Source organism: Cellvibrio chitinivorans (assembly GCF_035117775.1).
Taxonomy (GTDB): Bacteria; Pseudomonadota; Gammaproteobacteria; order Pseudomonadales; family Cellvibrionaceae; genus Cellvibrio; species Cellvibrio chitinivorans.
The window spans coordinates 403,700-461,370 of record NZ_JAYKKN010000003.1 but is presented as its reverse complement, the minus strand read 5'-3'; the positions used below and the strand labels follow the sequence as shown (position 1 = coordinate 461,370).

General features: G+C 48.1%; 44 protein-coding genes, 1 other RNA gene and 1 riboswitch (2 of these 46 running past the window's edge). Of the genes, 26 read left to right on the top strand and 19 right to left on the bottom strand.

Features of this window, described 5'->3' with window-relative positions:
* Positions 1 to 1,042: the 5' portion of a penicillin-binding protein activator gene (locus SPL68_RS11810; RefSeq protein WP_323815353.1), read on the bottom strand. The gene continues 869 nt to the left of window position 1, outside the view; only the first 1,042 of its 1,911 coding nucleotides appear in the window; it begins with the start codon at positions 1,040 to 1,042; the stop codon falls past the left edge of the window.
* Positions 1,043 to 1,128: 86 nt separating this feature from the next.
* On the opposite strand from SPL68_RS11810, the gene rsmI reads away from it, so the two are divergent.
* Positions 1,129 to 1,983, top strand: a complete 855-nt coding sequence (rsmI, locus tag SPL68_RS11805) for a 16S rRNA (cytidine(1402)-2'-O)-methyltransferase (protein ID WP_323815352.1) — start codon at positions 1,129 to 1,131, stop codon at positions 1,981 to 1,983.
* Between the two features lie 91 nt (positions 1,984 to 2,074).
* Here rsmI and SPL68_RS11800 read toward each other — a convergent pair whose 3' ends face one another.
* The 6 genes from SPL68_RS11800 to SPL68_RS11775 form a co-directional block, all read right to left on the bottom strand.
* Positions 2,075 to 3,262 (bottom strand): efflux RND transporter periplasmic adaptor subunit, encoded by a 1,188-nt coding sequence (locus SPL68_RS11800; RefSeq protein ID WP_323815351.1) that lies wholly within the window; start codon positions 3,260 to 3,262, stop codon positions 2,075 to 2,077.
* Complete coding sequence (locus SPL68_RS11795; RefSeq protein WP_323815350.1) at positions 3,255 to 6,461, bottom strand: efflux RND transporter permease subunit; 3,207 nt, start codon at positions 6,459 to 6,461, stop codon at positions 3,255 to 3,257. The genes SPL68_RS11800 and SPL68_RS11795 overlap by 8 nt, the downstream gene beginning before the upstream one ends.
* Positions 6,462 to 6,604: 143 nt before the next feature.
* Positions 6,605 to 8,101, bottom strand: a complete 1,497-nt coding sequence (locus tag SPL68_RS11790; RefSeq protein ID WP_323815349.1) for a heavy metal sensor histidine kinase — start codon at positions 8,099 to 8,101, stop codon at positions 6,605 to 6,607.
* Between the two features lie 11 nt (positions 8,102 to 8,112).
* Positions 8,113 to 8,799 (bottom strand): heavy metal response regulator transcription factor, encoded by a 687-nt coding sequence (locus SPL68_RS11785; protein WP_323815348.1) that lies wholly within the window; start codon positions 8,797 to 8,799, stop codon positions 8,113 to 8,115.
* A gap of 119 nt (positions 8,800 to 8,918) precedes the next feature.
* On the bottom strand, positions 8,919 to 9,947 hold the full coding sequence (locus SPL68_RS11780; protein ID WP_323815347.1) for a DMT family transporter: 1,029 nt from the start codon (positions 9,945 to 9,947) through the stop codon (positions 8,919 to 8,921).
* Positions 9,948 to 10,121: 174 nt separating this feature from the next.
* On the bottom strand, positions 10,122 to 12,491 hold the full coding sequence (locus SPL68_RS11775) for a TonB-dependent receptor (protein WP_323815346.1): 2,370 nt from the start codon (positions 12,489 to 12,491) through the stop codon (positions 10,122 to 10,124).
* Positions 12,492 to 12,744: 253 nt separating this feature from the next.
* Between SPL68_RS11775 and rnpB the strand changes: the two genes are divergently transcribed.
* From rnpB to SPL68_RS11670, 21 genes are all read left to right on the top strand, one after another.
* Positions 12,745 to 13,127, top strand: an RNA gene (gene rnpB / locus SPL68_RS11770) — RNase P RNA component class A.
* 352 nt (positions 13,128 to 13,479) lie between these two features.
* Positions 13,480 to 13,920, top strand: a complete 441-nt coding sequence (gene mraZ, locus SPL68_RS11765; protein ID WP_323815345.1) for a division/cell wall cluster transcriptional repressor MraZ — start codon at positions 13,480 to 13,482, stop codon at positions 13,918 to 13,920.
* Positions 13,921 to 13,928: 8 nt separating this feature from the next.
* On the top strand, positions 13,929 to 14,858 hold the full coding sequence (gene rsmH / locus SPL68_RS11760) for a 16S rRNA (cytosine(1402)-N(4))-methyltransferase RsmH (RefSeq protein WP_323815344.1): 930 nt from the start codon (positions 13,929 to 13,931) through the stop codon (positions 14,856 to 14,858).
* Positions 14,859 to 14,932: 74 nt separating this feature from the next.
* Complete coding sequence (gene ftsL, locus SPL68_RS11755) at positions 14,933 to 15,289, top strand: cell division protein FtsL (protein WP_323815343.1); 357 nt, start codon at positions 14,933 to 14,935, stop codon at positions 15,287 to 15,289.
* Entirely contained in the window at positions 15,286 to 17,109 is a 1,824-nt protein-coding gene (locus tag SPL68_RS11750) for a peptidoglycan D,D-transpeptidase FtsI family protein (RefSeq protein ID WP_323815342.1), read from the top strand. Before ftsL ends, SPL68_RS11750 begins: the two co-directional genes overlap by 4 nt.
* Positions 17,109 to 18,677 carry a UDP-N-acetylmuramoyl-L-alanyl-D-glutamate--2,6-diaminopimelate ligase gene (locus tag SPL68_RS11745; protein WP_323815341.1) on the top strand — a complete coding sequence of 523 codons (1,569 nt, stop codon included), beginning with the start codon at positions 17,109 to 17,111 and terminating at the stop codon, positions 18,675 to 18,677. Before SPL68_RS11750 ends, SPL68_RS11745 begins: the two co-directional genes overlap by 1 nt.
* Positions 18,677 to 20,068, top strand: a complete 1,392-nt coding sequence (locus tag SPL68_RS11740) for a UDP-N-acetylmuramoyl-tripeptide--D-alanyl-D-alanine ligase (RefSeq protein ID WP_323815340.1) — start codon at positions 18,677 to 18,679, stop codon at positions 20,066 to 20,068. Before SPL68_RS11745 ends, SPL68_RS11740 begins: the two co-directional genes overlap by 1 nt.
* The gene (gene mraY / locus SPL68_RS11735; RefSeq protein ID WP_323815339.1) at positions 20,068 to 21,150 is read left to right on the top strand and encodes a phospho-N-acetylmuramoyl-pentapeptide-transferase; all 1,083 of its coding nucleotides are present in this window, start codon (positions 20,068 to 20,070) and stop codon (positions 21,148 to 21,150) included. Before SPL68_RS11740 ends, mraY begins: the two co-directional genes overlap by 1 nt.
* 77 nt (positions 21,151 to 21,227) lie before the next feature.
* Positions 21,228 to 22,571, top strand: coding sequence for a UDP-N-acetylmuramoyl-L-alanine--D-glutamate ligase (gene murD / locus SPL68_RS11730; RefSeq protein WP_323815338.1), 1,344 nt, complete (start codon positions 21,228 to 21,230; stop codon positions 22,569 to 22,571).
* Entirely contained in the window at positions 22,564 to 23,763 is a 1,200-nt protein-coding gene (gene ftsW / locus SPL68_RS11725) for a putative lipid II flippase FtsW (RefSeq protein WP_323815337.1), read from the top strand. Before murD ends, ftsW begins: the two co-directional genes overlap by 8 nt.
* On the top strand, positions 23,760 to 24,866 hold the full coding sequence (gene murG, locus SPL68_RS11720) for an undecaprenyldiphospho-muramoylpentapeptide beta-N-acetylglucosaminyltransferase (RefSeq protein ID WP_323815336.1): 1,107 nt from the start codon (positions 23,760 to 23,762) through the stop codon (positions 24,864 to 24,866). The genes ftsW and murG overlap by 4 nt, the downstream gene beginning before the upstream one ends.
* Before the next feature lie 37 nt (positions 24,867 to 24,903).
* Positions 24,904 to 26,292 (top strand): UDP-N-acetylmuramate--L-alanine ligase, encoded by a 1,389-nt coding sequence (gene murC, locus SPL68_RS11715; protein WP_323815384.1) that lies wholly within the window; start codon positions 24,904 to 24,906, stop codon positions 26,290 to 26,292.
* Between the two features lie 13 nt (positions 26,293 to 26,305).
* Positions 26,306 to 27,277 (top strand): D-alanine--D-alanine ligase, encoded by a 972-nt coding sequence (locus SPL68_RS11710; RefSeq protein WP_323815335.1) that lies wholly within the window; start codon positions 26,306 to 26,308, stop codon positions 27,275 to 27,277.
* Positions 27,278 to 27,307: 30 nt separating this feature from the next.
* Entirely contained in the window at positions 27,308 to 28,414 is a 1,107-nt protein-coding gene (locus SPL68_RS11705) for a cell division protein FtsQ/DivIB (RefSeq protein ID WP_323815334.1), read from the top strand.
* Positions 28,415 to 28,474: 60 nt separating this feature from the next.
* Positions 28,475 to 29,713, top strand: a complete 1,239-nt coding sequence (ftsA, locus tag SPL68_RS11700) for a cell division protein FtsA (RefSeq protein ID WP_323815333.1) — start codon at positions 28,475 to 28,477, stop codon at positions 29,711 to 29,713.
* A 51-nt stretch (positions 29,714 to 29,764) separates the two neighbouring features.
* Entirely contained in the window at positions 29,765 to 30,946 is a 1,182-nt protein-coding gene (ftsZ, locus tag SPL68_RS11695) for a cell division protein FtsZ (protein ID WP_323815332.1), read from the top strand.
* A 132-nt stretch (positions 30,947 to 31,078) separates the two neighbouring features.
* Positions 31,079 to 31,990: a UDP-3-O-acyl-N-acetylglucosamine deacetylase gene (lpxC, locus tag SPL68_RS11690; protein ID WP_323815331.1), complete on the top strand. Its 912-nt coding sequence runs from the start codon at positions 31,079 to 31,081 to the stop codon at positions 31,988 to 31,990.
* Positions 31,991 to 32,324: 334 nt separating this feature from the next.
* A complete protein-coding gene (locus tag SPL68_RS11685; RefSeq protein WP_323815330.1) occupies positions 32,325 to 33,254 on the top strand; it encodes a M23 family metallopeptidase in 930 nt (309 codons plus the stop codon).
* 157 nt (positions 33,255 to 33,411) lie between these two features.
* Entirely contained in the window at positions 33,412 to 36,159 is a 2,748-nt protein-coding gene (gene secA / locus SPL68_RS11680; RefSeq protein WP_323815329.1) for a preprotein translocase subunit SecA, read from the top strand.
* 94 nt (positions 36,160 to 36,253) lie between these two features.
* Positions 36,254 to 37,474, top strand: coding sequence for a bifunctional glutamate N-acetyltransferase/amino-acid acetyltransferase ArgJ (gene argJ / locus SPL68_RS11675; protein WP_323815328.1), 1,221 nt, complete (start codon positions 36,254 to 36,256; stop codon positions 37,472 to 37,474).
* 18 nt (positions 37,475 to 37,492) lie between these two features.
* A complete protein-coding gene (locus SPL68_RS11670) occupies positions 37,493 to 38,446 on the top strand; it encodes a Nudix family hydrolase (RefSeq protein ID WP_323815327.1) in 954 nt (317 codons plus the stop codon).
* A gap of 19 nt (positions 38,447 to 38,465) precedes the next feature.
* Here SPL68_RS11670 and yacG read toward each other — a convergent pair whose 3' ends face one another.
* Genes yacG through pilB form a run of 5 tightly spaced genes read right to left on the bottom strand, consistent with a single transcriptional unit; the run spans position 38,466 to position 43,234 of the window.
* On the bottom strand, positions 38,466 to 38,678 hold the full coding sequence (gene yacG, locus SPL68_RS11665) for a DNA gyrase inhibitor YacG (protein ID WP_323815326.1): 213 nt from the start codon (positions 38,676 to 38,678) through the stop codon (positions 38,466 to 38,468).
* A 7-nt stretch (positions 38,679 to 38,685) separates the two neighbouring features.
* Positions 38,686 to 39,303 (bottom strand): dephospho-CoA kinase, encoded by a 618-nt coding sequence (gene coaE, locus SPL68_RS11660; protein ID WP_323815325.1) that lies wholly within the window; start codon positions 39,301 to 39,303, stop codon positions 38,686 to 38,688.
* Between the two features lie 10 nt (positions 39,304 to 39,313).
* Positions 39,314 to 40,210 carry a prepilin peptidase gene (locus tag SPL68_RS11655; protein ID WP_416377426.1) on the bottom strand — a complete coding sequence of 299 codons (897 nt, stop codon included), beginning with the start codon at positions 40,208 to 40,210 and terminating at the stop codon, positions 39,314 to 39,316.
* Between the two features lie 2 nt (positions 40,211 to 40,212).
* Complete coding sequence (locus SPL68_RS11650; protein WP_323815324.1) at positions 40,213 to 41,499, bottom strand: type II secretion system F family protein; 1,287 nt, start codon at positions 41,497 to 41,499, stop codon at positions 40,213 to 40,215.
* Positions 41,500 to 41,503: 4 nt separating this feature from the next.
* Positions 41,504 to 43,234 carry a type IV-A pilus assembly ATPase PilB gene (gene pilB, locus SPL68_RS11645; RefSeq protein ID WP_323815323.1) on the bottom strand — a complete coding sequence of 577 codons (1,731 nt, stop codon included), beginning with the start codon at positions 43,232 to 43,234 and terminating at the stop codon, positions 41,504 to 41,506.
* Between the two features lie 308 nt (positions 43,235 to 43,542).
* Here pilB and SPL68_RS11640 point away from each other — a divergent pair, with 308 nt between their 5' ends.
* Together SPL68_RS11640 and SPL68_RS11635 are read left to right on the top strand one after the other, a co-directional pair.
* Positions 43,543 to 44,040 (top strand): pilin, encoded by a 498-nt coding sequence (locus tag SPL68_RS11640; protein ID WP_323815322.1) that lies wholly within the window; start codon positions 43,543 to 43,545, stop codon positions 44,038 to 44,040.
* 68 nt (positions 44,041 to 44,108) lie between these two features.
* Positions 44,109 to 44,789: a hypothetical protein gene (locus tag SPL68_RS11635; protein ID WP_323815321.1), complete on the top strand. Its 681-nt coding sequence runs from the start codon at positions 44,109 to 44,111 to the stop codon at positions 44,787 to 44,789.
* Positions 44,790 to 44,836: 47 nt separating this feature from the next.
* Here SPL68_RS11635 and nadC read toward each other — a convergent pair whose 3' ends face one another.
* Positions 44,837 to 45,697 carry a carboxylating nicotinate-nucleotide diphosphorylase gene (nadC, locus tag SPL68_RS11630; RefSeq protein WP_323815320.1) on the bottom strand — a complete coding sequence of 287 codons (861 nt, stop codon included), beginning with the start codon at positions 45,695 to 45,697 and terminating at the stop codon, positions 44,837 to 44,839.
* 217 nt (positions 45,698 to 45,914) lie between these two features.
* Here nadC and SPL68_RS11625 point away from each other — a divergent pair, with 217 nt between their 5' ends.
* The gene (locus SPL68_RS11625) at positions 45,915 to 48,506 is read left to right on the top strand and encodes a DUF1631 domain-containing protein (protein ID WP_323815319.1); all 2,592 of its coding nucleotides are present in this window, start codon (positions 45,915 to 45,917) and stop codon (positions 48,504 to 48,506) included.
* A gap of 94 nt (positions 48,507 to 48,600) precedes the next feature.
* Here SPL68_RS11625 and uca read toward each other — a convergent pair whose 3' ends face one another.
* From uca to SPL68_RS11595, 6 genes are all read right to left on the bottom strand, one after another.
* Positions 48,601 to 52,206, bottom strand: a complete 3,606-nt coding sequence (gene uca / locus SPL68_RS11620) for an urea carboxylase (protein WP_323815318.1) — start codon at positions 52,204 to 52,206, stop codon at positions 48,601 to 48,603.
* A gap of 80 nt (positions 52,207 to 52,286) precedes the next feature.
* Complete coding sequence (locus SPL68_RS11615; protein WP_323815317.1) at positions 52,287 to 52,928, bottom strand: urea amidolyase associated protein UAAP2; 642 nt, start codon at positions 52,926 to 52,928, stop codon at positions 52,287 to 52,289.
* 29 nt (positions 52,929 to 52,957) lie between these two features.
* Positions 52,958 to 53,692, bottom strand: coding sequence for an urea amidolyase associated protein UAAP1 (locus SPL68_RS11610; protein WP_323815316.1), 735 nt, complete (start codon positions 53,690 to 53,692; stop codon positions 52,958 to 52,960).
* 73 nt (positions 53,693 to 53,765) lie between these two features.
* A complete protein-coding gene (locus SPL68_RS11605) occupies positions 53,766 to 54,548 on the bottom strand; it encodes an ABC transporter ATP-binding protein (RefSeq protein WP_323815382.1) in 783 nt (260 codons plus the stop codon).
* A 72-nt stretch (positions 54,549 to 54,620) separates the two neighbouring features.
* Positions 54,621 to 55,442: an ABC transporter permease gene (locus SPL68_RS11600; RefSeq protein WP_323815315.1), complete on the bottom strand. Its 822-nt coding sequence runs from the start codon at positions 55,440 to 55,442 to the stop codon at positions 54,621 to 54,623.
* A gap of 97 nt (positions 55,443 to 55,539) precedes the next feature.
* Complete coding sequence (locus SPL68_RS11595) at positions 55,540 to 56,598, bottom strand: putative urea ABC transporter substrate-binding protein (protein WP_323815314.1); 1,059 nt, start codon at positions 56,596 to 56,598, stop codon at positions 55,540 to 55,542.
* Between the two features lie 68 nt (positions 56,599 to 56,666).
* A riboswitch (guanidine-I (ykkC/yxkD leader) is annotated at positions 56,667 to 56,803 on the bottom strand.
* A 481-nt stretch (positions 56,804 to 57,284) separates the two neighbouring features.
* Here SPL68_RS11595 and SPL68_RS11590 point away from each other — a divergent pair.
* Positions 57,285 to 57,671: the 5' end (the start) of a DUF1631 family protein gene (locus SPL68_RS11590; RefSeq protein ID WP_323815313.1), read on the top strand. The gene runs 2,028 nt beyond the window's last position; only the first 387 of its 2,415 coding nucleotides appear in the window; its start codon is at positions 57,285 to 57,287; its stop codon lies beyond the right edge, outside the window.

Here is a 57,671-nt window from a genome sequence, read left to right as displayed (position 1 = left end):
TATCGATTGGGCCAATTACCAGATCAGCACCATCGGCAACAGCTTGTTGGTAAGCGGCCAGCGCATCGCCACTGCTATCGTATTGGCGTACTTCCGGGGTGCTTCTGCCATTGCTCAAGGCTTCAAAATAGGCGGCAAAAAAACCATCGCGCACCGCTTCACCGGCTTCGGCGAGTTTGCCTTGCATAGGCAGCAAGAGCGCGACTTGTTTTGGTTGTTGGTCGATCAGGCTTTGCAGTAAGCGCAAATCGTTGGGCAGATTGTCGTGCGCCGGGTGAGTGCGCCATTGATCGAGCCAAGCTTCCAGTTGTGCGCGCTGTTGTTCCAAATCGATTTGGTTGTTTTTGTTGATTGTGGCAAGACTGTACCAGCCGCGTGCAGCCTGGCCATTTTCATGTTGAGCCAGTTGTTGTAACTCGGCGAAGGGAATGCTCATCAGGCTTTGCCAGAGTAAATCCTGATTGGTTTGCAGCTGGGTTTTATTGTCGATCAGGCTGCTTAATTGGATGCGTTCAGCCACGCTGAGTTGCGCTTCACCTAAAAGCGCAAACACCTGCGCGCGTTTTTCGCGCAGGGCCACTTCGGTTTGTGGCTCCATGCTTTGCCATTGTTGTTCAAGGCGTGGCTTGGTTAGAATGCCGTGCGCCAAAAAATTGGAGCCCTCGTGGAGCGCCACAGTGCTGAGCAAATCTGTGTGTTTTACATACTGATTGTCCGGTAGCTCATCGGAGTTCATATCGACTAACAAATCGCGCGCGCGATTGTATTGCTGAGCATCGATATAAGCTTGTGCTGCCTCCAACACCAAGCGTTCACGCTCGGGCGATTGCGCTTGATTTGCCTGCTTTAAGAGCGCGCTGGCGCTGGGTTTGGCAGATTGGGTTTTGGCCGCAGAAGATTTGCCTTGGTCGGATTTAGGTGCGTTGCTACTACAGCTCGCCAAGCTTACGGCCAGACTGGCGACCATCACAGTGGTTAGCGAATTGGTCGATAAAATGCGCAATTTGGTCGATAAAGTGCTAAACAATGGCCGTATCGGCATGAAAACCTCGGTAAAAAACCAGCAGTGAATATTCAACATCCAAAGCCACGTCAATGGCTTGATCCCAACTTTTTCCGGAGTCCTGAATGACAACAGTAGCCTCAACTCAAGGCATTCTTTATGTCGTGGCGACCCCGATTGGCAACCTGGGCGATATGGTACCGCGAGCGGTAGAAACACTACAAACAGTAGCGGTGATTGCGGCGGAAGATACGCGACACAGTTCCCGCTTGCTGTCCCATTTCGATATCAAAACCCCCTGCATTGCCTACCATGATCACAGTGATGACACCCGCGTCGAACAGCTGATCACTCGTTTGCGTGCGGGTGAATCAGTGGCGTTAATTTCCGATGCCGGTACGCCGCTGGTATCTGACCCCGGCTACCGCTTGGTGCGCAGCGCGCGACTGGCGGGAGTGCAAGTGGTACCGATTCCCGGCGCTAGTGCGATGATCGCCGCTTTAAGCGCGGCCGGTTTGCCCTCTGACCGATTCGCGTTTGAAGGATTTCTGCCCGCAAAACAAGTGGCTCGCTGCGCACAATTGCAATCAGTGGCGGCCGATCCGCGCACGCTGATTTTTTATGAAGCACCGCATCGCATTCTGGAAACCCTGCAAGACATGGCGCAGGTCTTTGGTGCCGAGCGCGAAGTGGTGATGGCGCGCGAGCTGACCAAAACTTTTGAAACCATCAAGGGCGATAAAGTAGGTGATTTGGCCGCGTGGGTGGAGAGCGATAGCAATCAGCAGCGCGGTGAGATTGTGCTTTTGGTTCACGGTGCTCCTAAGGCTGAAAACGAAGCCATGACGCCAGAACAAATGCACATTATGAAAGTGTTGTTGGACGAGCTGCCGGTGAAACAAGCAGCGGCCATAGGCGCAAAACTAACCGGGTTAAAAAAGAATTTCCTTTATGATTGGGCGTTGCAGCAAGAGAAATAGATTTTCTCCGGCTGCATCGCTCACATTCATCACACAATTTTTCTCTCAAATATTCATCGCAATTATTTATCACAAAAAGTTATCGCACTACTTATCTCACCACACGCACTTCATCGCCGGTGCGAATGGCATCGGGTGGGGTGCTGATGATGTGTTCGTCGGCGCTGATGCCTGAGGCGATTTCCACTACCGTTCCTTCATCGCGGCCGATGATGACGGGTTTAAGGGTGACGATATTTTTTTCGTTGATGGCGGCGACCACCGGTTGTTGTTCGCGGAACAAAATTGCACTGCCGGGAATGCGGATGCTGCCTTCGTTGTTAGTCAGCTTAAAGGTGACCTGTGCGTAGGCGCCGGGCATCAGATTGCCATCGGTATTGGCTGCTTGTAGCTCGACCAGTACGGAGCCGGAGGTGATATCCACAGCGCGTGAACTGCGCGTGACTTCGGCGGGAAAAGTTTTTCCGGCGTATTCCGGCAGGCGCAATTCTGCGCTTTGTCCTGCTTGGGTTTGTGTGGCGTAATTTTGCGGCACGCGCACAAAAATGCGCATGGTGTTTGAGTCGGAAATCGTAAATAGCGGCTGTGTGTTAGATGTCCCTGCAACAACCAAATCACCCAGTTGCGCCGAGCGGCTGGTGACTATGCCATCAAAAGGCGCGCTCAGTTTTGTAAAAGATTGCAGCGCTTCCAATCGATCCACATTTGCGCGCGCGGCAGCGGTTGCCGCAGTTTTTGCTTCAGCATCACGGCTGCGCTGCTCGACCATTTCGCGCGAGACAGCGGCGCTGTTTAGCTTCATCAAATTATTCGCGCGGTCAGCCATGCTCTGCGCATTATTTTGTTCAGCGAGTGCAGTGGCGTAATCGGCTTTGGCTTGTGCTAATTGATGCAGCAACTCCGGCGCATCCAATACGGCCAGCACCTGACCTTTTTTCACGCTATCGCCAATATCAACTAACCATTCTTTTATGTAGCCATTGGTTTGCGCGTAAATCGAAGCGCTGTTGAGTGGTTCCAAATTGCCCGGTAAAACCAGCGTATTTGCATCGGGGCTGGTGGCTGCGGTAATCACCGATACACTCGGCAGTGCCGCTTGCGCCGCTGCTTGGGTTAAATCTGCAGTGGCGTTACTGCGCTGCCAAATGCCGAGGCCAGCGAGTGCGATGCCGACTACACCGACGACCACGCCGAGCTTCACTAATTTGCGACGAAATTCGGTTGAATCCACCGGCGGGATTTGGGGGTGAGCCTGCTGTTGAGTAGAGTGATTAGACATTGTTTGGCATTAACTCCGTTTGAGATGCGACTTTTTTAGCCTGATGGCGATGCGCCCAGCTAAATACCGCAGGAACAAAAAATAAGGTGGCGATGGTGGCGGTGATCAGCCCGCCGATAACTGCGCGGCCGAGCGGCGCATTTTGTTCGGCGCCTTCACCTATGCCGAGCGCCATAGGAATCATGCCGATAATCATCGCCAGTGCGGTCATCACCACCGGACGCAAACGCACGTATCCGGCTTCAAGTGCAGCTTGTAGTGCATCGCCTGTTTCTGCGAGGCGGTCGCGCGCAAAACTCACCAGCAAAATCGAGTTCGCCGTCGCTACGCCCATACACATAATCGCGCCGGTGAGCGCCGGAACAGAAAGCGGCGTGAAAGACACAAATAAAATCCACACAATTCCGGCGAGTGCAGCGGGTAGTGCGGAGATAATAATCAGCGGGTCTTTCCAGCTTTGGAAATTCACCACAATCAAAAAATAAATCAACGCAATTGCACCGAGTAAGCCATAACCCAAACCGCCGAAGGCGATGTTCATCGTCTGGTATTGGCCGCGCAATGTGACGTTAGTACCCGCTGGGCGCTCTTTCTCCAGTTCTGCAATCACTGCATTGATGTCATCGGCAACCGAACCTAAATCGCGCCCTTGTGTAGTCGCAAAAATATTAATCATGGATTGCATGTTGTATTGCGATACCACCGGCAAAGTTGTTGAGCGCGTAATGCGTGCAAGGCCGCCTAAACTTTGTGATCCGTTTGTTGCACTAGAGATCGGAACATTTTCAAGATCGCTGATATCGGCCATTAAATATTCCGGTACCTGCGCAACAACCGGATAAGAAACCCCGTTGGCGGGATTGATATAAAACACCGGAGCAGTTTGTTGTGTTCCCGCGAGTGATGCGCCGAGGCTGGTGGTGACATCGCGCGCGGTAATACCGTACTGGCCGATGCGCGAACGGTCGATGTCGATATTCAATTGCGGTGTACTTTCTGGCTGCTGGATACGCACATCGGCAATGCCTGGAATACTGTTAATGCGGCGCAATAACACTTCGGCAAATTCGCGGTTAGCAGTAGCGTTGCGCCCGGTAATTTGCACATCCAGCGGTGAAGGTGAACCGAAATTTAAAATCTGGCTGGTGATGTCGGCGGGCAAAAATGAAAAAGTTGTGGCGGGAAAACGTGCGGGCAATTCTTTGCGCAAATTCTCGATATGTTTTGCCGCTCGATAACCGGGTTTTAGGCTGATCATGATGTCGCCATCTTGCGCGCTCACGGTACCGGAGGTGTTGTAGATCATATTCAACATGCTCACCGGCATGCCGATGTTGTTGATGATCGAATCCAATTCCTCTGCCGGAATTAATTCGCGCAGGGTGCGGCCAATCAATTCAAAACGCGCGGCGCTTTCTTCCACTTTAATGCCTGCTGGCATACGCACATGGAGCAGCATGCTGCTTGAATCTACCGCGGGGAAAAAGTTGCGCCCTAAAAATGGCACTAATAAAAAGGAGACAATCACTAAACCCATAAAACCGGCGGCGAAAATTTTGCGTGTGGCAAGTACGCCAGCGAGGGAGCGAGTGTAGCTATTACGCATTTTTTCAAACCCCTGCTCAAATTTTTTCTGGAAATGAATAAAAGGTGCGAACAGACGCTGGCTCCATGACATTTTTGTGTGCACAGATGTTTGATTGTTATCTTCAGCGTGATGTGGCTTTAATAAATACATCGCCATAGTGAGTACGACTGTGCGCGATAACAGAAAGGACGCGACCATCGCAAACACTACCGAAAGCGCCATAGGCACGAACAAATAACCTGAAATACCCGGCAGGAAAAACATGGGTACAAACACGATACAAATACACAAGAGTGCGACGAAAACGGGAATTAAAATTTCTGAGGCGCCATCCATAATTGCCTGAGTCACACTTTTGCCTTCGCCCAAATGCCGCTCGATATTTTCAATCGTCACTGTGGCTTCATCCACCAAAATACCAATCGCAATGGCAAGGCCGCCGAGGGTCATGGCATTCAGGGTTTGACCAAAGGCATTGAGTACGGCGATAGCGGCAAAAATAGAAAGCGGAATGGATGCGGCAACAATGACGGTTGCGCGCCATGAACCGAGGAACAATAAAATCAGCAGTGAAATCAGTGCAGCAACCAGCAGTGCTTCATGCAGTACCGTCATCATGGAGGCGCGTACAAACACCGATTGGTCGGCGATAGGAATAGCTTTAAGTGAGTTGGCGAGGCCATCGGTAATGCGTGGCAGCGCTTCTTTTACACTCTCTACAACTTCCAATGTTGATACCGCGCCGTTTTTCAAAATGGTTAATAACACTGAGCGAGTGCCATCGACATGCACGATATTTTGCTGCGGGCTGCTGCCGTCGCGCACAGTGGCAATATCGCGCATATAAATAGTCGCGCCGTTCACGACTTTAACGGGGATATCGCTTAAACCTTGAAGTGAATCGGGCGCGTTATTGAGTTTGACGTTGTATTGTTGCGAACCCATTTTGACAAAACCGGCGGGGCTGATTTGGTTTTGTGCGGCAATTGCAGCGCCGACATCGGCAGCCGATAAACCAAAAGATTGCAGCGCAACCGGGTTCAAATCTATCTGGATTTGCCGCTGTTTTCCGCCTGAAGGCAAGGGCATAGCAACACCGGGCAGCGTGAGCAATTGCGGGCGAATTTGCGTCATGCCCAAATCATTTAATTGCTGCTCGGTTAATCCTTCGCCTGAGAGTGCTACTTGCAGCACCGGTACTGTGGACGCATCGTAATTCACAATAAACGGCGGTGTAATTCCCGGCGGCATAGTGCGCAACATGGTTTGCGATACGGCCGTGACCTGCGCCGTGGCGGTGCGAATATCCACATTGGGATGAAAGAAAATCCGCACTATGCCCATGCCGGTCATCGACTGGCTTTCGATATGCTCAATATCCGAAACAGTAGTATTTAGTGCGCGTTGGTAAGGGGAAATAATGCGATTGGAAATATCTTCCGGCGCGAGTCCGCTGTAAGTCCAAGATACAGCGATAACCGGAATACGAATCGCCGGAAAAATATCGACCGGCATGCGCAGCGCAGCGAGTGTGCCGAAACCTGCAATCAAAATTGCCAGCACGATAAAGGTCAGGGGTTTTTGTAAGGTAATACGGATCAGACCTTTCACGGCGATCGCTCCTTAAAAGGAAAAACTTAATAAAAGCGTGAGGGCAGAAACAGTTGAAAAATGTCTAGGGTGCAGCCTTGGTAGACAGATTTAATGACGCCAGAGCAAGCAAGTTAATTTTTCAGATGTTTCTTGGGTGTTGCTTAGATGTTACGTAGGTGAGCTGGTCGATATGCTGACGCTTCGCTGACAGAATTGTCAGCTTGGAGGAATTGACAGTTTTTTACATCGGCGGTTGGTTCAATCGCTAAGGAAAAACCAAAGCAGTTGATGCCATTTTCGCTGCTGGCGAATACATCGCCGTGATGCATTAAGGCAACGGCGCGGACTATGGATAAGCCGAGGCCGTGTTGGGTATCGCTGCGGGTGCGTGCTGCATCCACGCGATAAAAACGTTCAAACAAACGTGCGAGATGTGAGGCTTCTATTTCATCGCCAGCGTTGGCAACGCTGACGCGCGCAAAGCCATCGGCAGTTTGCAAATTTACGATGACATCGGTGCGTTCGTGTGCATGGCGTGCGCTGTTGCTGAGTAAATTTGCCAACGCGCGGTGAAATAAACGGCGGTCAATTTTCGCTTGCACATCGCCTTCGATAATCACCGATAGCGACTTTTCCGCAAAAGACGGTTCGAGATATTCGGCCGTTTTTATCGCCTCTTCGCGCAGCGATACATCGCTTAATTGCGTTGCGTATTCACCCGCTTGTGCGTGAGCCTGTGCATGAGAGAGAAAGAGCATGTCATTGACGATGGAGGTCATGCGCTCCAGCTCTTCCAGATTGGATTGCAGCAAATCTTCCAGCTCGTGTTGCTCGCGCTGCCGAGCCAATCCCAATTGAGTTTGGCCGATTAAATTGGTGAGCGGTGTGCGCAGCTCGTGGGCGACATCGGCGTTAAAACTTTCCAGTTGTGTCCAGGCAATTTCTTGTCGCTCCAGCACGCCATTAAAAGATTCGGCCAGCGTTTGCAGTTCAACAGGCAGTGCTTTGGTATCCAAGCGTTGGCCGCGATTGCCGGGCGCCAGTTTGTGGGCTTGCTGGCTGAGATAATTGACCGGCAGCAACCCCACATGCGCCACCAAAAAGCCGAGAATCGCCACCAGCGCCACACCGATAACCGAGATGACAATCATGGTGCGGGTAAAGGCGTCGAGCGTGCCCATGTAGGGGGTGGAATCCAGCGCGGCGACATAGCGCACGGCGGGGCGTTCGCCATTGGCGGAGATGTCGGTAATCAATAAATAGAGCGAGCAGGGCTCGCGGGGGATACGCGAAAATCCGCTGGGCTGTTTGGCCAGATCGACACCTGCCAGCGGTTCGCCGCCGACTTGAAAGCGCGCGTCATCGCTGATCACCCAATAATGCGTATGGCCGCCTTCAACCGTAGTCCAGTTCGCCAGTTTGGTGCCGACGGTTGCCCAGTCGGCAAGAGATTCGCGCGCGCTTATGTAAGGCACCATCAAGCTGTGGCGGAACTGCAATTCCTGATGCATTTGCTGGCGCAGGGAGTTGTGCAGCGACTGGCGCAACACCAGTGCGGCGATAACCACAATCACCAGAGCAGCCAGCGCAAACATAATGGCGAGGCGAGTGGAAATTGCACGGCCAGTGAGGCACTTGTTTAGGATCGGGTTTTTCATGATCGGGCTGTTCATGAAGTTTCGGGCCTCGCCTCCAGCACATAACCCATGCCGCGCACGGTATGCAGGAGTTTGACGGCGTAGGGCGCATCGACTTTGGCGCGCAGGCGTTTGATTGCAACCTCAACCACGTTGGCGTCGCTGTCGAAATTCATATCCCATACCTGCTCGGCAATCATCATTTTGGAGAGGATTTCGCCTTGATGGCGGGCGAGTAGGCTGAGCAAGGCAAACTCTTTGGCAGTCAGATCCAACCGTTGGTCAGCGCGGGTAACACGGCGAGCAAGCAAGTCCAAATGGAGGTCATCGATTTGCAGTTGAGTGACATCGGCACCATCGCTTTGGCGACGGCGCAGCAGTGCTTGTAGGCGCGCGACCAATTCGATCAGGGAGAAGGGTTTGGGCAGATAATCGTCAGCGCCCGAGCGCAAACCTTTGACTCGTTCATCAACCGATCCGCGCGCTGAGAGCATTAGCACCGGAGTTTGTTTGCTCGCGCGCAAACCATCGAGCACGCTGTAACCGTCTTTGCCGGGCAGCATCACATCCAGAATAATCGCATCGAAGTCTTGCTCTTGCGCAAGGTAAAGGCCGTCCACGCCGTTATCGGCAACATCGACGCGATACCCCAGTTCGCTTAGGGCGCGATTGATGTAGGACGAGGTTTTTTCTTCATCTTCAATAAGCAGGATGCGCATTGCACGAGTCTCCGCTGCGCTGAATGTGTGCAGACTTCGCCAATGATAACGCCTTCGTCCTAACGCGATGCCAACAGCAAACTGACATTTTTGTCAGGAAGTGTTGGCGACAAGTGAGGTTAGTCTTGAGTTGTTTCCGTTTTGACGAGAGTGGTTTTGGGCGTGCGGGATTTAAACGCGATGATCAAGCCCGATGCGGCGACCACTGCCATACCGGTCAGGCTCATGCTGTCGGGAATGGTGCCAAAGATAATCCAACCCAATAAACCTGCCCAAAGCAGCTGTAAATAGGTGGTCGGTGCTAGTACCGAGGCGGGCGCATGGCGATAGGCGAGGGTAAACAGATAGTGCCCCAAGCCGCCGCTTACGCCCATGCTGAGCAATAAGATAACTTCTAGTGAGCTGGGTGCGTCGCTCTCCCAAAACCAGGGTAGCGCCAAGCCGTACATGATGGTGCCTACCAATGCGGTGTAAAACAGCAGGGTGATGGCTTTTTCGGTACTGGCAAGCAGACGCGAGAGTAATTGGTAACTGGCGTTGGCCACTGCTGCGCCCAGCGCAAACATTATCCCGATGGCATCCAAACCGCCACCGGGGCGGGCAATCATCAGCACGCCGATAAATCCAGCCACTATCGCCACCCAGCCCCAGCCGCCGATTTTTTCGCCCAGTATGGAGCCGGCAAGCAGGGCGACCAATGTGGGGGAGAGAAAGTTGATGGCAGTTGTCTCGGCCAACGGCATACGGTGCAGCGCCATCCCCATACACAGGGATGCAATACTCAGTACCAGCGCTCGTGCTACCACCAGCAAGGTGCGCTGGGTTTGGACGAGCTGTTCGGAATGGCGCGGCGCAAGGATCATCACCATCAGCAGAAAATGCACGATATAGCGCATTGCTACCACAAAAGGCACGTTGTAGTGGGTGGTTAAATACTTGGTGGTACTGTCCATGCACGCGAACAGAAATAATCCGGCTACAGCGAGCAAAAATCCTTTAAGCAGATTGTGTTGCAGATGAGTGTTGGGTTGCGGGGCGGTTGCGTCAGTTGTTTCTGGTGTTGATTCAGGCGTCGATTGGGGGGGCGATATGGTTGTCGATAAAAGTATCGATTTATCTGTGGGCTGCCCTGAAGGGGAATCGCTCATTACTGGTAATCCGGTAGGTGAAGCTTAATAAGTCATATTAATGGTAGCAGGAATGCGGTGCAGGATGAGCGAGAAATGCCTGTCAGTAGCAACAGATGATAATTTTTGATGCCAAAACGAACACGCCCGGCACTATGGCCGGGCGTGTGATGGAAGTGAAAATCAGGTTTTAGATCAGAACCGAACAGTTCCTTGCACTGCAACCGTCGCTGGGCGCTCATAAAACGCGTAGTAGCCAGAACCGGTGCGCGCGGTGATTACCGTGGCGACCGGCAGGCCGTTGGCGTAGGTCACGACTGACTCATCGGTCAGATTCTTACCGATCAATGCCAGTTCCCACTTGTCGTCATTGCCACTTAGCGCAATGCGCGCATTGATTTTGGTGTATGCAGGCTGCTCAAATTTGGGGTCTAGCGATGGTGTAGTCAGGTACTCGGAGCTGTAAATCACGTCTAGCGTGTTCACCAGCTTCAGGCCATTGCTGAAGTTGATGGTGTAGTCGAAACCGACATTACCCTGCAGTTCAGGTGTAAATTCACGGCGCTGGCCGGTGGCGTCACAGATGTTATCGCCAATCGGCGCGATGTTATCGGTCTGGCCAAAGTAGCACTGGGAGTTGGGGAAGTCGGTGTATTCAAAGTCGATGTAAGCACCGCCACCACGCACTAACAGGTTGTCGGTGAGCGCCCAGCGGCCATCAACTTCCAAGCCTTGCACTGTCGCTTCACCGGCGTTGGTGACGTTAAAGCTTACGCCGCCATCAAACTGGCTGGTTTGCATATCGCTAAATTCAGAGCGAAACAGGGCGAGATTCAGTTCGGCGGCACCGTCAGCCAGCGCAAACTTGCCGCCGATTTCATAGTTCACCACTTCTTCATCTTCAAACTCAAAAGTACCGGTGATCGGCATAGTGCCGTTGTAGGCATTATTCACCGCTGGATCTGGGTGAGCGTTGGCGCGCACATCAAAACCACCCGACTTGAAGCCGGTTGTATAACTCGCGTAGAGCATATCTGTGCCGTTCAAATCGTATTGAAAAGTAATGGATGGTGTCAGGCCGGATTCGTCGCGATCGCCTTTGATTGTGTCGTAAGGTTCAACGTTAAAGGTGCCCCACAAGCGGTTGTATATGTCGCTCGGGGAGCCAACTGGCAGCTCATCGCCCGCAGCTGTTACGTGATACTGGCGGCGAGAGGCTTCTTTGGTTTCTTCGGTGTAGCGGGCGCCGACAATCAAGCGCGTCGCATCGGTGATGTTCCAGGTACCTTGCAGGAAGATCGCTGCAAGATCGGTATCTTGGGTAAAGTCACGTTCGGTTGCCGCTCCGCGCAGTGGCGGCGCTTGCAAAGCGGTGGCGATAAAGCTATCAGTCGGAACATTGATGGCATCATGGAAATCCATCGAGCTGCCTTGGAAGAACAGGCCGCCCAGATAACTGAAGGTGCCATCTTCCGGTGAGGCGATGCGCAATTCCTGACTGAATTGCTGGTAATCCTCATTGGAGAGAATGTTAAAGCCTGAAGCACCGGTGAAGTCGCAGTCGCACAGCTCCTCATAGGTATAGGCGTTGTAGCCAGTTACCGACGTAAGTGTGTGCTCACCTAATTCGCGCTCGATGGTAAGGGTGACATTGTCGGTATCGTTATAGCTGTAATCGCCGTTGGATTGGCGTTTCCAATCGTGAGTGCTATCCAGCTGATACTGGCCTTGGGTGAGGAAGGCGAGGGCATTGGCGTAGGAGGCAGCTTGACCATTTGCGTTGGGAATTTCTACGGCGTTCACCACCTCGATATTGCGGCCATCGCTATCAAATGAGCCGTCTTCTAATTTGAGTGTGATGTCCCATAGGTCGCTCGGTTGCCAATTCAGCGTCGCACGAATAACGCGGTTTTCATCGGCAGACTCATCGCGACCCAAGGTGGTGTTTTCCATATAGCCATCGGAGCTGCTTTTCATAATTGCCAAGCGGCCGCCGAGGGTGTCGGTAATGGGGCCTGAGAGCACGAGGCGCACATCTTTCTCGCCATATTCCGGCTCGTAAAGCGCTGACAGCTTGCCTTCCAGTTCATCGCCCGGTTTTGCGGTGGTGATACTCACCGCACCTGCAGTGGAGTTTTTGCCAAACAAAATACTCTGTGGGCCACGTAGGACTTCTACTCGTTCTATATCGAGGAAGGGCGCGCGCGATAACTGGGCGCGGCCATAGTGAATGCCATCAATAAATTGCGCCGCCGACTGCTCAAAGCCTTGGTTTACCCCGGAGCTAATGCCGCGAATGGCAATATTGGTGCCGATACCGGTTTGAGTCATATTAAAACTGGGGATGTAATCTGCCATGGTTTCAATATTGGTGATCCCTGCGGATTCGATTTTCTCGCCCGACAGAGCATTCACTGATATAGGTACATCGCGTAGGCTTTGCGGGCGTTTTTGCGCGGTCACCATCACTTCTTCCAGTGCGGGGCCTGCGTCTTGGGCGAGGGTAGGGGTGGCGATAAAGAGAGTGATAGTCGCAGCAAGAAGATTGCGAGGATACGCTTTCACTGGGATGTCTCCTGGATTTTTATTCTAGGGTTGGTGTGACTAACAAATTCCATTTGTCCAAAAAGGGGCAAAAAAGTCTTGTTAATTAATAGACTACGGCGCCAAAAATACCAGTTAATGCACTGAATTGCTTCAAAAGAGAAATAAGGGCGCCACTTTTAGTGACGTTTTCAGTGGTGTTTCCGGGAAAAATCTATTTTTGGGTAAAAAGCGCCCTTGCACTTGCCGGTTGCGACGAGTAATGTGCCGCTTCGGAGTCGGCTCGGCAGTCGCTCTGGTGTTAACTGGGTAATACTCTTGAGTGTTGTTTGGTGCATCGGGGAGGAAAGTCCGGGCTCCATAGGGCAGAGTGCCAGGTAACGCCTGGGGGGCGCGAGCCTACGGAAAGTGCAACAGAGAGCAGACCGCCTAAGCATCCGCAAGGGTGACGGTAAGGGTGAAAGGGTGCGGTAAGAGCGCACCGCGCAACTGGCAACAGGCTGCGGCATGGTAAACCCCACTCGGAGCAAGACCAAATAGGAATCCATTGGTGCGGCCCGCACTGGATTCGGGTAGGTTGCTTGAGGCTGATGGTGACATCAGTCCCAGATGAATGACTGTCCACGACAGAACCCGGCTTACAGGCCGACTCCGAATTTTCTGCAGTTTTCTGGTTTGTGCATGTGCGTTGTGATCTGCATAGATCCATTCCTTCTATAAATCCCTGACTTTCACTGCAAAATAATTTCAAACTTAATGTTTTACATTAGGTTTGGCCTCTATCGTTTTGTTTTTGTTATTTAAGTTGATTTTCGTGGTTTTTCGCTTCTGCATTTTCCCTCCTTATTTGACGAAATTTCCCGATTTTTCCCGCGATTTTCCCGTCGTTTCGGCAATTGCTTGCTTGACTTTGCATCACCCCGATTTATAGTGAGCGCTGTGGGAAAAAGTGGGTTTTAGTGGTTTTTTATGGGCTTTAGTGAAAAATAATCCCGTCAAGTGGTGAAAAGTGGCTACAGGCAGTTACTCCATCAGCATGGACCCCAAGGGTCGCATGGCGATACCAGCGCGCATTCGCGATTCGCTGCTGTCGGCTGGCGCCGGGAGTTTGTGGGTGACTGCGCATATGTACGAGCGCTGCTTGCTGGTTTACACCGAATCCGAATGGGAGCCGGTGCTCGCTAAAATTCAAGCTTTGCCATCCGGTAACGAACAAGTCCGCAAGATTCAGCGCCGCTTTATGGGGCAGGCAGTGAATCTGGAGATGGACGCAAACGGCCGGATTCTGGTTCCTCCCACCCTGCGCAACTTCGCGCATCTGGATAAAAAACTGATGCTGGTCTGTTTGGGTAACAAGTTTGAGCTGTGGGATGAAGACAGCTGGAACTCGCTCATGGATCAAAGCATCGACGGCGAAATGTCGCCTGAATTACAAAATCTTGCTTTCTAGGTATCCACGTGTCTGACGCACAACACATCACCGTACTTCTGAATGAGGCGGTAGCGGCACTGGTTACTGATACCTCGGGTTTTTATGTCGATGGCACCTTTGGTCGCGGTGGTCATAGCGCCTTGGTGATGCAGCAGCTGTCCGCCGATGGCCGCCTATTGGGGATCGATAAAGATCTGGCTGCTATCGCTACTGCTAATACCCGTTTTGCCGACGATGCCCGCTTTGCTATCGCCCACGGCTCCTTTGCGGAGTTGGCGCAACTTGTAGATGCGCGGGGGATGACCGGTAAGGTTGCTGGCGTGCTGCTGGATTTGGGGGTGTCATCGCCACAGCTGGATGAAGCCGAGCGCGGTTTCAGTTTTATGCAGGATGGTCCGCTCGATATGCGCATGGATCAAACCCGCGGCCAGAGCGCAGCAGATTGGGTCAATAGCGCCAGCGAAGATGAGATCACCTGGGTATTTAAAGAGTATGGCGAGGAGCGTTTTGCCAAGCGTATGGCGCGCGCCATCATCGCCGAGCGGCAGAAATCTCCTTTTACTCGCACCAAACACTTGGCGGAAGTCATTAAAGAAGCGAATCCAGCATGGGAGAAAGGCAAGCATCCGGCGACTCGTGCATTTCAGGCGATCCGTATTCAGGTGAATAACGAGCTGACGGATCTTGATGCGGTACTGGAACAGGCATTGGCGGTGCTGGCACCGGGTGGGCGATTGGTGGTGATCAGTTTCCACTCTTTGGAAGATCGCGCGGTTAAGCGTTTTATTCGTCGCCAGGAATTGGGCGACTCAGTGCCAAAAGGTCTGCCGGTTCGCGATGACCAGTTAAATAAACGCATGCGCTCGATAGGTAAGGCAATCAAAGCGAGCGATGCAGAGGTGGCGGCCAATGTGCGTTCGCGCAGCGCCGTTATGCGAGTGGCGGAAAAATTGTAAATCCCGGTTTTGTGTCACCCGTTTTACCCGATCAGTAATTAATGCCATTTGATAAATAGATGCCCAGGGATTCCATGAACAGAAGTCATCCATCACAACAAAAGCCGCTTTCGCCAGCTCTTATGCTGGTAATTGCCGTTTTGTGGTTGGCGACTCTGGCATCCGCATTGGGTGTAGTCGCAACGACACAAGTTGTACGCCGCGATGTAAATACCCTCGAAACCCTGCGTCGTGAAGCTGCCCAATTGCAAGTGCAATGGGGGCAATATCTGCTGGAACAAAGCACTTGGGCTGCTTATGGTCGCGTAGAAAATGCGGCGATTTCTGAATTAAATATGATGGCGCCAACACCGGAAGAAATGGTGATGATTTCCGGTAATCATGTGATTGATCATCCTACTCAGGTTATGCCTGCGGCAGGTGGACAATGAGCCGTCAATCCGCCTTTGAGCCGCGTCCAGCGCGCCCATCTGCACAACCTGCACGCAAACCATTAAAAGTCGCGCGTTGGCGCTTCTATGGTGTGGGTGTGGTGCTGGTGATGTTGGTCATTTTATTGATCGGTCACGTCGCCAGTTTGCAAGTGCTCCCCAATGCCGATAAAGGCTATGAGTTTCTGCAAGATCAAGGTGAATCGCGCACGCTGCGCACGGAAGTTATTCCGGCTTATCGCGGTGTAATTACCGATCGTAATGGCGACCCGCTTGCGGTAAGTACACCGGTTTCTACGCTCTGGGCGAATCCGAAAGTATTACTGCAAGCGCCGCATCGCTGGGCGGAATTGGCGCAAGCTTTAAAAGCCAATAAAGCCGAGTTGGAGGCGCGGCTTGCGCGTTACGGCACAAAAGAATTTATGTATCTGCAGCGTCAAATGTCCCCTGAAGCCGCGCAAGCGGTTTTGGCGTTGGATATTCCCGGCGTTTACGAGCAGATTGAATATCACCGCTATTATCCCGCTGCCGAAGTTGCTGCACATTTGGTTGGCATGACCGATGTTGATGATCGCGGCCAGGAGGGAATGGAGTTGGCTTACGATGCATGGCTCACTGGTGAAAACGGCGCGAAAGAAGTTTTGAAAGATTTGCGCGGCCGTACGGTAAAAGAATTGCGTTTGGTGAAAGCAGCGCGCCCCGGTCAAAACCTCACACTAAGTATCGATCTGCGTTTGCAATATCTCGCGCATCGCGAATTAAAAAAAGCGGTTGAAGATGCAGGCGCAGTGGCCGGTTCGATTGTGATCTTGGATGTGCTCACTGGCGAAGTGCTCGCCATGTCTAATCTGCCAACCTACAACCCGAATGATCGCAGCCGCGCGCGCGGTGCTGGTCTGCGCAACCGTGCTATCACCGATTTATATGAGCCGGGTTCTGCAGTAAAACCCTGGGTAATTCTCGCTGCGTTGGAGAGTGGAAAATTTAAGCCGGAAGATGTGATTGATACTAATCCCGGTTATTTCATGGTGGGTTCCAAAGCCATTAAAGATCACCGCAATTACGGTGCGATGGATTTGGCGATGGCGATTGCCAAATCCTCCAACATTGCGATGACAAAAATTACCTTTGCGTTGGACACTAATGCCGTGCGCAACATGTATGAACGCTTGGGTGTTGGTCAGCCGATTGGTACTGGATTTCCAGGAGAGTCTGCTGGCTATTTACCAGTATTAAAACCTGCGCAAAAAATTGAGCAGGCTAACTTCTCTTACGGCTATGCACTTAACAGTACCGTGCTGCAAACCGTTCAAGCTTATGGTGTTATTGCAACCGGTGGCATCAAGCGCCCAGTGTCTTTATTACGTGTCGATAACCCGCCAGAAGGTCAGCGTGTTATCGAGAAAAAATATACCGATCAAGTAAAAGAAATGCTCAAGCGTGTGGTGTCTGCTGAAGGTACAGGCAGCAAAGCGCGCGCGATTTCTTATTCAGTCGCCGGTAAAACCGGTACTGCGTATAAAGCAATTAATGGTCGCTACTCCAATCTGCAAATTAGTTCGTTTATTGGCATGGCGCCAACCAATAATCCACGCATTGTGGCGATGGTGGTGATTGATGAGCCAAAGGGCGGCGGCATTATGGGTAACGGCGGCATAGTGGCTGCACCCGCGTTTTCAAAAGTTGCAGAAGATGCGCTGCGTATGTTGCAAGTTCCTCCCGATAATATTCGCAAGCCAGAAGATAAATCGCTGGTTTCCGAACCATCAAAAACACTCGCGCCAAAGGTCGCCGCAATTAAAGAGAGGTCAGATAGCTAATGGCCACTCAAACATTTGAATCTACTTTAGCGAGTCTGTTGCCTGAGATCGACTTGGGCAAAGCTGCTGATTTGGTAGTGAACAATTTATGTCTTGATACCCGTCAATTAAAAGCGAGCGATGCGTTTATCGCGCTGGCAGGAATAAAAGTTGATGGGCGTGATTTTATCGCCAAAGCAATTGAGTTAGGCGCAGCTGCGATTCTGGTTGAAGCTGATAAAAATTGGCAGGGCATTGACTGGTTGGGTGAAGTGCCGGTAATTGCTGTTGATGATTTACCTGCGCGTGTCAGTGAAATTGCCGGGCACTTTTTTGGTGAACCAAGCAAAACAGTTAATCTGATTGGTATTACCGGTACTAACGGTAAAACTACTTGCACCTTATTAGCGGCGCAACTGCTCGCGAATCTGCAAAAAAAATCAGCAGTCATTGGCACTATTGGTTACGGCTTGCTGGACTCATCTGTACTAGCGCCTCTGGCGCAGCAAATTGGTTTGCTCACCTCAACTGGTTTAACTACGCCTGACCCTGTCAGCTTGCAACGTATTTTGAAGGAACTCGCAGGCAACGGCGCTGCGTCTATCGCGATTGAAGTTTCATCACACAGTTTGCAGCAAAAGCGTGTTGCCGGTTTGCAATTTACCACCGCGGTGTTCACCAATCTCACGCAAGATCACTTGGATTATCACGGTGATTTAGCGACTTACGGCAAGGTTAAAGCGCAACTGTTGCATATGCCGCTGCTGCAAAATGCAGTGGTTAATCTTGATGATGAATGGGCAAGTAGTTTGGTTTATCAGGCGCCAGCGAATGTGCGTGTGATCAGCTACTCAACTGAAAAAGTTGCCGATGTTTACACCACTCAAGTTGAGTTGCATGCACAGGGCGTGCGCGCACATCTGCATACTCCATGGGGTGACGCGGATATAAATTCTCCGCTTCTTGGACAATTTAATCTCAGCAATTTGTTGGCGGTCATTGCTGCTGTTGGCGCTCAGGGGTTCTCACTCGCAGAAATATTGCCCTTTATTGTGCAGCTAGAGCCTGCACCGGGGCGTATGCAATTAGTGGTGGTCGATCAAGCAACGCAAGAAGTTCAAGTTATCGTCGATTACGCGCACACGCCCGATGCGCTTGAAAATACCCTGCAAGCGATTCATCAACATAAAGCTGGCCGTGTCTGGACTGTGTTCGGTTGCGGCGGCGATCGCGATAAAAGCAAACGCCCGCAGATGGGCAAAATTGCCGAGCGCTTAAGTGATTATGTGATTGTGACTAATGACAATCCGCGCTCGGAAGATCCTGCCAGTATTGCAGCAGATGTTGTCCGCGGCATGAATAATCCAAATGGTTGTTTAGTGATTGCTGATCGTGCGCAGGCAATTGACTTTGCCGTGCAGCAGGCCAAAGCGGGCGACATAGTATTGATCGCAGGCAAAGGCCATGAAGATTACCAAATCTTCGCAAACCAAACTCTTCCGTTTAGCGATAGTAAACATGCGCGCATTTCGTTGCAGCGCCGCATCGCAAAACATGAACAAGACAATCAGTCATCGGAGGCTCATTGATGATCAAGCCTCTTACATTAACTTGGGTTGCAGAATTTATTGCCACTAATAAGCCGTTGCGTGCATTAACCGCAGAATGCAAACAAGGTGATGTGGAATTTACGCGCGTGAATACCGATTCACGCACTTTGGTAGAAGGCGAATTATTTGTCGCTTTGCGTGGTGAGCGTTTTGACGCGCATGACTTTATTGCCGATGTGGTTGCCAAAAAACCTTGTGCATTAGTAGTAGAGCGCTTCTTTCCCGAATTTGATTTGCCGCAGTTGGTCGTGAGTGATTCATTGCTTGCATTGGGGCAAATCGCTGCACTCAATCGCAGTTTATTTACTGGGCCGGTAGTTGCAATTACTGGCAGCAGCGGTAAAACCACTGTTAAAACTTTGTTGGCAGGCATTCTGGCTGAGTGTGGTTTAACCCATGCGACCAAAGGTAATTTTAATAATCACATAGGTGTGCCATTAACGCTGTTGCAATTGGATGCTCAACACGAATTTGCTGTGATTGAAATGGGCGCCAGCGGTCCTGCTGAAATTGAATATCTCTGCTCGCTCGCCAAACCGCAAGTGGCGATGATCAACAATGTAATGCCTGCGCATATTCAAGGGTTTGGATCTTTAGAGGGTGTTGCTCGGGCCAAAGGTGAAATTTACACAACTCTGCCTGAACAGGGTACAGCTGTTGTGAATGTTGATGATGATTTTGCGCCTGACTGGCTCGCATCTTTAGTAGAGCGTCAGATTATTCGTGTTTCGCTAGCCGATCAAAGCGCAGATTGTTTTGCAAAAAATATCAAGATTAATGCAACCAGTCTTGAGTTTTCTTTGTGCCTTCACGGTGAATCTATTTCTGTCAGTGTAAATGCACAGGGCGAACACAATGTGCGCAATGCACTTATGGCTGCCGCTTGTGCTTTTGCTGTCGGTGCAAGCTTGTCGCAAATCAAGCAAGGTCTTGCCAATTTTGCACCTGTTGCGGGGCGCATGAGTCGCCACATTGGTTTCAATAGTGCGCTGATTATTGATGACAGCTACAACGCTAATCCTGGTTCTGTGCGCGCTGCGATTGATGTGCTCGCACAAACCTCACAAGGAATTTTGGTGTTAGGCGATCTGGGTGAGCTGGGTGCAGAGGCTCCACAGCTGCATGCAGAACTGGGTGAATATGCACGCACAAAAAAAATCGCCAATCTATTTACTGTTGGAAAACTCAGCGAAAACGCTAGCCGTACTTTTGGTGCAGGTGCCATGCATTTTGTTGATCAGGCGAGTTTGATTGAGCATCTAAAAACAATAGCTGATAAGGATACTACTTTACTTATTAAAGGCTCGCGCAGCGCCGCTATGGATGTGGTGGTGCGCAAGCTGTGTGATTCTGTGGAGGATCAACACTAATGCTGTACTGGCTATCAGAATACTTACAAGAATATCTGCGCAGCTTTGCAGTGTTTCAATATCTCACCGTGCGCGCCATTTTGGGTGTGCTTACCGCCTTGGGGATTTCGCTGTTGCTCGGTCCTTGGTTTATTCGCCGCTTGACTGAGTTGCGCATTGGTCAATCGGTGCGTAACGATGGCCCTCAATCTCACCTCAGCAAATCTGGCACGCCGACTATGGGTGGTGCTTTGATTTTATCGGCCATTTTTATTACTACATTGCTCTGGGCGGATTTATCCAACCGCTATGTGTGGGTGGTATTAATTGTCACTGCGATTTTTGGTGCGGTTGGTTGGGTAGATGATTACCGCAAAGTGGCCAAGCGTGATTCACGTGGTCTGCCTGCGCGCTGGAAATATTTTTGGCAATCTATTGCTGGTTTTGGCGCGGCATTTTTCTTGTATTACACCGCACAAAGCCCGGCAGAAACACAATTGTTTATTCCTTTTTTTAAAAATGTCGCGCTTGAATTGGGCATTTTTTACATCGTATTTACCTATTTTGTAATCGTCGGCACCAGCAACGCAGTAAACCTGACAGACGGTTTGGACGGTTTGGCGATTATGCCGAGCGTAATGGTTGCCGCCGCTTTGGCACTAATCGCATACCTCGCTGGGCACTCACAGTTTTCGCAGTATTTGAATATTGCTTATATCCCCGGTGCAGGTGAGCTTTCGGTTTTTTGTTGTGCGCTTGTGGGAGCTGGTTTGGGTTTCTTGTGGTTTAACACTTATCCCGCACAAGTATTTATGGGCGACGTTGGCGCTTTGGCATTGGGCGCTGCTTTAGGGGTGATCGCCGTTATCGTGCGCCACGAAATTGTACTGTTCATTATGGGCGGTATTTTTGTGCTGGAAACAGTGTCCGTAATTTTGCAAGTTGCTTCGTTCAAGTTAACTGGTCGCCGCATTTTCCGCATGGCGCCTATTCATCATCACTTTGAGTTAAAAGGCTGGCCAGAACCGCGCGTAATTGTACGTTTCTGGATCATCACTTTAGTGTTGGTGTTAATTGGTCTGGCGACATTAAAGCTGCGTTAAGTGTTCGTGTGATTGAATGTTTGTGTAGTTAATTTTTATTTTTTCAGAAAAGTGCGAGAGAAAATACAGTGAGCCAAATGATTGCGACCAGTATAGTTAAGGCGATTATCGGTACCGGTATTACCGGGTTGTCGGTAGCACGCTTTTTGGCCGCACAAGGTCAGGCTTTTGTGCTCATGGATACACGAACAAATCCTCCCAATCTTGCGCAAGTACAAAAAGAATTTCCTGGTGTTGCGGTTGTTTGCGGTGAGCTAGATTTACAAACTTTGCTTGCGTGCGATGAAATTATCGTCAGCCCTGGTGTTGCTATTGCAATCTCTGCAATTGATCAAGCCAAAGCGGCGGGCATTCCTGTTGTTGGCGATATCGAATTATTTGTGCGCGCAGCCAAAGCGCCAATTATTGCTATCACTGGTTCAAATGCAAAAAGCACCGTCACTACCTTGGTTGGCGAGATGGCAAAAGCAGCAGGAATTAATGTGGCTGTCGGCGGCAACTTGGGCACTCCGGCATTGGAGCTACTTAATGACGCGGTAGAGCTTTATGTAATGGAGCTTTCCAGTTTTCAGTTGGAAACTGTTACCAAGTTAAATGCAAAAGTGGCGACCATTTTGAATATCAGTGCGGATCATCTTGATCGTTACGAAAATATGCGTGCCTATATTCTCGCTAAGTTGCGTGTGTATTTTGGTGCTGAAAACATTGTTGTAAATCGCAAAGATGTACTGACTCATCCTCCTTTTGCTGCTGGTGTTAAGCCCGTGTATTTCGGCGGTAATGCAGACTTTGGCAGTTTTGGTGTGATGGAACATGAAGGGGTAGAGTATCTCGCTAAAAATCTTACTCCGTTAATGCCGAGCAGTGAGTTAAAAATTCGCGGACGCCACAATGTTGATAATGCTCTCGCTGCACTTGCATTAGGTGACGCTGCCGGCATACCAATGAATGCCATGCTCGATACCTTAAAAAGTTTTAAGGGTTTGAAACACCGTTGTGAATTTGTTGCCAGCAAAAATGGTGTGGAATTTTACAACGATTCAAAAGGCACAAATATTGGTGCAACTTTGGCTGCAATTCAGGGCTTGGCGCGCGACCCGCAGCAGCTAATCGTTATTCTTGGCGGCGAAGGTAAAGGCCAGGACTTTACCGAGCTTGCTCCAGCGCTTAAATCCATTAATAGTCAAGTCGTACTAATTGGTCGCGATGCGCCATTAATTGAAGCAGCATTAGTCGATGTAACTAAAATCACTCATGCCAGCAGTATGCAGGATGCAGTTAGCACAGCTTTGGCTTTGGCAAACTCAGGTGATGCAGTATTACTTTCACCCGCATGTGCCAGCTTCGATATGTTTAAAAACTACGAAGATCGCGGCGATAAATTTTGCCTCGCCGTGCAGGAGTTAATTTCCCATGATTAACGCCACCGCACATTCCAACCAACTGCCGTTGAGTCAGCGCATTGACTGGCTGCTGTTGTGTTTGTGGTTTGCGCTCATGTCAGTTGGTTTGATTATGGTGGCATCCGCCTCTGTATCTTTTGCGGCACTTACCTATAACGACGCTTGGTATTTTGCCAAGCGCCATGCTGTCTATATGTTGCTGGGTATGGTCTTGGCTGTGGTTGTCGCCGGTGTGCCCATGAGTGTGTGGCAACGTTATTCAGGACATTTTTTGCTGCTGACATTTTTCTTGCTGGTAATTGTATTGATTCCCGGTATTGGTAAAAAAGTAAACGGTAGCCAGCGCTGGTTTAGCCTTGGCGTCATATCAATTCAAGTCTCGGAGATCGCTAAATTTTGTGCAGTGGTATTTTTTGCCAGTTTTTTTGCTCGCCGTTATCAGGAATTACATTTCGGTTGGCAAGGTTTTCTTAAACCCTTAATGGTAGTTGGCGTGTTTGTTGGCTTGTTATTGTTGGAGCCAGACTTCGGTAGTTCGGTTGTATTGAGTGCGACCGTGTTTGCGATGATGTTTATTGCCGGTGTGCGCATGCTGCACTTTTTATTGTTGATTGTGATTGGCGTCGGCGGTTTGGCTGCTGTGGCGATTCTTTCTCCTTACCGTATGCAACGCTTGATTACTTTTCTCGATCCTTGGGCGGATCAGTTCAATACCGGTTACCAGCTTACCCAATCATTGATTGGCTTTGGTCGCGGCGAGTGGATGGGGTTGGGATTGGGCAATAGTTTGCAAAAGCTGTTCTTTTTGCCAGAAGCTCATACCGATTTTATTTTCGCGATTATCGCAGAAGAGTTTGGTTTGATTGGCGCTATCGTTTTGCTGGGATTATTTGCCGCGTTGATTTTGCGCATCTTCAATGTCGCCAAACAAAATCTTGCGGCAGGAAAAATGTTTGCCGCTCTGGCAACCTTCGGCATAGCGATTTTGTTTTCGTTTCAAGTCTTTATCAACATGGGGGTCTCCTCCGGGTTGTTACCAACTAAAGGTCTGACGCTACCGTTTATCAGTTATGGTGGTTCCAGTTTGCTGATGTGCTGTGTGTTGATGGCGTTTGTTATGCGCGTGCAATGGGAGCTGGCTGGCTTTACCCCTGCTGTACCTGAGGTTGCTAAGGCTCCGCGCAGAAGTTTGCTGGAGGCTGCCGTATGAATACGCCCTCTGCAAAAAAACTGTCAGTACTTATCATGGCGGGCGGCACTGGTGGACATGTGTTTCCTGCGTTGGCGGTTGCCGATGAATTGCGCGCGCGCGGTGCGACCATTAATTGGTTAGGTACTGGGCGCGGAATTGAAAATCGCTTGGTGCCTGCGGTAAATATTCCGCTACATCTTATTAAAGTTGAAGGCGTACGCGGGCGCGGAATACTCGGTTTGGCAAAAGCGCCTTTTCTTATTTCTTATGCTGTATCACAAGCTATCAGCATTATTCGTCAAATCAATCCCGATGTGGTTTTAGGCTTTGGCGGCTTTGCTTCTGGTCCTGGTGGGTTGGCCGCAAAACTGTTGGGCAAACCTTTGGTGATTCATGAACAAAATGCTGTTGCAGGTACAACCAATCGCTTGTTGGCAAAAGTCGCCAACAAAGTACTTTCAGCATTTCCCGATTCATTTAAAGACGCTACTTCAGTGCAAGTTGTAGGCAACCCCGTACGTGAACAAATTAAAAATCTTGCATCTGTACAGGAGCGTTACACCACTCGTTCGCAGCAAAATGCACCTCTGCAATTATTAATTGTTGGCGGAAGTCTTGGTGCAAAAGCGATCAATGAACTGCTTCCTGTCGCATTAAGTGAATTGCCCGTTGCATCGCGCCCAAGTGTTTGGCATCAAACTGGTAAAGGGCATGCCGAAGCTACTACTTCTTTATATATGCAGCATCAAGTCAATGCCAAAGTCACGGAGTTTATTGATGACATGGCCGCTGCTTATGCATGGGCAGATATTGTTGTATGCCGTGCTGGTGCGCTGACTGTTTCTGAATTAATGATGGCGGGTGTGGCGGCGATATTAATTCCGTTGCCAAGTGCGATTGATGATCATCAATCCTTCAATGCAAAAAATTTAACTGATGCTGGTGCGGGTATCGCATTGGTTCAAAAAGATTTAACGGCAGCCAAAATGGCTGCTTTGTTGTTAACCGAACTGGCTGACCGCAATCATTTGTTGTCGATGGCGGAAAAAGCACGGCAATTGGCTAAACCCAATGCTGCTGCGCAAGTAGCTGATATTTGTGAGGAGATTGTCCGTGGATAAAACTGCGCAGACATCTATAAATCATTGCGTACCGGAAATGCGCCGCATTCGCCGTATCCATTTCATTGGAATTGGCGGCGCGGGCATGAGTGGTATCGCCGAAGTGTTATTGAATCAGGGATATGAAATTTCTGGCTCGGATATTAAAGAGTCTAGTGTCACCGAACGATTGGTGGCAAAAGGTGTGACTGTGTTTATCGGGCATTCTGCTGACAATATTCGCGGTGCCGATGTAGTCGTGAACTCCAGTGCGGTTAATGCCAACAACCCGGAGATGTTAGGTGCGCGCGAATTGCGTATTCCGATTGTGCGCCGTGCGGAAATGTTAGGTGAGTTGATGCGTTATCGCCACGGCATTGCGGTTGCGGGCACTCACGGTAAAACCACCACTACCAGTTTGTTGGCATCAATACTTGCTGCCGCAAAACAAGATCCGACTTTTATTATCGGCGGTCTGGTAAATAGCACGGGCACCAATGCACAGTTAGGCGCGAGCCGTTATTTGGTTGCCGAGGCTGACGAGAGCGATGCTTCGTTTTTACATTTGCAGCCGATGGTTGCGATTGTCACCAATATCGATGCCGATCATATGGAAACCTATGGCGGCGACTTTTCCAAACTGAAAAAAACCTTTATCGAATTTTTGCACAACCTGCCGTTTTATGGCTTGGCTGTGCTCTGCGGTGAAGATCCGGTTATCCGCGACATCATCCCTGAAATTTCGCGCCCGATTTTGACCTATGGTTTTGGCGAGCATTGCGACTTCCGCGCTGTCAATATCAAGCAAGACAAAATGCATTCCGAGTTTGATGTGTTGCGTCCGGGGCACGATAAGCCTTTGCATATTCGTATCAATATACCTGGCATTCACAATGTCCTGAATGCAACGGCTGTTATTGCTGTTGCAACCGATGAAGGCATTAGTGACGAAGCGATTCAATCCGGCCTTGAAAACTTCCAAGGTGTTGGCCGCCGCTTCCAGGTCTACGGTAATTTTCCGGTGGGTGATGGTGAAGCGATGTTGGTTGATGATTACGGTCATCATCCACGCGAAGTGGCTGCTGTTATTAAAGCCGTACGCGATGGTTGGCCAGAGCGCCGTTTGGTCATGATTTATCAACCGCACAGATACACTCGCACACGCGATCTTTATGAGGATTTTGTCGAAGTACTTTCGACTGCCGATGCCTTGATTATGTTGGAAGTCTATAGCGCAGGAGAAGATGCAATTCCCGGCGCAGATAGTCGCCATCTTTGCCGCAGTATTCGTGCGCGCGGTCAAATAGAGCCGATTTTTGTTGAAACCGTCGATGGTGTTCCCGCAATCGTAAAAGATTTGGTACGCGCAGGTGACATAGTAATTACTCAGGGCGCAGGTAATGTTGGCGTGCTCTCTCCTGAATTAGCAAAAAGACAATTGCGTTAGAGGTTATCAAGTGATGCAAGCAGTAACACTGCCGATTAGTGAAACACTGAAACAACAAATAGGTCGCGTAGGCGTACTTTTTGGTGGCTTGTCGGCTGAGCGTGAAATTTCCCTGCAAAGTGGTGCGGCAGTTATTGCGGCACTGGAAGAAGCAGGTGTTGATCATGTCGCAATAGATGTGGGCGATAACATCATTGCAGATATTCAAGCCGCAAAAATTGATCGCGCATTTCTTATTTTGCACGGCCCCGGTGGCGAAGATGGTCGCATTCAAGCGCTGCTGGAATTTTTAGGTATTCCTTATACCGGTAGCGATGTGGCGTCATCAGCATTGGCGATGGATAAATTACGCACCAAACAATTGTGGCGCGGTGTGGATATTAATGGCGTGCAAGGTTTATCGACACCTGACTTTGCTGTGCTTACACAAACTTCAGATTTTGCTGCTGTGCTGGAAAAACTGGGTGGCGATGTAATGGTGAAGCCAGCTAATGAAGGCTCCAGCATTGGTATGTCGCGAGTGAATACTGCGGCTGATTTGGAAGCTGCTTTCAATAAAGCGAGTCAGTATCAAGGCAGCGTTTTGGTTGAACGGTTAATTGTGGGTGGCGAATACACTGTTGGCATTCTCGATGGCGAAGCGCTGCCACCAATCAAACTGGAAACCAACCATAGTTTTTACGACTTCAATGCGAAATATATTGCGGACGACACTCGCTACCTTTGTCCTTGTGGTTTGTCGGCAGAAAAAGAGCAGGAATTAAAAATACTCGCACTCAATGCGTTTAAGGCAGTGGGTTGCCGCGGCTGGGGGCGAGTAGATGTGATGGCAGATGCTGAGCAAAATTTTTATCTGTTAGAGGTGAATACTGCACCGGGCATGACCAGTCACAGTTTGGTTCCAATGGCTGCAAAAGCAGTAGGGCTGTCATTTGCAGAGCTGGTGTTAACTGTGTTGCGCGCAAGTCTCACGGTGAAAGTGTAATTGCTATGACTAACGGCGGCGTTAAACACCATGCGTGATATGAAAGGTGATCGCATAGAGCCGCGCATCGGCAAACAAAAACTGGATGTCGATGCAACAAAACCTGTGCGAGCCAAGCGAGCAGAAGAAAACACACGGGGTTTCCGTGGAGAGTCGTCATCTGAGCCACGAGTAGTGCGCGATGTGTTAATGGAAGAACCATCTTCGCGTTATATCGCACCTGATTTGCCTGTTGCCCGGCAAGAAAGAGCGACGAAGCGCGAACGTGGTTATACCAAGGCATCACCCCAAGGGCGTAGATCCGGTGAAACTCGACAAAAAAATACGTCTTCAGGGAAGCGATTTTGGCCAGCATGGAGTTTTTCTTGGGTAAATCGCAAGTTGGGTGCAGCAGTTTTTGTTGTCGGTTTGGCAGTTGGCATTTATTGGATCAGCGAGCCAGTTGCCAAAGTATTTGAACGACCGATTAAAAGTGTTGTGGTGGAGGGTGATTTCAATTTCATTTCCAAGCAGCGTGCAACTGAGCTAATCGGAAATGAAATTAACGGCGATTTTTTGCAGTTGGATCTCATGCAATTAAAAAATGCGCTGCTGGACGACCCTTGGGTAGAAAAGGTGACGCTTAATCGCCGTTGGCCGGATACCTTGGTGGTAAAAATTGCTGAGCAAAAACCAATTGCCAGATGGGGGGACGGTTTTTTAAATCAGCGCGGCGAAATTGTTTTAATTGACGATGCAAGCCAACTTTCCGGCTTACCTTGGTTGCAAGGAAGTGAAGCAGATGCGCCGGAAATTTTGCAGCAATATCAGGATTTATCCCAGCTTTTACGCTCGCGCGGGTTGGAAGTGCTCGCATTAAAGTGCGATAACAAAAAATCTTGGCGATTAACGATAAAAAATCATGTAGAAATTGCACTTGGACGTGATCAAGTGATGGAAAAAATGCGTAGATTTGTTACTGTATACGACACGCACTTGAGTAAAGTTTGGCTTGATGTAAAAGCGATAGATTTAAGATACACAAATGGAGTTGCGGTGCGATGGGTAACAGACTCGGCGATGGCAAAACAGTACATAAAAAGCCAGACGCAAGTACAACTACCTGCTCCTGCAACTTCGGTAACTCCACACAATTAATTGATAAAGAAAATCGCCAGTTGTCTGAATTGGCAATCGAATGGCAAATGAGGTTTATGAATGGCAAACGTTAACGACAACAAAATGATTGTAGGCCTGGACATAGGCACATCCAAGGTTGTCGCTATCGTTGGTGCAATCACCCCCGAAGGCCAATTGGAAATTGTCGGTATTGGCTCGCATCGTTCCAATGGTTTGAAAAAAGGTGTGGTGGTAAATATTGAATCGACCGTTTTATCGATTCAACGCGCAATTGAAGAAGCGGAATTGATGGCTGGCTGCCAAATTCATTCAGTTTATGCAGGCATTGCAGGTAGTCATATTCGCAGTTTGAATTCACACGGTATTGTGGCGATTCGTGACCGCGAGGTTTTTTCTCAGGATTTGGAGCGTGTGATCGATGCTGCGCAAGCGGTAGCAATCCCGGCAGATCAGAAAATTCTGCATATTTTGCCGCAAGAATTCTTAATCGATGATCAGGATGGTGTTAAAGAACCTTTAGGTATGTCCGGTGTGCGTTTGGAAGCCAAGGTGCATTTGGTGACCTGCGCGGTTAACGCGGCACAAAATATAGAAAAGTGCATACGTCGTTGCGGTTTGGAAGTAGAAGACATCATTCTGGAACAGTTGGCTTCAAGCTATTCGGTTCTGACCGACGACGAAAAAGAGTTGGGTGTGTGTGTAGTCGATATTGGCGGTGGCACAACTGATATCGCTATTTTTAAAGATGGCGCGATTCGCCATACCGGCGTAATTCCAATTGCAGGTGACCAGGTAACTAACGATATAGCCATGGCATTGCGCACACCAACTCCGAACGCTGAAGAAATTAAAATTAAGTACGCCTGCGCACTGGCTAAATTAACCAGCCCTGATGAAACCATCAAAGTACCAAGTGTGGGTGATCGTCAACCACGCGACCTTTCGCGTCAGGCATTGGCTGAAGTTGTTGAGCCGCGTTACGACGAGTTGTTTACGCTGATTCAAGCGGAGCTGCGCCGTAGTGGTTACGAAGATTTAATTGCTGCGGGCATTGTGTTGACCGGGGGCACCTCCAAAATGGAAGGTGTTATTGAGTTGGCAGAGGAGATTTTTCATATGCCAGTCAGGCTCGGTGCGCCCCAAAATATTCGCGGTTTGTCCGACATTGTTAATAACCCTATTTATTCAACCGGTGTCGGCTTGCTGATTTATGCAATGAAACAACAGCAAGGTAGTGGCCGTGCGGCGACCACTACAAAAGAATCGCAAGGGTCGATTTTCAGCAAGATCAAAAAAATGTTTCAGAGCAACTTTTAACCAAATTTATTTTTCACAGATTGAGTCAAGGGAAACAAAAGGGGTGTGGCCATGTTTGAATTAGTCGATAGCATTCATCAAAACGCAGTAATCAAAGTGATCGGTGTTGGTGGTGGCGGCGGAAACGCGGTCAAACACATGATCGCGAGTAAAATTGAAGGCGTAGAATTTATTTGCGCTAACACCGACTCACAGGCATTAAAAGATATTGATGCCCGTACCGTGCTGCAACTCGGTAACTCAATGACCAAAGGTCTGGGTGCTGGTGCAAACCCTGAAGTGGGTCGCCAAGCGGCGATGGAAGATCGCGAGCGTATTGCTGAAGTATTGCGCGGCGCCGATATGGTATTTATCGCTGCCGGTATGGGGGGCGGTACTGGTACTGGTGCAGCGCCAATTGTTGCTGAAGTTGCACGCGACCTTGGAATTTTGACTGTCGCTGTTGTTACTAAACCTTTCCCGTTCGAAGGCCGGAAGCGCATGGTAATCGCAGAAGCGGGCATTAAAGAACTGAGCGAGCGCGTTGATTCTTTGATTACTATCCCGAACGAAAAACTGCTGTCGGTATTGGGTAAAACCACCAGTTTGCTCGATGCATTCAAAGCAGCAAATAACGTACTGTTTGGTGCGGTACAAGGCATTGCGGATTTGATTATTCGCCCGGGTATGATCAACGTGGACTTTGCAGACGTTAAAACTGTAATGTCTGAAATGGGTATGGCAATGATGGGTACCGGTCGTTCGACTGGTGAAAATCGTGCGCGTGAAGCCGCTGAGGCCGCAATTCGCAGCCCATTGCTGGAAGATGTAAATCTGCAAGGCGCACGCGGTATTCTGGTGAACATTACAGCAGGTATCGATTTATCTCTGGGTGAATACTCTGAAGTTGGTAACATCATTGAAGAGTTTGCATCGGGTGATGCCACCGTGGTTGTGGGTACTGTAATCGATCCGGAGTTGACCAACGAATTGCGCGTAACTGTAGTTGCAACTGGTTTGGGGGCTGCTGCCCAAATTGCTGCGCCAGTTAAAGAAAGCAAGCCTGCACCAACGAAAGTTGTGGTGGATAACACCCGTCGTGCAGCTGCGCCAGTTGATTACGCAGCACTTGATCGCCCTGCGCATTTGCGTGCCAACGCACATTCATCCAATGCTGCTCTGGCAGCTCCATTGGGCGATAAAGAGTTGGAATATCTGGATATTCCAGCTTTCTTACGTCGTCAAGCAGACTAAATAATTAGCAAGCTAAGTTCTCGCTATAGGGGGGATTGCCAGTATCAACTGGTTGATCCTTCCTGTTGCGAGTAAAATGCCCATGAAATTAAAGCCGAGCCAATGGCGCTTTAACCACTGAGGGCATCTCAAATGATCAAACAGCGTACGCTTAAAAATGCAATTCGTACTACAGGTGTAGGTTTGCACACTGGGGATCAGATTCATCTGACTCTGTTGCCTGCACCTGTTGATACGGGCATAGTATTTCGCCGTGTGGATTTGAGCCCACCGGTAGAGATTAAAGCGACAGCGCACAATGTGGGTGAAACTACGCTCTCCACCTGCCTCATTAAAGATGATGTTCGTGTTTCTACTGTTGAGCACTTAATGTCAGCTATGGCGGGATTGGGTATTGATAACGCGATTGTTGAGTTAAACGCGCCTGAAATTCCGATCATGGATGGCAGCGCCGGTCCCTTTGTGTTTTTGATTCAATCTGCCGGTGTTCAGGAACAGAATGCGCCTAAAAAATTCCTTCGCGTTAAAAAAGAAGTAACCCTGAAAGACGGCGATAAATTTGCCACTTTTACCCCATTTGATGGCTTTAAAGTGTCGTTTTCTATTGAGTTTGATCATCCGGTTTTTAAAGATCGTCGCCCACAAGCCGAACTGGATTTTTCCAGTTCAACCTTTGTTAAAGATATTAGCCGCGCACGCACCTTTGGGTTCATGCATGAGATTGAGTATCTGCGCTCAAAGGGGCTTGCCCGTGGCGGCAGTATGGATAATGCAATTGTTGTGGATCAATATCGGATTCTTAACGAAGATGGCCTGCGTTTTGAGGATGAATTTGTGAGACACAAAGTGCTTGATGCCATTGGTGATTTGTATATGTTGGGCAATAGTCTGCTCTGCGAATACAAGGCTCACAAATCTGGCCATTCACTGAATAATCGCGCATTGCGTTTGTTGCTGGATCAGCCTGATGCGTGGGAATGGGTCACTTTTGATGAAAAACAACAGCTGCCTATTGCCTACATGTCGCCAATTGCGGCGGCTTAATGGGTGGATGTGGCGCGCTCAATTTGTGAACTTTAACCAAATTTCTGCTTGTTAAAACCTTTCTGTTTATGCGATATTCCTTGTATACGTTGATTTATGCGTATTGCAAGGAATCTCCGCGTCACCCAATTTCCTTTGTGAAATTTTTATAAATGGTTGTTTTAAAACACTTTTTACTATCTTTTTAATAAAGGAAAAGTGTTCGCAAAGGATGTCCAACTGCGTCTCGCTGCAAAGCCGGTCGCGATCTGAAAGTCGAAATTTTTAACTAAAAATACCATCGGGTAATGTCCGAACTGAGCGGTTTTTTAACCTATAAAAAGTAGATTTATCGATGAAAATTATTATCGTCAACAAGAATCATGCACAGGCTCGTAGTATCACCCTCGGCGGTTGGACTCGTGCGTTCCTGTCTGTGTGTTTATTGGGAATTCCCACCTTTGTTGGCGCTTGGGGCTATAGCTGGTTGGTATCAGATGAGCGTAGTGGCTTCTTTGATAGTGACACAAAAGCCTGGATGGATATTCTTTCTGCGCGCGAGTCCGAAATGGAGCAGGAGCGTCAGGCATCTGAGGCTCAAATCGCCGCTCTTACCAGCAAGATGGGAGAGCTTCAGGCTCGTTTGATGCGCCTTGATGCGCTTGGCGAAAAGCTTACATCTGCGGCAAATTTAGAACAGGGTGAATTTGATTTTAGTCGAGTCCCCGCTCTCGGTGGGCCATCGCAGTCTGGGCCTGAAAACTTATATGCCACGCCTGACTTTTTTGCGGCTGTGGATCAGCTATCCCAGCAAGTAGACAGCCGTGAGCAGCAGCTTAATACCATAGATGCACTATTGGCGAATCGTAGCCTCCAAGAGGAATCGATGATTTCCGGTGCGCCAGTAGCGAATTCATGGGTCTCATCCCGTTATGGGTACCGTAAAGACCCCTTTACCGGCAAAACTGCGTTTCACTCAGGAATCGATTTCACTGCCCGCCAAGGGAGTAAGGTTAGTACAGTAGCGGCTGGTGTGGTTAACTGGTCTGGCCGTCACCCTGAATACGGCAACATGGTAGAGATCAAGCATGGCGATGGTTTGGTTACTCGTTATGCGCACAACAAATCCAATCTGGTTAAAGCGGGCGATATCGTTAAAAAGGGTCAGGTGATTGCCCTATCGGGATCAACCGGACGTTCGACCGCACCTCATGTTCACTTTGAAGTTTATAAAAATGGCCGGGTAGTCGACCCTGCCAGTTACATTCGTCGCACCAACCGCTAATACACATCCCTTTCACCGACAGCAGATTTCATACTTGCTTTAGTCGGCACCTTCCTATTTACTTGCCAGCCTGCTTTCGGGCTTTTTCAGGTTATGACGCCTGTATTTTCGCTGTGCAAAATGTACTCAGTTTATTGGATTTTTACGGTATAAAAAAATGATTGGTAAGTTAATCAAGGCAGTTTTTGGTTCAAAAAATGAGCGCGAATTAAAGCGTATGCAAAAAGTTGTACAACGTATTAATGCACTTGAACCCGACATGGAAAAGCTCAGTGATGAGCAACTTAAAGCAAAAACAGATGAGTTTCGCGAGCGCTACCAAAAAGGTGAAACGCTCGATCAATTATTACCTGAGGCGTTTGCGACTGTGCGTGAAGCCGGGCGTCGTGTGCTTGGAATGCGCCATTTTGATGTCCAGATGATCGGTGGTATGAGCTTACACGAAGGTCGCATCGCCGAGATGCGTACTGGTGAAGGTAAAACACTGGTGTCGACTCTGCCGAGTTATTTGCATGCTTTGGCAGGCAAGGGTGTTCACGTTGTAACGGTAAATGATTATCTGGCCAGCCGTGATGCCAACTGGATGATGCCTTTATATGAGTTTCTTGGGATGACTGTTGGTGTTATCCAATCCATGCAGCCGCAAGCGGTTAAACGTGCAGCCTACGCTGCCGATGTGACTTACGGCACTAACAATGAATACGGTTTTGATTATTTGCGCGATAACATGGCTTTGAGCAAGCGCGATAAAGTTCAGCGTGAACTTAATTTTGCTGTTGTCGATGAAGTTGACTCGATTCTTATCGATGAAGCGCGTACTCCGTTAATTATTTCCGGCGCGGCAGAAAACAGTGCGGAAATGTATAAGCGTGTGAATCAGCTTGTGCTGAAACTGAAGCGCCAAATTGATAATGGTGAAGATGGTGATCGTCGTGTTGTTTCTGATCCCGGTCACTTTAGTGTCGATGAAAAATCACGTCAGGTTGAATTGACGGAAGATGGTCATCAAAAAGTAGAAGATTTATTAATTCAAGCAGGATTGTTACAGCCTGACCAAAACCTCTACGCTGCGAACAATCTTACGTTGTTGCATCACGTAAATTCTGCGCTACGTGCTCACGCACTCTTCCATCTAAATGTGGAATATATTGTTCAGGAAGGGCAGGTTGTTTTAATTGATGAGCACACTGGGCGTACTATGCCCGGCCGTCGTTTATCAGAAGGTTTGCATCAAGCGATCGAAGCCAAAGAAGGCGTTGCAATTCAAAGCGAAAGCCAAACACTTGCTTCTACTACTTTCCAAAACTATTTCCGTTTGTATCCAACCTTATCGGGGATGACCGGTACAGCTGATACCGAAGCCTACGAATTCCGTGAAATTTATGGCTTGGATGTAGTGGTAATTCCTACCAATAAAACGATTCAACGTATCGACATGAACGATAAAGTATTTTTATCGCTCGAAGAAAAATATCTCGCTATTGTTGAAGATGTAAAAGTATTTCAAGCGAAAAATGCCCCAATTCTGGTGGGTACTGCATCGATTGAAACTTCTGAAGAAATGTCTCGCCGTTTAACGGCGGCAGGAATTAAACATCAAGTACTCAATGCGAAATTCCACCAACAAGAAGCTGAAATTATTGCGCAAGCTGGTCGCCCGGGGACGGTGACTATTGCCACCAACATGGCGGGTCGCGGTACTGATATTGTATTGGGTGGACGTTGGGAGTCAGATATCGCCAAACTGGAAAGCCCGATGCCAGAGCAAATTGAAGCAATTAAGGCTGATTGGAAAGTCCGCCATGAAACAGTTTTGGCTGCTGGCGGTTTGCATATCATCGGTACTGAGCGCCATGAATCGCGTCGTATTGACAACCAGTTGCGCGGTCGTGCAGGTCGTCAAGGTGATCCGGGTTTAACTCGTTTTTATTTATCGCTTGAAGATAATTTGATGCGCATCTTTGCATCTGAGCGTGTGCGTAATTTTATGCAAGCGCTGGGGATGGAAAAGGGCGAGGCGATTGAACATCGCATGGTCAATAACGCGATTGAAAAAGCGCAGCGCAAAGTAGAAGGGCGCAACTTTGATATCCGTAAACAGCTGCTTGAATTTGATGATGTGGCAAATGATCAGCGCCAAATTATTTATCATCAACGCAATGAATTGTTGGATGCAGATTCAATCCGCGACACCATTACCGCAATTCGCGAAGAAGTTGTTGATGACTTGGTGAATGAATTTATTCCGCCGCAAACCATTGAGGATCAGTGGAATATTCCTGGATTAGAAAAGCAAATCGAAAGCGATTTTGGATTGGTGTTGCCGATCGCCAAATGGCTGGAAGAAGATACTCGTCTGCATGAGGAAACCCTGCGTAAGAAAATTCTTGCAGAGATACAAGGTGCCTATGATGCGAAATGCGAGCGTGTCGGCGACATAATGATTGAAATTGAAAAGCAAGTAATGTTGCAGGTGTTGGATAACGCTTGGAAAGAGCATCTTGCTGCTATGGATCATTTGCGTCAGGGCATTAACTTGCGCTCATATGCGCAGAAAAACCCCAAACAAGAATACAAGCGCGAAGCTTTTGAGTTTTTCCAAAACCTGTTGTTTTCCGTTAAGCGTGAAACTATCCATTTGATGGCGCGTGTTGAGCCTATTACCCGAGAGCAAATGGAAGAGATGGAAAATCAGCGCCGCGAAGAGCTTGCTCGTCAAAAAATGCAGCTACGTCATGATGAGTTATCAGCACTGGGGCAGCCTGATAATGCGCCGCAAGCGGCCCAACCTGCGCAAGCTCCCCGTACCCAAGTCGTGCGCGAGGGGCGTAAAGTAGGGCGCAATGATCCATGTCCTTGCGGTTCCGGCAAAAAATACAAAAGCTGTCACGGTGCATTAGAGTAACTTGATCGGCAGAGTTGGAGATCATTATCTGGCTCTGCTATCTCTAATTGCTAATGAGCGGCAGTAAATCTGAAAAACTTCGAGATTTTTTATTATGGCAGTAGGTGAATATCCATTTCCGCAGATGCACCCGGTTAAAGGTGTAAAGTTGACTGCAGTTAGTGCTGGCATCAAAAAAGTAGGTCGTCGCGATGTGGTTTTGTTTGAGCTAGCCGAAGGCAGTAATGTTGCTGGCGTGTTCACTAAAAATGCATTTTGTGCGGCGCCGGTAACTGTGTGTCGAGAGCATCTAGCTACAGCACCTATTCGCTTTTTAGTAATTAATTCGGGTAACGCCAATGCATGTACGGGTGAACAAGGTTTGCTTGATGCCAAAGCAACTTGTGCTGCAATTGCAGAATTAAAAGGCGTTAAACCTGAGCAGGTTTTGCCCTTTTCTACAGGGGTAATTGGTGAGCCGCTGCCTGTTCAAAAAATTGTTGCCGTTATTCCTGAAGCGCTCGAAAAAATAAACGAAAATGGTTGGGATGATGCCGGTGCTGGCATTATGACAACGGATACTCGCCCCAAAGGCTTCAGTCAGCAGTTTGAATATCAAGGCAAAACGATTACTGTAAATGGCATCTCTAAAGGTGCCGGTATGATCAAACCCAATATGGCCACCATGCTGGGATATATCGCAACCGATGCAAAAGTATCGCAGGATTTACTGCAAAAATTATCCCGCGAAGCAGCAGATAAATCATTCAATCGCATCACTATTGATGGTGATACATCCACCAACGACTCATGTATTTTGATGGCGACAGGGCAGGTTGATTTGCCAGAAATTACTGAGCCAAGCGGCGAACTTTACGAAAAACTGCGCGAGACAATTCTCGCTGCGCATATTCATCTGGCCAAAAGTATTGTGAGTGATGGTGAAGGCGCGACCAAGTTTGTCACCGTTGCGGTAACGGGCGGCGCTGATCGTAATGAGTGTTTGGATGTTGCCTACGCAGTAGCACACTCACCGTTAATTAAAACGGCACTTTTTGCTTCAGATCCTAACTGGGGGCGTATTGTTGCCGCTATTGGTTATGCGGGTGTGCCGAATCTGGATGCAACCAAAGTGCGTGTTCATCTGAACGATACGCTGATCGTCGAAGATGGCGGCCGTGCAAAAAGCTACACCGAAGCTCAAGGTCAGGCGGTAATGAGTCAGGCTGATATTGCAATTAATATCAACTTGGGGCGTGGTGATTTTGCTGAGACTGTTTGGACTACCGATCTCTCTTATGAGTATGTGCGCATTAACGCGGACTATCGCTCTTAATTCCTCTCGTTAAAAATCATGACCAAGTTAGTGCATGTTGCTGTCGGCGTTATTGTTAACGCTGATGGTAAAATTCTAATTGCCAAGCGTCCGCTCTCGGCTCATCAAGGTGGTTTGTGGGAATTTCCCGGCGGTAAAGTTGATGCGGATGAAACTATCGAGCAAGCGCTTACGCGCGAATTGCGTGAAGAGCTTGCGATTGACGTGTTGACTAGCGAACCGTTAATTCAGATTCGCCATCATTACCCCGACAAATCTGTATTGCTTGATGTCCGCAAAGTTACGCGTTTTAACGGTGAACCGCGCGGTAACGAAGGTCAGCCGGTACAGTGGGTCGATGCATCAAGATTAAGCGATTTTGAGTTTCCTGCTGCGAATCGCCCCATTATTACCGCAATCAATCTGCCCTCCCGCTATTTAATTACGGGGGAATTTAGTGATGATACTGACTTTTCTGCTCGATTAACTTCCGCGTTAAATGCAGGCGTTGGGGTGGTGCAATTGCGCGTCGAAAATTTCGAGCTAAATCAGCGTCGAGCCTTGTTTGATCGTGCTTTGCTTTTGACGAAACGCGAATCTGTAAGCTTGGTTGTTAATACAAGCGCCGATGAATATTCCAGAATTTGTAAGGCGTATCCCGATGTTAAAATCGGTCTGCATTTAAATGGTAAACATGCAGCGGTTTTAAGGGAGCGCCCTGTCGGACAAAATGTTTTACTGGGTGTTTCTTGCCACAATGAAGCCGAAATCATTCAGGCTCAAAAGCTGGGGGCGGATTACTTATTGATCTCTCCGGTTCTTCCCACTCGCTCACACCCACGCGTAACCCCAATTGGCTGGAGTGCCTTTGCTAACTTGGTTAAATTGGCAAATGTTCCTGTGTATGCCTTGGGTGGTGTTGGTGAAGAGCATATTCATATTGCTCGGGAATGCGGCGCGCAGGGTGTTGCTGGTATCAGTGCTTGGTGGTGAGATTGATATTGGCGTTGCTTTAGCGATGTTCTTCGTCTTCAGAATTGATATCTAAATTATCGCCCGCAATGCGATGATTTTCGCTTGCCCACTCGCCTAAATCTATCAACCGGCAACGATCACTACAAAATGGGCGATGGGGAAAATCATCATTCCACAATACTGTTTTTTTGCAGGTTGGGCATGCGAGTATTACGGGTGATAACTCGGTATTTTGAGTGATTTCATTCATAAATAATTTACTGGTTTGTCTGTGAGTGTGTTTTAGCTAAGGTCAGATACAACTGGTGCAGTTTTTCCACTTGTTCATCCAGTGCAGCAATATTCCCGTTATTAAGAATTATATCATCGGCACGCGCGCAACGTTCTTGCCGTGAAAGCTGCGTTTGCATAATCGCTTTTATTTGATCTGGTTTGTTGTTATCGCGTTGACTTGCTCGTTCGATTTGAAGTTGTTCATCCACATCAATGACCAAGATGCGATCCACCAGCTCAAATTGTTTTGTTTCAAGCAATAAAGGTGAAGCAAGAATCGCGTAGGCGCTGCTAGCATTGGCTAATTGCTGCCGGATACTGGCATTAATAATTGGATGGAGTAGGGATTCTAACCAGGTTTTTTCGGAAGGGTTTGAAAAAATAATCGCGCGTAATTTGCTGCGATTTAGTTCACCCGATGTGTTGAGAATATCCTTTCCAAAATGATCGCTTATTTGTTTCAGTGCAAAGCTATTTGGCTCTACTGCTTCACGCGCAACTATATCTGCATCAACAATCAATATGCCGCGCTCAGCAAAGCGCTTACTGGCCTCGGACTTGCCGCTGCCAATACCGCCGGTAAGTCCGATGATTAAGGGCATATTTTCCTGTTTAGGTAGTGAGAAATAATTTCAGGTAGGATTGATTAATTGTATCGCCCCAGACAAACGCAATCCAACCGGCGATTGCCAAGTAAGGGCCAAAGGGAATAGGAATATTTTTGTCGCGCCCGCGAATAACAATCATGCTGATGCCAATCACTGCGCCCACGAGTGACGACAACAAAATAATTTGTGGCAACATTTGCCAGCCCATCCAGGCACCGAGTGCGGCAAGCAATTTAAAATCGCCATAACCCATACCTTCTTTTCCGGTGAGCAGCTTGAATAACTTGTACACCGACCAGAGCGAGAGATAGCCAGCAATTGCTCCCCATACTGCGCTAGGCAAATCGGTAAAACCATCAAGGCTATTTACGATCAGCCCCAGCCACAAAAGTGGCAAGGTGATGTCATCCGGTAGTAAATAAGTATCTATATCAATCATGGTCAGAGCGATAAGTGACCATGTGAATGCCAGTGCTGCTAGCCCATTCCAGTTGATGCCAACATAGTAAATAACGGCAACAGACAGTAAACCTGTTGCTAATTCTATTATCGGGTAGCGAGCAGAAATGCCTGATTTGCAGCTTGAGCATTTGCCTTTTAATAGCAGATAACTAATAACGGGAATGTTTTCCCATGCTCTAATTTTATGGCCACAGTGAGGGCAAGTAGATGCAGGAATCATTAAATTAAATGGTTCCTGTTGTTTGTCATCTTCGGGAAGAGTGGCGAGATTGCTGTCGCTAGCTATAAATTCACGGCATTGGTTTTGCCAATCGCGCTCCATCATTTTTGGAATGCGATAGATCACCACATTTAAAAAACTGCCAACGAGTAAGCCAAGAACTAAAGTGCAAGCCAAACCTAAAAGCGGGTAGGCTTGCAAAACAGAAATAAAAGTCACGCTTATACAACCGCACCAAGTTGGAAGATAGGAAGATACATTGCGATCATTAGCCCGCCCACCAGAACTCCGAGAACGGACATGATCATTGGCTCAAGCAGTGATGTCAGACTATCGACCATATTGTCTACAGCCTCTTCATAATACACAGCAACTTTGTCCAGCATGGCATCAAGTGCGCCAGATTCTTCACCAATCGCAGACATTTGAATGAGCAAGGTTGGAAATATAGCTTTTGCTTTTAGCGCAGTATTTAACTGAATACCTGTGGATACGTCCTCTCTTACTTTAATAATAGCTTCGGTATAAATTTTATTGCCTGTAGCACCCGCTACAGATGTAAGTGCATCAATAAGTGGAACGCCTGCAGAAAACGTTGTTGCCAAGGTTCTTGCAAATCTTGCCATTACTGATAAATAAATTATCTGACCTATGATTGGAATCTTTAGAGAGTATTTGTCAACCATGTAAGCAAATTTTTCTGAGCGTCGAGTTGCTTCTTTGAAAACAAAAAATGCTGCGATCATTGAAAGAAGAACTATAAACCAGTAGTTCTGAGCTATTTCAGATAAATGGAGTACAAATAGTGTAAACGCAGGAAGGTCTGCACCAAAACTACTAAAGGTTTCTGCAAATTGCGGTACAACTTTCACCAACAAAATACCAGTAACAATTATCGCTACAACTACAACTGCAATCGGGTAGGTCATCGCCTTTTTAATTTTTGCTTTTAATGCTTCGGTTTTCTCTTTATAGGTGGCAATGCGGTCAAGCATGGTTTCCAAAGCACCAGACTGCTCACCTGCATCAACCAAATTACAAAAAAGATCATCAAAATACTTTGGGTGGTCTCGTAAAGAATTTGCAAAGCCGCCGCCTGCTGCAACGCTATCTCTAATTTGCAAAACCATTTTACGTAAATTCGGGTTTTCCAAGCCATCGGCAACAATATCAAATGCCTGTACCAGCGGCACGCCAGCTTTCATCATGGTTGCCATTTGGCGGGAAAAAACAGCAATATCTGCTGGTTTAATTGCTTTGCCGCCTGAGCCGAATAATGGCTTGGCCTTTTTGGAAACAGAACGGGCGGTAATCCCTTGTTTTGCCAGCAGGGTTTTTACAATGGTGGGGCTGCCGCCATTAATTTCGCCCTGGATTTTATTGCCTTTTTTATCCACCCCTTTATATACATAAGTATTAATGGTGGGCGTTTGTTTGGCTCTTGTGGCAGCGGCTTTTGATTTTGTTGCAGTTGCGCTGGTTGATTTCGCAGTAGTTGTTATTGCCATGGAATTAATCCTTGGTGACTCTGTTGGCCTCTTCGAGGCTGGTTAATCCCATTGCGACTTTACGCAATGCGGAGATTCGTAAGTTATTAAAGCCTGCGTCTTTGGCTGCACGAGCAATTTGGAGTGAATTGCCGCCTTCCATTATAAGGTTCGCAATCAGCGGGGTGATGCGAACTACTTCATATACACCTACACGTCCTTTATAACCACCATTGCACTTATCGCAACCAACAGGGTGAAACAGCTGGAATTCTGCGCGCGGAATACCTATTTCGTCAAACCCCTCTTGGGTGAGAATGTCAGCGGGAATATCCGTCGCAGGTTTTTTACAGGTTGTACATAAACGGCGTGCAAGGCGCTGTGCAATAATAAGGCTCACGCTGGTGGCAACGTTAAACGCAGGAACACCCATATTTAATAAACGCGTTAGCGTTTCTGGTGCGGAGTTGGTGTGCAGGGTGGATAACACCAAGTGACCGGTTTGCGATGCTTTAATTGCAATTTCCGCAGTCTCCAAATCACGAATTTCCCCTACCATGATGATGTCCGGGTCTTGGCGGAGAAAGGAGCGTAGCGATTCAGCAAACGTCAGGCCCACTCTTGTGTTCATTTGTACCTGATTAATGCCCTCGAGGTTGATCTCAACCGGGTCTTCTGCTGTCGAGATATTCACTTCAGAGGTATTAAGAATATTAAGGCCGGTATAGAGGGATACCGTTTTACCGCTACCGGTAGGGCCGGTAACCAAAATCATCCCTTGCGATTGTGCAAGCGCATCCAAATACAGTTTTTTCTGGTCGTCCTCATAGCCCAATGCATCAATCCCCAATTTCGCAGAACTTGGGTCAAGAATACGCAGCACGATTTTTTCACCGAACAGCGTTGGCAAGGTATTTACACGGAAATCAATTGCGCGGGTTTTGGATACTTTTAATTTGATGCGCCCATCTTGTGGTAAGCGCCGCTCAGAAATATCCATTTGCGACATTACTTTCAAGCGCGCCGCCATACGCGTAGCCAAATTTACCGGCGGGCGCGACATTTCGGTTAATACGCCGTCGGTACGAAAGCGAATGCGGTAGCTTTTTTCATAAGGCTCAAAGTGAATATCCGACGCACCTATTTTGATTGCGTCGAGCAATACCTTATTAATGTATTTAACAATAGGGGCTTCATCCGCTTCACTACCACTTGCGTCATCCGCTTTGGCATTTGGATCGACTGCTTCAATATCGAGGTCATCCAAGTCACCATCAAGTCCGCCAAGTGCATCGCCCAATGTTTCTTCTTGTGCATTTAAATACTTATCAATTGCGGTTCTAAGCTTATCGGCTTCAACCAATACCGCTTCAGTGTTAATGCCTGTATTGAACTTAATTTCGTCTAGCGCATGTAAATCAGTTGGGTCGGTAACCGCTAGAAATAATCGGTTGCCGCGTTTGGCAATGGGTAAGGTATGGTGTTTGCGAATGAGTTTGTCATCTACCAGTTTTTGGGGAATGCTATCGCTATTTAATGCACTTAAATCAAAAACTGGAGAGCCAAATTCTTCTGAAGCAACGCGCGCAACGGTTCGCGCATCAAGAATGCCGTTGTTTACCAAGTGCTGAGCAAGAGGAATTTTTTCTTTTTTCGCTTGAGTGATCGACTTGCCTGCTAATTCGGCGTCCAACAAGTTGTCGGCTACCAAGCGTCGAGCCAATCCATTTAAAGGTACGGGCGCTGAGTTATTCATTAGTATGACCACGGCTATAAATCAACATAAGTGGATTCAACTTTAGCAGTTTTTTTTGCGTAAGCGATACCTTATTGGTTTTGGATACTTTTGGGCGATACGTGATATTTAATAAGCAGCTTAGGTGCTGACGTAAATTGTCAGTAGTTGCCAGCAACTGGTTGTTTTTTTCGTGGCGAGCAGCAGCAGCGCATCGAAATGTTGTTATAGGGTGTAAGTTATTCGGTACTTTCACCGTGTTGGCACATTGTTTGATTGTAACTATATCGTTGTTACCATCTAACCCTAAACGCTATTGGAGTATTGTTATGAAAAAAGCATTGCAAGCAGGTTTTACTTTGATTGAATTGATGATTGTGGTTGCTATTATTGGTATTTTGGCTGCAGTAGCTTTGCCTGCGTACACCAACTACACCGCAAAATCGAAAATTTCCGAGGTTATTTTGGCTGCCTCTTCTTGCCGTACAAGTGTTACTGATGCGATTCAAAATGCATCGGCTGTTGATGTGTCCACTATTCTTCCGAACGTATGTACAATTGAGCAAACTAAGTACGTAGCTTCTGGTAGTGTTGATGCAAATGGTGTAATTGTTGTTGTTGCGGATGAAGCTAATATTGGTAACACTGCTATCACTGCATCAGCAAATGCAATTCGTTTGGTGCCTTATACCGGTTTGGCGGCTGCAGCTACAGCAATAGTTGGTACAACTGATGGTCAGAAGCAAGTATCAGAGTGGCGTTGTGGTCCAGCTGCCACCAACCCAATGCCAAATCAATTTTTGCCCGGTACTTGTCAAAACCCTTAATTTCGTAATTATGTAAGTTTGCAAAAGGTGAGCTAATAGCTCACCTTTTTCGTTTGGGTTGTGAATATATGATAAGTAGGCTCTTAAAAGAAAAGCTACGGGCATTTGCATACCATTTGCTGTTTAGTTGTTGCCTTGCTGGCTTATTAGGAGTATTGGTTTTTATCTTTTGGTATCCAGATGTGTATCGTATTTTCGGTGCTACTGATGGCTTGTTGTTGTTTATTGGTATTGATTTAGTGCTTGGCCCACTTTTGACATTTGTGGCGTTCAACAGTAAAAAACGAGAACTGAAGCGAGATATTTCAATTATTCTAATGCTCCAGTTGTCGGTGTTTGCATTTGGGTTATGGACTGTTTATGAGGAGCGCCCCTATGTTCAAGTTCTTACCCATAAAAATATCTTGATATATTCCCGTAGTGATTTTCAGAGTTTGGCAGTTAGCCTGCCTGAGTCGATCAAGTTAAGTTATGCTGGGCCATACAAAGTATTCATGTATTTGCCTAAGAGTCTTTCCGAGATTAAATCAATAGAGTTCGTTAGCGAGTTTGTAGAACAAAAGCCATTTGGAGCTAGGGCTGATTTGTATCGTTCATTTTTGCATGGAGAGCAATGGGGGTTGAGTGAGGTTTTGGCAAGATTTGAAAAGGATTCTGTCATGAATTGCTATTGGGTTGATGTAATGTCGAAACACTTTGCTGGTAAAGCATGTATTGATATACATGGAGAGTTGATGGTGGTGGAATAATTTATTTTGATTGGGTGTCAGGATTTGACCCCCATCTTTAAAGGCGATTATTCATTATAAAATCGCATCGACAAATCCACCGCTTTACAATGCTTAGTCAACCCACCAATCGAAATAAAATCCACGCCGGTTTCGGCTGTGGGTACTAGCGTTTCTTCATTGATGTTACCTGACGCTTCCAGCTTTGCTTTTCCGGCGGTGATTGCTACGGCTTTTTTCATGTCGTCAATACTGAAGTTGTCGAGCATGATGATGTCGGCATTCGCGGCTAGTGCTTGTTCCAGTTCGGCGAAACTTTCAACTTCAACTTCTACTGGCTTGCCGGGTGCAATTTTATGTGCGGCGGCAATCGCGTTGGCGATTCCACCGCAGGCGGCTATGTGGTTTTCTTTGATTAAAAAGGCGTCGTAAAGACCGATGCGGTGGTTGTGACAGCCGCCGCAGGCGACGGCGTATTTCTGTGCGCTGCGCAGCCCGGGGATGGTTTTGCGGGTGTCGAGCAGCTTTACTTGTGTGTGGGCAACCTGTTGGGCGTAGTGATGGCTGATGGTTGCCGTGCCAGATAGTGTCTGTACAAAATTCAGCGCGACGCGCTCACCGGTGAGCAGACTGCGGGCATTTCCTTTCAGGGTAAATAGAAGGCTGTTGGCGGGAGCTGCTTGCCCATCCTCTATATGCCAAGTGATTTCTACACTTGCATCCAGCTGCTTAAAAATCTCCTCTACCCAGGCTTGGCCGCAGAAAATGCAATCTTCGCGAGTGATGATGCGCGCTTCAGCGGTTTGATCTGCCGGAATGAGTTGAGCGGTGATATCACCTGTGCCTATGTCCTCGGCTAAAGCCAAGGCTACGTTTTTGGTTATGTCGTCAGATAGCTGAGGTAGATTTTTACTGAATAGCTGGTTCATGAGATATGTCGAATTATTAAACAGTTTTGGGTTTAAAACAGGCGGTTTTGGCGCTGTTTTCTTTGACTAATTCCAAAAAGCACTTAAAAAGTCATAAATTTGGCTGTTGGTTATAGCCTTTTGTGATATTGCTCTCGATCTTATCATTTGCCTGCTTGGCCTGTCTTTCGCTTAGTTATACTTCATCTATGCGAGTTTTCACTAATGGTAATCCACCATGTCTGAACAGATGAAATCTGACCCCAAAAAGGTTGTCCATATCCACGCTGATCGCCATGCGGCTGCCAGTTCCCAAGTGGCGCTGACACGCTTGCCTGCGGCTATGCATAGTCTGCGCGACAAAGCGCGCCAGCAACTGCAATTAATGCTGCGCGAGCTGTTTGATAAGGTTGATGATGCCATGTTTGAGTTGGCGGACAAAGCCAACAATAACCACGACCAAAATATCTTTTTTGATTCCATGCGTGAAGTGCGCATTCGCCGTCGCACTATGGAAGGCTCTTTTTTCCGCAGTATCGATATAGGTTTTGCGCAGCTGCTTGACCCAAATGCTTATCGCGATGAAAAACAATCAGCGGATCAAACTGTTTCGCTGGACGATTTGTCATTGGTAAAAAATGACGAATTGGAAGAGATGGTTGCTGTCGATGGCATGATCAACAAAGCCAATGAACAATTTGCTGAATCTATTCAACATTTAACTCTGCGTATTGATCATTTAGTGCCGACTAAGGTTTATCAAAAAAATAATCCGTTGGGCGTTGATGTTATTTGTAATGCGTTTACCGATGCGACCAAATCCTTAAACATCGATGTAAAAGCCAAGCTGGTCTTGTTCAAGCTGTTCGATAATATTGTGATGACCAAGCTGGGCAAATTATTTGATGCGCTTAACCAAGTATTAATTGACGCGAATATTTTGCCGTCATTAAAGCAAGATGTGCGAGCGACCAAGCGTGCACCAACACAGTCTTCTGCTGATCATTACGGTCAAGGCATCAGCGCACAATTTTCTATGGGCGCACAACAAACCGGTGCTGCATCAGGTGGGCTGGTCCAGTCTTATGATGAGCAAACCAATCAGGTATTACAGCAGCTGCGCGGTTTGTTAGGCGCGAATCGCAGTGCACCGCGTGTGCAGTTGCCCGGTGAAGAAATTACCACTCAGGACTTGATGAAAATTCTGTCGCTGGCGCAGCAACAGCATCCAGTGAATGCACTTGCAAACAGTGCTGCACCAGTGAATTTACGCAGTTTGCTGACGGATTTATTGCAGAGTGAAACTCAAACGGCAGCAGCGATTAATCAGGTAGATGATGATGTTATCAATCTGGTTAGCATGATGTTCGAATTCATTTTGGATGATCGCAACCTTGCGGCACCAATGAAGGCGTTGATTGGTCGCTTGCAAATTCCGATGGTGAAAGTTGCCATCGCCGACAAAACTTTCTTTAGCAAAGGTGGTCATCCTGCGCGTCGTTTATTGAATGAAATGGCGATGGCGTGTTTGGGGTGGCAGGAATCCAGCGACGAAAATCAGCGTAAAGATAGTCTCTTTAATAAGATGGAAGAAACTGTTCGCGCGATCCTCACCGACTTTGATACTGACATGAGTATCTTTGAGCGGTTGTTAGTTGATTTCCGTTCCTTCCTCGATAAAGAAAAACGTCGCGCGCAAATTCTTGAGCAGCGCACCATCGACGCTGAAGACGGCAAGGCAAAATCAGAACGCGCACGTGCGCAGGTAGATACAGAGTTAAATCGTATTTGTGCAGGTAAAGAGTTGCCGGCAGCTGTGACCAAATTACTGCGTGAGGCCTGGGCGAATGTGATGTTTATTACCTCGCTGAAACAGGGCGTGGAAAGCGAAGACTGGCGTAATTGTTCGCTGACTGCACAGCAATTGGTGTGGAGTGTTACGGCGGCGATGGATAAAGACAACCGTCAACGCTTGTTAAAATTGGTGCCTGAGTTATTACAAAAACTGCGCAGCGGTTTGGAAAGTATTTCGTTCAGCCCATTTGAAACAACCACATTATTTAAACAGTTGGAAGTTGTTCATTTGGCGCGTTTGCGTGGCGAAGTGAAACCAGCGATTGAGGCTCAATCTAAAACAGAAGTTCCATCTGTATCAGCAAAAGAGCTTGAAGCTAAAGCCACTGAGCTGGCTGCTAAAAATGCCAATATGAAAGCGGCTATGGCAGAAACACAGGCGCGTGCGCAACAAGCTGCAAATGAATCAGCTGCGCAAGTAGCAGAGCAGAAAAATTCTGAGTCAAAAGTTGCCGAGACAATAGTCACTGAAACTTCGGCTGCTATCGGCGAGTCAGCCAAGCCTGAGGTTGCGGCTGAAACAGTTGCAGAGAGCGTCCAGGCTGAAAGTGCTGTTGTTGAGCCTGCTGCCGCTGAAGAAACTGCGAGCGAGTCAGTTGCAAGCGAGATTGCGTCCAACCCTGTGCCGCCAGCGGATACCATGCAAATGTTTGTGGTGGAAGAGACCGTGGCGGCGCCAGTACAAGCCGATCCACAACATATCGCGCTGGTGAATAACATCACTCAAGGCACCTGGTTTGAAATGCAAGGCGAGGGTGGTGAAAAATATCGCTGCCGTTTAGCGGCGATTATTCGCTCGGTTGGAAAATATATCTTTGTAAACCGTTCGGGAATGAAAGTTGCGGAAGAGAGCCGCGAAAGTCTGGCAATTGCATTGCAGACCAAGCGCTTGACGATTCTGGATGATGGAATGTTGTTTGATCGCGCTTTGGAAGCAGTAATTGGCACTTTGCGTGAGCAGCGTCCGTTAAGTTGATTTGCTTTTATTTATGTAATCTTCCTTAGTTGTAATCTTAACCCGGCCTTTTGAGCCGGGTTTTTTATCGCCAGGGTAAACTGTTCCCGCAGGTTTAAATCGCTTCCAAAACCACCAGTGTTTGACCAGCTTGAACGCGCGCGCCATCAGCTTTTAACAGGTGCGTCACTTTGCCTGCGCAATTGGCGGTGATGTTGATCTCCATTTTCATGGATTCCAAAATCAATAACACATCGCCAGCCTGTACTGTTTGGCCAACTTTTACTTGGGTTTGCCACACACTGCCGGAGACAGAGCTATCAACACAGATTGCATCTTCAGGTAATTCAGTATCATCGCTTTCGCTGCTGCTTTCTTCCTGAACATAATTGAATTGGCCATTGGCATGCCAGCGCGCTAATTCTTCTTCAAATGCCTGTTCTCTTTGTGCGGTGAAGCTGGCAATTGATTCCTGATTTGCGGCGATAAATTCTTCGTATTCACTCAAACTGAATTGGCTTTCTTCAATTTTGATCGGATAGCGCCCTTGTGGGAAATCGCGGCGAATTTGTTGCAACTCTGCCGCACTCACTTCATAAAAACGAATTTGATCGAAGAAGTTTAATAGCCAAGGCTGTTTGAATTCTTTGGTTTGGCGATAGCGATTCCACATTTGTAGCGTGCGACCAACAAATTGGTAACCGCCGGGGCCTTCCATACCGTACACACATAAATAGGAGCCGCCGATACCTACGGAGTTTTCAGCTGTCCAGGTGCGTGCTGGGTTGTATTTAGTGGTCACTAAACGGTGGCGCGGATCAACGGGTGTTGCAACTGGAGCACCCAGATACACATCACCCAAACCCATCACCAAATAAGATGCGCTAAACAAAATGTCTTTTACATCGGCGATGGAATCCAAGCCGTTAATGCGACGAATAAATTCCAAATTGCTTGGGCACCAGGGTGCATTGGCTCGTACTGATTGCATGTATTTTTGGATCGCCAATTGACAGGCTTCATCGTCCCAACTCAGTGGAATGTGCACTATGCGTGAAGGAACGCTGAGCGCAGATAGCTGTTGTACCAGCTCGCGTTCGCCGCGTTCCAAGTGCGCTAATAAATCGGCGAGCGATAGGGTTTGGCTGTCGTAGTGAATTTGCAGTGAGCGAATTCCCGGTGTGAGTTCGCGCATACCTGCGAGCGAATTTTTTTCCAACCACTGCATCAGTGCGTGCGCGCGGAAACGCAATTTAATATCCAACTCCAGTGCGCCGTATTCCACCAGCAGGAAATGATCGCCTGCGGCGCGGTACACAATGTCTTCACCAAATTCTTCAGCTGCCAAGGTTTTTACGATTGGCGAAGTTAATTCGCTCGCAGACCATGAATGATTGATGGTTTGCAAACTGGCGAGTGATTGATTTTGCGTTTTTTCAATGGTGACTGCATCGTCAATGCTGACTGCGACAAAACGGATTTTATCGCCAGCGCGCACTTGTCCAAGTTTCCATAAATCTGCGCTGATTACCGTCGCCGGGCAAACAAAACCGCCGAGCGATGGGCCGTCCGGGCCGAGAATTACTGGCATATCGCCAGTGAAATCCACAGTGCCGAAGGCGTAGGCGTTGTCGTGAATGTTGGATGGGTGCATACCGGCTTCACCACCAGAAGTGCGCGCCCATTCGGGTTTGGGGCCGATCAAACGTACACCGGTGCGGCTGGAGTTGTAGTGCACTTCCCAGTCGGTATTAAAAAACATGGTGATGTCGTTGTTGGTGAAAAAATCTGGCGCGCCGTGCGGGCCGTAAATCACACGCAACTGCCACAAGTTGTTGATCTGTGGTTTTAATGCTTCTGGCAGCTGTGGCGCGGCTAATTCTGCATTGCAGCTATTGGCATTGAGTGAAAGCACATCGCCCGCGCGCAATGCGCGACCGTTATGGCCGCCAAATTGGCCGAGCGTGAAGGTGGATTTTGAACTCAAATAATCCGGGCATTGAATGCCGCCTGCAATCGCTAAATAAGTGCGGGCGCCTTTTTCGGTAATGCGGCCGAGTTGCAATTGTTGCCCGGCGGCAACGGAAATAATTTCATAAAGTGAAATTGCATTGCCATCGAGTTTTGCATCAATCGCTGCGCCGGTTAATACAATTTTAGTCGCGCAGCCGAATTTTAATGTCGGGCCTTGCAGCGTAATTTCCAAACCGGCTGCATCTTCGCTGTTATTCAATAAACGGTTGCCCAAGCGGAAGGAGTAACTATCAAAGGGGCCAGATGTTGGTACGCCGACATGCCAGTAACCGGAGCGCCCCGGATAGTCTTGAATAGTGGTTTGAGTTCCGCCTTGAATGACATCGATACGCGCAGGTTGATACACAAAGCTATTTAAATAGCGCGTGGTCATCTTACCTTGTACGAGCGTTGGGTCTTGCAGCAGCGTACGCAGGTAGCCGATATTGGTTTCAATGCCATAAAGATAAGTGTTGTTTAGCGTTGTAGATAATTCTGCAAGAGCTTGCTCACGGTTGTCGCCGCGCACAATAATTTTGGCGAGCATTGGATCAAAAAATGCAGGCACTTCGATACCGCTTTCAATCCAGTGATCGATACGCAAATTGCGGTGCAATTCAGGAAAGCTAACTTTGCTCAGCAAGCCGGCGCAAGGTTGGAAATTTAATGCAGGATCCTCTGCATACACGCGCACTTGAATTGCGTGACCTTTAGGCGAAAGTTGATCGCGCAGGGCTTTGATATTACCGAGGTCGCCTGCGGCTTGGCGTAACATCCACTCAACCAGATCAACGCCGTACACTTCTTCGGTAACACCATGCTCTACTTGCAGGCGAGTATTTACTTCGAGGAAATAAAATTTGTCTTCCAGTGAATCGTAAATAAATTCTACTGTGCCAGCATTGCGATAACTAACTGACGATAATAATTGCTCCGCAGTAGCCTGCATGGCTTTACGTTGTGCATCGGGCAAGTTGGGGGCGGGGCATTCTTCGACTACTTTTTGGTTGCGTCTTTGACTGGAACAGTCGCGCTCACCAATCGCAACAGCGGTGCCTTTACCATCGCCAAATACTTGCACTTCAATATGGCGCGCTGCGGCGATAAATTTTTCTAAAAACACGCCGTCGTCAGCAAAGTTATTTTTACCTAAACGTTTGACTGAATCGAAAGCAGAAACCAGATCGCTTTCACTATTACACAGCTGCATGCCAATGCCGCCGCCGCCAGCGGTACTTTTCAGCATGACCGGGTAGCCAATCTCAGCAGCTGCGGTTTTAGCGGCAGCGAGATCGCTTAATAAATCTGTGCCGGGGCAGAGTGGTACCTGTGCCGCTTGCGCGAGTTCACGCGCTTTGTGTTTTAAACCAAAGGTAATCATCTGCTCAGCGGTTGGACCGATAAAGACCAAACTCGCAGCTTCGCATTCAGCCACAAAACTGGAGTTTTCACTGAGAAAGCCGTAGCCGGGGTGAATCGCCTGAGCACCAGTTTGTTTGGCGATGGCGATAATTTTTTTGCGGTCGAGATAGGTTTGTGCTGCTGCGCCTTCGCCTAATGAAAATGCTTCGTCTGCTGTTCTTACGTGCAGTGAATCCGCATCGGATTCGGCATAGACAGCAACGGATTTAATGTTGAGTTTTTTGAGTGTGCGAATAATACGGGTAGCGATGGCGCCGCGGTTGGCGATGAGTACTTTAGTAAACATAATTTGCTCCGGCAGGCCGTCCTGCTGGTTTTAATTACGACAATGGTCGTCCATTGAAGAGTTGCGATGATGTTAAAAAATTAATTCCAAACAATCACTTCAATTGGCGTTGGGTTGTAACCGTTGCATGGGTTGTTTAATTGCGGGCAGTTGGAAATCAACATAACGATATCCATTTTTGCTTTCAGCTCGACGTATTTCCCTGGTGCGGAAATGCCATCTTCAAAAGTCAAACCGCCATCAGCAGTAACTGGAACGTTCATGAAAAAATTAATGTTGTGGGTGATGTCGCGTTTGCTAATGCCAAATTCAGGATGTTCAGCGATGGCGAGCATCCAACTGTCGCGACAGGCGTGCATGCAGCGCTTTTCCAAGCTGTAGCGAACGGTATTACTTTCAGTTGCGCAAGCCCCGCCCAAGGTGTCGTGACGGCCGCAGGTGTCGGCAACAATTTCTAACAACTCATTATTGATGTTGGACATTAATTTGGTGCCAGCGGTTAAATACAAATTGCCTTGCGCGCGAATAGTATCCATTGCACTGTAACGCTCGCTCGGATCTTTGGCGTTGTAAAACAAAACATCGGCGGCTTGATTGCCTTTTAAATCGACAATGCGAAAGGTTTGCCCCTGCTTGATTTCGCCAAGGAAATAATCACCTGCAGGAACATAGTGTTTGGTAAACGCAGTTTCAGGATGCAAATTGCTTTGTATGTGTGACATGTTCATATCTCAACTATTGGATTGCCAATCTATTTTGCAGACAGGTAGTAAAGAGCATTGTTTTGAAAACCGCGTTGGTTTTCTTCACGGAAATTTTTGCAGTAATCGTCTTCACCAACGGCATCGGCTTCGCCCAGTTCGACTTCAATTGCAGCAAATGGATAGCGAGTGGATTTGTTTAGTGGATGAGGGCATGCATGCATGATGACCAACGTGTCCATTTCAAAACGCAGGGTAACGCTATTACCTGCTGCTTGATTTTTGGTATCTAATTGGATGTTGCCTTGATCATCGGCAATAACTTTGCTGAACCAGTTGATGTTAGAGGCCATGTCAGCGCGCCCCAAACCGTATTTCGCTAACTCAACTAAAAAAGCATCGTAACCATTTTGAAACCATTGATTGCGATGGGTTTGATAGTCGCGTTTGCCCCATTGTTGTTCCATTTGTTCAGCATTGCTGTTGCCACAAATAGTGTCGTGCCAGTTGCCTGTGCCGTTGGCAGAGTGATCTTCAATAATCGATGCAAAAATTCGCCCCATATCGGAATACAAACAATTGCCGCGTTGTAATTTAAAGGTGTGCTGACATTTAAGTGTGTCGGGAGCGTTGTAGCGCTCTAATAAATTGCGTGGGTTATAAAACAGCATGCCGACATTGGCGCCGCCTTCGAGATCCGTGATTTTCATCAAGCTGCCGCGGCGCATCTCCAATGACCAATGGCCATTACCGGGCAATGTAGTGGTGTAAAGCATTTTGCTCATGGCTTGTAAATCCCGTGGTTCTTGAGGTTGTAGTTTTATAGAGAGTCTTGTAAAAAGTTTGCAATTAGCTCTTTCAGGAATCTTTAGAAAACTCTGCAGAGAGTTGTGTAGATATTTCGCTTGGTATTTCACTATTACGACGGGTAACCGGTAAATCGTAAGTGATGTTTGCGCCATAAGCGGTGGGTGCTTGATTGTCGCGACGCAATTTGTCGAACACCCACAAGCGTGTGCCCAAATAAAATCCTTCGCTTAAATCGTGCGTTACCATAAATACGGTGAGTTGATGTTCGCTCCAGAGTTTTAAAATTAATTGGTGCATATCGGCGCGAATACCCGGGTCGAGCGCGCCAAAAGGTTCATCCAATAACAGAATGCGCGGTTTGCGAATAAGCGCTTGTGCAATTGCCAAGCGTTGTTTCATGCCGCCGGATAATTCGTGCGGGTAGCGATTGATTGCGTGCGTCAAACCAACAGATTCGAGCAGGTCTTTAGCTTCTTCTACCACTTTGCGTTTTGCGCTGCCGAATAACTTTCCGAGTAAAGGTGAGCGTTCAAATTCACGCGCGATGATTACATTTTCCAAAACGGTTAAGTGCGGGAACACTGAATATTGTTGAAATACAATACCGCGCGATTGATCGGGTTCGGTGCGAATCGGTTTTCCATCCAGCAATAATTCGCCGGATGTTGGTGATTCCATCCCCAATAGCATTTTTAAAAAGGTACTTTTGCCGCAACCGGAAGTGCCGACCATCGTAATAAACTCACCGGCTTTTACACTCACGTTCATTCGTTCCAATACGACGTTGTCGCCGTATTTTTTCCACAGATTTTTTGCCTGAATCATGGGCATAGTCTTGGCTCTTTTCTCGTCGAGAAGTGTTATATCAAATGGGATAACCGTCATCGTTTACTGCTCGTTCTGTTACTTGGTCGGTAATTGATAGTGCCAGGGGAAGCAGAGTTTGCTTGTTTTGGCGAGCAACCAATCCACTAAAAAGGCGAGCAAGGTAATCCAGGCAACGTAAGGCAGAATGACATCCATCGACATATAGCGACGTACAAGGAAGATGCGATAGCCCAAGCCATCGGTAGAGGCGATAGCTTCGGCTGCAATTAAAAATAACCAGCCCGCACCGAGCGAAAGACGCACTGCATTAATCAAGCGCGGTAATAGTTGCGGAATTAAAACACGCAGAAGAATTTGCCAAGTGGATGCACCAAGCGTTTGTGCTTTAACTAATTGCTCCAACGGAATTTCTTGTGTACAGCGCTGAATGTCGCGCGCGATAAATGGAAAGACACCGATAACGATCAGCGCAACTTTAGATACTTCGCCCAAACCGAATACGATAAATAACACCGGCAATAATGCCATGGGCGGAACGAGCGAGATCACTGTCAAGAGTGGTGCCAGAGGCGAGTAGATAGTGGGAATTGCGCCGGTCAATAAACCAATGCTGAAACCGAGAATCGCCGCGATTAAAATTCCTAGCCCTAAACGATACAAACTGCTGAGGGTATCTTGCCAAAATAAATATTCGCCGCTGCGCTTGCTTGGTTCAAAAGCGAGATTGCTAATCGCATCGCCCATTTGTGCAAAGCTTGGCAAAAGTTTGTCGTTGGCATTTTCAGCAAGGCGCGCATCGGAGGCGACGATATACACAACAAGCAACAATACAAAGGGCAGCATGCCCAATAGCAAATTAAGTGGCTTTGATGGTGTTAGGTTAATCAGTCTCTTCATTTTTATAACTGCTTCGTAGTGGTATGGATGATGCAATCTGGTGATTTTTTATTTGTGCTCCCGGGCAGACCCGGGAGTGATTGCAATTGAAAATGAATTAGAGTTTTTTATCGGCAGCCATTTGCATGTAGGTTGGATCAAAGCGCAATTTCACATTGTCTTTATCGCCATACACGCCTTTAGGACCAGCTACTCCAATAAAACCAGCGTCAGGTGCGCCATCGCCCAGCAAGCCGTGGTCAAAAGAAAACTCGGCCACTTTTTGCATGGTTTTTAACAGCTCGTCGCTATTAATTAATTCCAGAGCAGAGGCCGGGGTGTAAAACATTTTGGTGCTGGCGAGTTGTGCTTCGAAACCGGCAAGGTCGGTGCCTGATGCTACCGCCATAGAGGTTTTAGCGGCGGTAGCAGCTTTGTCGGATGCGCTCATCACGCCCATGATTTCATACCAAGCGCCGACCAATGCTTTACCGAATGCAGGATTGGCTTTTAAGGTTTCAGTGTTGACGATCATCAAATCCATAATTTCACCGGGGATTTGTGACGAATCAAAAACTTTGGTGCTGTTGGGTTGGGTGAGAATTTCGCTCAGCAAAGGGTTCCAGGTAGTGACGGCGGTGACATCTTTAGTGCCGTAAACCGCAACCATATCGGCATCGGAAGTGTTGACGACTTTTACATCGGCTTCTTTCAATCCAACGGTTTCCAAACCGCGCGCCAGCAAATAGTGAGATACGCTCAGTTCAACCAAATTTACGTTCTGGCCTTTAATGTCTTTCAGGCTTTTTGCACCTTTAAGCACTATGCCATCGTTGCCGTTGGAAAAGTCGCCGACGATCAGCGCGGTGGAGTCCACACCGCCAGCTGCGGGAATAGTGAGTGCATCCATATTGGTCATCACACAGCCATCAAACTGACCAGCGGTGTATTGGTTGATGGATTCAACGTAATCGTTGATTTGCACTACTTCGATTTCGATACCGTATTTCTTTGCCCATTTATCGATAATTTTTTGCTCGGCGCCGTAGCCCCAAGGCATCCAGCCAACATAAATGGACCAGCAGACTTTGAAGGGTTCAGCAGCACTGGCAAATGCGGCAGATAGAGAGAGTGTAAGAGCCAGTAATACTTTTGTAAGACGGGGATGATGCAACATGTATAACCTCCAGCGGTTCGGTGACATCGGCGCAAGCATGGGAGCACTCTTGGCGGTTAGGCCATTCCTTCTCCCGGGCTTTTGTCCCGCCGTGTAACCTCAAGGATATGCGTGATGTTTTGGCATATCACTGTGGAGGTCGGATGCTCTCGGACCAGGCATCAACTTGAAGGCTCAAGTGATCGGAACCCTAGCGCCCTATTTGGTAACGCAGTTTGTTGAATAGCTAAAACCGCCCAGAGTGCGAATCAGTTATTACACAGCGTCTATCGCAATATGGGTGCCAATTTTGCAAATGGCTGATTTTGAAAGGGGTTTGGGTGGCTGAGAGGATGATTATCTTTTTTTGTGTGATCTTTTTTGGTGCCGCACATGGTGCATGGTGATTGTTTTGGTGCATAAGGCTCAGGTGTTTATGAGTTGAGTGTTTTTATCGATAAATGAATGCTTGCGGCGAATTGTCTGAATGGTGCTATTTTTAATTTAAGCTGTGAGCAAGGTCTTATTGTGTCTGGTAGAAATTTCTCAAGCTGTTAAGATTGTCGCTCAGGACAACCTTGACAAAAGGCGTAAAAGTGCGCTTGTAGGTTTGTTGGCGCGCTAATCCAAGCGATAGTAGTGGTTATTTACTAGGTAGATGGATAAGGCTAGGGAACATGAACTTCATGGAAAAACACGGAATAATTATGAATAACTCGGGTTTACCAGGCTCTGATGCTAATAAAAATTCACCCTATTCAGCGGTGGCTATGTCAGAGCAGTTGGTCATTCAATATCTCAAACATTGTCGCGATCTCACACGCGGCTTTGCGTACCGTGTTTTTCCCAATTTTTGGCGGCAGTGGTGCAAACAGGTTCTGGAGATTGCCCAGCAGGCCAAGTCCAATAAAGATCAGGTTGCCTTATTTGAAACCCAAAACCTCTTGGCCGCAGTGCAACAGGCTGCTGAGCAAGAGTTTTGCCAGCATCTGGCCAATGGCTTTGTTAAATTCAAAAACAAATCGCTCAATACCCTGACCGGCGAAGAGCGGTTCAGTGGCGATATTTTATCGCTGGTCGAGCACTCAGATCTT

Bases quoted from the DNA above. Each gene is read 5' to 3' on its own strand.
- rsmI (WP_323815352.1), top strand. From the start codon at position 1,129: ATGACAACAGTAGCCTCAACTCAAGGCATTCTTTATGTCGTGGCGACC.
- SPL68_RS11800 (WP_323815351.1), bottom strand. From the start codon at position 3,262: ATGTCTAATCACTCTACTCAACAGCAGGCTCACCCCCAAATCCCGCCG.
- SPL68_RS11790 (WP_323815349.1), bottom strand. From the start codon at position 8,101: ATGAAAAACCCGATCCTAAACAAGTGCCTCACTGGCCGTGCAATTTCC.
- SPL68_RS11785 (WP_323815348.1), bottom strand. From the start codon at position 8,799: ATGCGCATCCTGCTTATTGAAGATGAAGAAAAAACCTCGTCCTACATC.
- SPL68_RS11780 (WP_323815347.1), bottom strand. From the start codon at position 9,947: ATGAGCGATTCCCCTTCAGGGCAGCCCACAGATAAATCGATACTTTTA.
- ftsL (WP_323815343.1), top strand. From the start codon at position 14,933: ATGAACAGAAGTCATCCATCACAACAAAAGCCGCTTTCGCCAGCTCTT.
- SPL68_RS11750 (WP_323815342.1), top strand. From the start codon at position 15,286: ATGAGCCGTCAATCCGCCTTTGAGCCGCGTCCAGCGCGCCCATCTGCA.
- SPL68_RS11745 (WP_323815341.1), top strand. From the start codon at position 17,109: ATGGCCACTCAAACATTTGAATCTACTTTAGCGAGTCTGTTGCCTGAG.
- SPL68_RS11740 (WP_323815340.1), top strand. From the start codon at position 18,677: ATGATCAAGCCTCTTACATTAACTTGGGTTGCAGAATTTATTGCCACT.
- mraY (WP_323815339.1), top strand. From the start codon at position 20,068: ATGCTGTACTGGCTATCAGAATACTTACAAGAATATCTGCGCAGCTTT.
- murD (WP_323815338.1), top strand. From the start codon at position 21,228: ATGATTGCGACCAGTATAGTTAAGGCGATTATCGGTACCGGTATTACC.
- ftsW (WP_323815337.1), top strand. From the start codon at position 22,564: ATGATTAACGCCACCGCACATTCCAACCAACTGCCGTTGAGTCAGCGC.
- murG (WP_323815336.1), top strand. From the start codon at position 23,760: ATGAATACGCCCTCTGCAAAAAAACTGTCAGTACTTATCATGGCGGGC.
- murC (WP_323815384.1), top strand. From the start codon at position 24,904: ATGCGCCGCATTCGCCGTATCCATTTCATTGGAATTGGCGGCGCGGGC.
- SPL68_RS11710 (WP_323815335.1), top strand. From the start codon at position 26,306: ATGCAAGCAGTAACACTGCCGATTAGTGAAACACTGAAACAACAAATA.
- SPL68_RS11705 (WP_323815334.1), top strand. From the start codon at position 27,308: ATGCGTGATATGAAAGGTGATCGCATAGAGCCGCGCATCGGCAAACAA.
- ftsA (WP_323815333.1), top strand. From the start codon at position 28,475: ATGGCAAACGTTAACGACAACAAAATGATTGTAGGCCTGGACATAGGC.
- ftsZ (WP_323815332.1), top strand. From the start codon at position 29,765: ATGTTTGAATTAGTCGATAGCATTCATCAAAACGCAGTAATCAAAGTG.
- lpxC (WP_323815331.1), top strand. From the start codon at position 31,079: ATGATCAAACAGCGTACGCTTAAAAATGCAATTCGTACTACAGGTGTA.
- SPL68_RS11685 (WP_323815330.1), top strand. From the start codon at position 32,325: ATGAAAATTATTATCGTCAACAAGAATCATGCACAGGCTCGTAGTATC.
- secA (WP_323815329.1), top strand. From the start codon at position 33,412: ATGATTGGTAAGTTAATCAAGGCAGTTTTTGGTTCAAAAAATGAGCGC.
- argJ (WP_323815328.1), top strand. From the start codon at position 36,254: ATGGCAGTAGGTGAATATCCATTTCCGCAGATGCACCCGGTTAAAGGT.
- SPL68_RS11670 (WP_323815327.1), top strand. From the start codon at position 37,493: ATGACCAAGTTAGTGCATGTTGCTGTCGGCGTTATTGTTAACGCTGAT.
- yacG (WP_323815326.1), bottom strand. From the start codon at position 38,678: ATGAATGAAATCACTCAAAATACCGAGTTATCACCCGTAATACTCGCA.
- coaE (WP_323815325.1), bottom strand. From the start codon at position 39,303: ATGCCCTTAATCATCGGACTTACCGGCGGTATTGGCAGCGGCAAGTCC.
- SPL68_RS11650 (WP_323815324.1), bottom strand. From the start codon at position 41,499: ATGGCAATAACAACTACTGCGAAATCAACCAGCGCAACTGCAACAAAA.
- pilB (WP_323815323.1), bottom strand. From the start codon at position 43,234: ATGAATAACTCAGCGCCCGTACCTTTAAATGGATTGGCTCGACGCTTG.
- SPL68_RS11640 (WP_323815322.1), top strand. From the start codon at position 43,543: ATGAAAAAAGCATTGCAAGCAGGTTTTACTTTGATTGAATTGATGATT.
- SPL68_RS11635 (WP_323815321.1), top strand. From the start codon at position 44,109: ATGATAAGTAGGCTCTTAAAAGAAAAGCTACGGGCATTTGCATACCAT.
- nadC (WP_323815320.1), bottom strand. From the start codon at position 45,697: ATGAACCAGCTATTCAGTAAAAATCTACCTCAGCTATCTGACGACATA.
- SPL68_RS11625 (WP_323815319.1), top strand. From the start codon at position 45,915: ATGTCTGAACAGATGAAATCTGACCCCAAAAAGGTTGTCCATATCCAC.
- uca (WP_323815318.1), bottom strand. From the start codon at position 52,206: ATGTTTACTAAAGTACTCATCGCCAACCGCGGCGCCATCGCTACCCGT.
- SPL68_RS11615 (WP_323815317.1), bottom strand. From the start codon at position 52,928: ATGTCACACATACAAAGCAATTTGCATCCTGAAACTGCGTTTACCAAA.
- SPL68_RS11610 (WP_323815316.1), bottom strand. From the start codon at position 53,692: ATGAGCAAAATGCTTTACACCACTACATTGCCCGGTAATGGCCATTGG.
- SPL68_RS11605 (WP_323815382.1), bottom strand. From the start codon at position 54,548: ATGCCCATGATTCAGGCAAAAAATCTGTGGAAAAAATACGGCGACAAC.
- SPL68_RS11600 (WP_323815315.1), bottom strand. From the start codon at position 55,442: ATGAAGAGACTGATTAACCTAACACCATCAAAGCCACTTAATTTGCTA.
- SPL68_RS11595 (WP_323815314.1), bottom strand. From the start codon at position 56,598: ATGTTGCATCATCCCCGTCTTACAAAAGTATTACTGGCTCTTACACTC.